The organism is Microbacterium sp. HJ5 (genome assembly GCF_054824025.1).
This window is the reverse complement of the sequence record NZ_JSYE01000052.1, coordinates 1-57,671: the sequence shown is the minus strand read 5'-3', so window position 1 is coordinate 57,671 and position 57,671 is coordinate 1. Positions and strand designations below refer to the sequence as shown.

Genomic DNA, 57,671 nt, shown 5'->3' with positions numbered 1-57,671 from the left:
GCGAGTCGTCGCTGCGTGCGCGGATCGTCGGGCGACGGGGCCGGGCGCGATCGGCGGCCGCGGCCGCGTGGACGACGCTCGAGCGGCGCAGTGCCGGCGGCGATCTCGTCGATGCGCTCGCCGATCTGCTCGAGCCGCTTGCGCTGCTTGCCGCGCGCACGACGGCTCTGCAGCCACACCAGCATGGCGACGTAGGCACCGCGCGCGAGGAGGATGATGGCCAGCGCGGCGAACGCGATGCCGATCCCCGTACCGAGGCCGTTGTGCTGCTCGATGTTCGCCTCGACGATCTGCTTGAGCTCGAGGCCCATGAGGAGGAAGACGGCGCCCTCGAGCATCAGCTCGATCGTGCGCCAGTTGTGCTCGTCCGACATCCGCTGCCCGGGGGTGAACCAGCGCGCGGAGCCCTGTCCGGTGACGATGCCGGCCACGACCGCGGCCACGAGGCCGGACCCACCGAGCTCCTCCGTCGGCAGGTAGGCGACGAACGGGATGACGAAGCCGATCGCGGTGTTCGCGGCCGAGTGGCCGATGAGCGCGCGCAGGCGCAGGTTCAGCCAGCCGACGAGCGCGCCCACCACCACCGCGACGAGCACGCCCCACGCGAACGCAGGGAGGAAGCCCACGCCCACTCCGTCCTCGGCCGCCGCGCCGGAGCTCGCCATGGCCGCCGCCGCGACCATCGTGCGCAGCAGCACGAGGGCGGTGGCGTCGTTGAGCAGGCTCTCGCCCTCGAGCATCGTGACGACGCGGCCCGAGACTCCCACCCGCTTCACGATCGACGTCGCCACCGCGTCGGTCGGGCTGAGGATCGCACCGAGGGCCACGGCGAGCGCCGGATTCAGGCCGGGGATGACGAGGGTGAAGAAGATCCCGAGCACGATCGAGCTGATGATGACGAGCAGGAACGACAGACCGGCGATCGGGCCGAAGTCCCTCCGGAACTCGATCGCGGGCAGCGCGACGGCCGCCGAGTAGAGCAAGGGCGGCAGCACGCCCACGAGGATCCACTCCGGATCGATCTCGGGCACGTCGACGAACGGCAGCAGACCCACACCCACGCCGATGAGCACCAGCACGAGCGGACCGGCGATGTTGAGTTTCGGCGCGATCGCCGTCGCCAGCGCGATCACGACGATCGCGACGATGACGAGGACGAGCGGCTCCACGGCGCCTACAGCACTCCGAGCGCCGCCACCGCGTCGCGCTCCGCCGCGAGTTCGTCGACGGATGCCTCGAACCGCGCGCGCGAGCGGGCGTCGAGCTCCAGCCCTTCGACGATCCGGTAGCCCTCGCCGTCCGACGTGACGGGGAACGAGCAGACGAGACCCTCCGGCACGCCGTACTCGCCGCGCGACACGACCGCGGCCGACGTCGTCGCGCCGCCGGTGCCGAGCTGCTCGTCGCGGACGTGCTCGATGGCGGCATTGGCCGCGGAGGCCACCGAGGACGATCCCCGCACCTCGATGATCTCGGCGCCCCGCTTCGCGACCCGCGGGATGAAGACGTCGTCCAGCCAGGCGAGCGCCGCCTCACGGCCGCCGAGCCTCTCGGCGAGGGCGTCGGGCACCGGCATCCCGTCGACCGTCGCGTGAGCGACATCCGGGAACTGCGTCGCGGAGTGGTTGCCCCAGATGGCGACGCCGCGCAGCGCGCCGGGAAGCACGCCCAGCGTCACGGCGAGCTGACCCACGGCGCGGTTGTGGTCGAGTCGCGTGAGGGCCGAGAAGCGGTCGGCGGGCACGCCCGGCACAGCGGCCGCGGCGGCGATGAGCGCGTTCGTGTTGGCGGGGTTGCCCACCACGACCGCCCGCACGTCGTCGTCGGCGACCTCGCCGATCGCCGCGCCCTGCGGGCCGAAGATGCCGGCGTTCGCGGCGAGCAGGTCGGCACGCTCCATGCCTGGACCGCGCGGGCGGGCACCGACGAGCAGGGCGATGGCGCACCCGTCGAACGCCACCCGCGGGTCGTCGCTGAGCTCGACGTCGTGCAGCAGCGGGAACGCGCAGTCCTGCAGCTCGAGGGCCGCGCCCTCGGCGGCGCGCATGCCCTGCGGGATCTCGAGCAGTCGCAGCCTCACCGGGCGGTCGGGTCCGAGCATGTCGCCCGCGGCGATGCGGAACAGAAGGGCGTAGCCGATCTGTCCGCCGGCGCCGGTGATGGTCACGGTGACGGGTGCGCTGGCCATGCCCCGAGCCTATTGCGGTGTCAAGGCTCCTCGCCGGGAAAGCATGCCCGGGGTACCGTGTGCCCATGACGTTCAACGACAACGCCAGCGTCGGGCGCAGCACCGCGCGGCGTCGCGGCGGCGGCGCGGCGATCGCCGGAGGCGGCATCGCGGGCATCGGCGCGATCGCGGTGCTGCTCTTCCAGCTGTTCACCGGCACCGACCTGTCGGGTCTCCTGGGCGGCGGCGGTGGCGCCGTCGGCGGCGGCGAGGAGACCGAGGTCGCCCAATGCGAGACCGGTGCCGATGCGAACCAGCGCGACGACTGCCGGCTCGCGGCCGGCCAGCTCGCCCTGGACCAGTACTGGGGCGAGACGCTCGAGGGGTACACGCCGCCGCAGCTCATCATCGTCGACGGCGCGACGGGCACCCAGTGCGGCACCGCGTCGAACCAGACGGGGCCGTTCTACTGCCCGCCCGAGCAGACGGTCTACGTCGACCCCACGTTCTTCGGACTGCTGCGTCAGCAGTTCGACGCGACGGCCGGGCCGCTCGCGCAGCTGTACGTACTGGCGCACGAGTACGGCCACCACGTCCAGAACATCACCGGCATCATGGCCGACCATCCCGACCGGGGCACGGGGCCCGACAGCGACGCGGTGCGCCTCGAGCTGCAGGCCGACTGCTTCGCCGGGGCGTGGGTCGGCAACATGACCGAGCAGGAGGACGAGAACGGCGTGCCCTTCCTGGAGGCGCCGACGCAGCAGCAGATCGCCGACGCGATCAACGCCGCGCAGTCCGTCGGCGACGACCACATCCAGCAGGAGTCCGGAGGCGTGGTCAACCCGGAGAGCTTCACCCACGGTTCGAGCGAGCAGCGTCAGCGCTGGTTCGAGACCGGGTACCGGAGCGGCCCGGAGGCCTGCGAGACCTTCGGCATCCCGGGGGGAAGCCTATGAACGATCACCTCGACGACATCCTCTATCCGCCCATCGAGCCGTACGAGACCGGCGAGCTCATCGTGGGCGACGGCAACCGGGTCTACTGGGAGCAGAGCGGCAACCCCGAGGGCAAGCCGGTCGTGTTCCTGCACGGCGGACCCGGTGCCGGCACGTCGTCGTGGCATCGGCGCTTCTTCGATCCGGAGCGCTACCGCATCGTCCTGTTCGACCAGCGCGGCTGCGGGCGGTCCACGCCCCATGCGAGCGAGCCCGCAGCCGACCTGCGCCACAACACCACGTGGCACCTCGTCGCCGACATCGAGCTCCTGCGCCGCAACCTCGGCATCGCCGAGTGGCAGGTGTTCGGCGGCTCGTGGGGCAGCGCGCTCGCCCTCGCCTACGCGCAGGCCCACCCGGAGTCCGTGTCCGAGCTCGTGCTGCGCGGCATCTTCACGCTGCGTCGCCACGAGCTCGAGTGGTTCTACGAGGGCGGGGCGTCGGCGCTCTTCCCTGACCTGTGGGAGGACTTCATCTCCCCCATCCCGGTGCTCGAGCGCTCCCGCATGATCGAGGCGTACCACCGGCGACTGTTCGATCCCGACCCCGCCGTGCACACGCCGGCCGGTGTCGCGTGGTCGCGGTGGGAGGCCTCGACCCTCACCCTCCTCCCCGACCCGTCGCTCGTCGACGACATGACCGAGCCGGCGGCGGCGACCGCGTTCGCGCGCATCGAGAACCACTACTTCATGCACGGCGGCTGGTTCGAGGACGGGCAGCTCATCGCGGGGGTCGAAGCGATCCGCGGCATCCCGTCGGTCATCGTTCAGGGACGCTACGACGTCTGCACACCGCCGATGACGGCCTGGGATCTGCATCGCGCGTGGCCCGAGGCCGAGTTCGTGATGGTTCCGGATGCCTCGCACTCGGCATCCGAGCCGGGCATCGCCGCCGCGCTCCGCGCCGCGACCGACCGGTTCGCCGGGGTTGCGGGCGGCACGGGCGGTGAGGGCGAGGAGGGCGGCGAGGAGTCCGCGCCGTTCGAGCCGCTCGAAGGTCCCGACATCGAGGTCTCCGACAACCAGGCGCCGCCGGCCGGGGCCGAGGCCGAGGCACGCGACGACGACACCGGCGAGGCGGTCGCCCAGGAAGCGCACCCGCACCACTGATAGGCTGGGTGCACTTGCAGCGCACCATCGCGCTTCTTGCGTCGTAGAACGCTTCCCTCGCCGCCGTCTCCCGGGCCCGCCCCGCAGACGCCGTCGGCTGAAAACTTTCGTACGGCGACCCGTGGGCGAGATTCGCCACCGGCCACCGACCAGGGTGCGTGCGCGCGCCCGGAGAACCTCTCGATGACTGACGTCACCTTCAGCACGCTCGGCGTGCCCCAGCCCCTCGTCGCCGCGCTCGCGGCCCAGGGCAAGACCACCGCGTTCCCGATCCAGGTCGACACGCTCCCCGACACCCTCGCCGGCCGCGACGTGCTGGGCCGCGGCAAGACCGGTTCGGGCAAGACGCTCGCCTTCTCGATCCCGATGGCCGCGCGCCTCGGCGGTGCGCTCGCCGGCGGCTCGCGCCGCAAGGGCCGCCCGCTCGGCCTCGTGCTCGCGCCGACCCGCGAGCTGGCCACCCAGATCGACGCCGTGCTCGCGCCGCTGGCCGCGGCCTACGGCCTCACGACCACCACGATCTTCGGCGGGGTCAACCAGAACCGCCAGGTGCAGGCGCTCAACGCGGGCGTCGACATCATCGTCGCGTGCCCCGGCCGCCTGGAAGACCTGATGAAGCAGGGCTACGCCCACCTCGACGCGATCGAGATCACGGTCATCGACGAGGCCGACCACATGGCCGACCTCGGCTTCCTGCCGGTCGTCACGCGCATCCTGAACGCGACGCCCTCGAGCGGCCAGCGCCTGCTCTTCAGCGCGACGCTCGACAACGGCGTGGACAAGCTCGTGAACCGCTTCCTGCAGAACGAGATCCTGCACTCGGTCGACGAGGCCCACTCGCCCGTCGCCGCGATGACACACCACGTGTTCACGATGACCGACACCGACGCGAAGAAGGACGTCGTCACCGCGCTCGCGTCGGGCATGGGTCGCCGCATCCTGTTCATGCGCACCAAGCACCACGCGAAGAAGCTCGCCAAGCAGCTCACGTCGCAGGGCATCCCCGCCGTCGACCTGCACGGCAACCTGTCGCAGCCGCAGCGCGACCGCAACCTCGCCGCGTTCTCGGCCGGCACCGCCAAGGTGCTCGTCGCGACCGACGTCGCCGCCCGCGGCGTGCACGTCGACGACGTCGAGCTCGTGATCCACGTCGATCCCCCCATGGAGCACAAGGCGTACCTGCACCGTTCGGGCCGTACGGCCCGCGCGGGGGCGGAGGGTGCCGTGGTCACGCTCGTGCTCCCGGGTCAGGAGAAGGACGTCGCGCAGCTCCTGCGAAAGGCCGCCATCTCGGTCGCGCCGACCAAGGTGACGAAGGACTCGGCCGAGGTGGCCGCGCTCGTCGGCGAGGTCGCGCCGTACGTCAAGCCCGAGCCGGTGCAGCAGCCGGTGCGCGGCGGCAAGAGCCAGGGCGCGAACGCCCAGCGCAAGCGCGAGGCGCGCGAGCAGGGCGCGGGCGGCTCCGGTCGCGGCGGTCGTCGTGGAGCGGATGCCTCGTCCTCCGCCCGCGGTCAGGGCGGCGCCGGTCGCGGTCAGGGAGCGGAGCCGGGTCGGGGCGGTTCGGGTCGCGGGCAGGGCGGTCGTGGTCAGGGCGGTTCCGGTCAGGGCGCGTCCGGTCGCGGTCGCGCGCAGAGCTCCGACCGGGCGCACAGCTCCGACCGGGCGCAGTCCGGCCACCAGCGCTCCGACCAGAGCGCCGGCCACACGCGCTCGGCGCAGCCGCAGGGCAACCCGCGCACGCCGGGTCGTCGCGCGTCGAGCGCGGGCACCGGCACCGGAAAGCTCATGGTCGGCTCGGTCGTCCGTCAGAACGGCCGTCGCACCGGCCGCTGACCCCAGCCCTTCCCACCTTTGGAGACGCCCTCGTCCGCTCCGCGGTCGGGGGCGTCTCCGCTTCCCCCCGCCACTCGACGCCCGGGGTTGCCGGGCCGCGCGCCCCGCAGCGCTCGGACCCCAGGATGGCCGGTCAGCAGGCCCGGATGAGGTCGGCGGCGACCTCGCCGATGACGATCGCCGGCGCGTTCGTGTGGCCGCGGATCACCGTGGGCATGACGGATGCATCGGCCACGCGCAGCCCCTGAACCCCGCGCACCTTCAGGTCGGGGTCGACGACGGACGAGGCATCCGCTCCCATCCGCGCCGTGCCGACGGGGTGGTACAGCGTGTGGGAGTAGCGGCGCAGGGACAGCTCCGCCCGCTCGGCGGGGGTCAGGGCCTCGCCTCCCTCGGGCTGGATCCAGCCGCCCGTCGTCACCGCGCCGAGGGCCCGGGTCGCGATCAGGCGCTCGCACTCGGCGAGCCCGGCGAGCATGGTCGCCTCGTCGATCCCGTCGGCGTCGGTGAGGTAGCCCGGGTCGATGACGGCCTTGTCGGCGGGGTCGGCGGACGCCAGGCGGATCGTGCCGCGGCTCTTCGGCCGGAGCAGGATCGCGCCCACCGTGATGCCCTCGGCGGGAGTCGGGACGAGCCCTTCGCCGACGTACGGCACCGGGGCGAAGATGATCTCGATGTCGGGGAGGTCGCCCGGAACCCCCGCCCGCTCGGCGACGTCGGTGCGCACGAAGCCGCACGCCTCGCCGACGTTCGAGGACAGCATCCCGCGCCGCGACGACAGGTAGCGGGCGAGTTCGGCCACGCGCTCGGCGCCGAACAGGGTGCCGCTGTGCGCCTCCGGTGCGAGTCCGGCGACGAGGTGATCCTGCAGGTTCGCGCCGACCTCGGGGGAGTCCACGAGCACCGGGATGCCGTGCTCGGCGAGGTGCTCGGCCGGCCCGATGCCGCTGAGCATGAGCAGTTGCGGAGTGTTGACCGCGCCGCCCGACAGGATCACCTCGCCGTGCGCTCGCGCGTGGCGCGTCACCCCGCCGATCTCGACGTAGACCCCGGTGGCGCGGAGGTCGCCCGCACGCTCGAACGTGACCCGGCGCACGAGCGCGCCCGTCACGACGCGCAGGTTGCGGCGCCGCTTCGCCGGACGCAGGTAGGCGTCGGCGGTCGACGCCCTGCCGCCGCGTCGCTGCGACACCATGGTCTGGCTGAAGCCCTGCCCTTCCGGGAGGTTGGGCTCGGTGAGCGGATGCCCCAGCTCGCGCGCCGCGTCGAGGAACGCCGCCGTGTGCGACCTCGGGTCGCGCTGGCGCTCGATCGACTGCGCGCCGTCCGAGCCCTGGGTCTCGTGCGCGACCTGCTCCGTGCGCTCGACCCTGCGGAAGTAGGGGACCAGGGCGCTCCACGACCACGTCGGGCCCGCGGCATCCGCCCACTCGTCGTAGTCGGCCGCGAAGCCTCGCACCCACATCATCGCGTTCAGTGACGAGGAGCCGCCGAGGGTCTTGCCGCGCGGCCAGTACACCGTGCGGCCCTCGAGCCGGTGCTGCGGGACCGTGTCGTAGTTCCAGTCGTACGGCCCGCGGAAGAGCTTCGAGAACGCGGCCGGCACGTGCAGCTCGAGCGCCTTGTCGGCGGCGCCGGCCTCGAGCAGCAGCACCGTGACCGACGGATCCTCGCTGAGCCGGGCGGCGAGCGCCGCACCGGCGGAACCCGCGCCGACGACGATGTAGTCGGCCTGCAGATCGTTCGCTCCCCGCCCGCGTCCTCGCCCCCGCGTCATGCGCGGAAGGCCTTGACCAGCGTTCCGGCGAGCCGGGCGTAGTCGCCGTCGATCCGGAATCGCGTGAAGCCCTCGCTGACGGCCGCCCCCGTGCGCGACGTCACGAACCACGGCGGCTTGGGCAGCACCGAGAACGCGCGGCCCTTCGAGGCGCCGAGCGAGCGGGGAGCGGTCGACCGCGGGAACGGGCGGAACGGCCCCCGGGTGACGGCGCGCTCGATGCGGTCGAGCAGCAGGGCGTTGTGCACGACGCCGATGCCGCTCTGGACGTCCTGCAGGGTCGCGCCCGGGAAGCCGCCCCACGGCAGGGTCGGGGTGAGGAAGCCGAACGCCGTCCACGAGTTGATCGACACCGTGCCGTAGCGCAGGTCGGCCATCGCGCGCTCGAAGCCGTCGCCGAGCGCGGCCTGCGTGACGGGGTCGATGAGCACGTTCGCGCCGAGCGTGCCGACGAGCCGGTCGTTCGCGTGGGCGACCGCGCGGTCGAGGAACTCCTGACCGTTGCCGCGCAGCGAGACCACGCCGAGCACGGGCGCGAAGTACTCCGTCGTCTCGACGGCGGCGGAGCCGGCGTCGTCGCCGGGACCGATCTCGACGAGCGCCCGCGTGCCGTCGCCGCACCACGAGGCGTCGGGATAGTCGGATGCCGCGCCCGCGAGCTTCGCGTCGGAGCGCGGGTACCAGACGGGCCGGGCCGGTGCGGCGTCGAGAGCGGCCCGGAGGGCGTCGAGGAATGCCTCGCGCTGGGGCCACTCGGCACTGAGCAGCACGACCTGCCCGGCGATGCAGTTGTGGCCGGAGTTGTAAAGGCGCATCGTCGCGACGTGCTCGGCCTGGAACACCAGGTCGGCCTCGCTCCACTCGCCCGGCACGACGATGATGGGCGAGACGCCGCCGAGCTCGGCCGTGATGGGCTTCTTGAGCTTGGGGCGGTCCTCCCGTCTGCGGCGCGCGGTGGCGGCCGCCCCGGCACCCGTCGGCGAACCCCACACGATCGCGTCGAACGTCGGCGCGGCTCCGGTGATGTGCACATGGGCGATCCCGCGGTGATCGGCGAGGTAGCCGCCCACGTCGCCACCGCCCCGGACGATCCGCAGGAAGCCGGGCTCGATGAGGGGGGCGAGCGCGCGCTCGAAGACCGGGACGAGGGCGTCCTGGGTCGGATTGACCTTCAGGATCGCGACGCGGTTGTGCGCCATGAGCTCGTACACGACGTCGAGCACGGGGATCGAGGTGACGTTGCCGGCGCCCAGCACGAGACCGACGCCTCCGGACGCCGTGGGCGTGAGCTGCGCCAGCCCGGCGCCGCGACGGGCCTCGGCCTCGGTGACCCCGGGCTCGAACCACACCTCGCCGGTGTAGCCCGACAGCAGCATGCCGTCGATCGCGCTGAGCGGGAAGACGTGCGCGCGCACGCGGCCGCCGGGGGCGGCATCCGTCTTCACTCCGCGCAGCGGGCTCTCGCCCTTGGCGAGCGCCGAGAGGGTCGAGCGGTAGGCGTCGAGGGCGACGAGGGTCGCGTACGGTCCGGAGAGCCATTCCTCGCCACGGAGCGGATGCCCCGCCTCGAGGCCCTTCGACGTGGCGGCAACGTCGGCCCATTCCTCGGCCACGGCGGCGACCGCATCGCGGACGCGTCCGAGCAGCCGCGAGCGCTGGTCGAGCGTGAGGTGGCTCCATGTGCGGGCCCCGGTGGCGAGCTCGGCGATCGCGGCGTCGAGGGGCGCGGCGACCTCGTCCGCCAGGGCGGGTGCCTTCGCGCGGGCAGGGGCGGCGGTTGCCGGGGCGGCCTTGGGCACGGGCGCTCTCCTTCGGGCGGGGGTCTCAGTCTACGTCGCGGCCGTTGGCACGCGATCTCAGGATGCCTGCGACTCGATGTCGCCGCGACGGAGCGGGTAGCGCGCGAGCGTGAGCAGGCTGAGAGCGATGAGCACGGCCGGTGCGAGGCTGAAGCTGACGACGATGCCCGTGATCGCGGCATCCGGCTGCGCCACCGTCTCGCCCGCCGTCGACGAGACGTACCCCGTCACCGCGAGGATCACCGACAGCACTGTCGCGCCCAGGGCGAACCCGACGGTCTCGCCCGCGGTCCACACGCCGCTGAACGACCCGGCGCGACCGGGGCCGTTCGTGCGCTCATCGTGCGAGATCACGTCGGGCAGCATCGCCATCGGCAGGGACTGCATGCCCGCGTAGGCGATGCCGGCGATGCCGACGGGCACGTAGATCCAGTCGCCCGGCATCCACAGAACGCCGACGATCGACAGCGCCGCCGCTGCGAAGACCGTGCTCGCGATCGCGAACGTGCGCTCCTTGCCGATGCGCCGGGCGACGACGCCCCACGCCGGGGCCGCGACGAGCGCGGGTGCGATGAGCGCGATGAACAGCAGCTCGATGGCGGCCTCGGAGCGCAGCACCCACGTCGCGACGTACTGCGCGCCGGCCAGCATCAGCCCCGTCGCCAGGGCCTGCAGCACGAAGGTCGACAGGAGCGCGCGGAACGGACCGCTGCGGCGGAGCGCCCGGATGCCGTCGGCGTAATGCTCGCGCATGCTCGTGCGGGCCGCGGCGGCGGGTGCGGCGGCGTCGCCGGGCAGCGGGGCGGCGCCCGGTGCCGGCAGCGCGCGCCGCGCGACGGTCGTGGCGACGAGCATGCCGAGGCCGATCACCACGCCGGCGACGACACCCATCACGAGGTAGCCGGTGACGGGGTCATCGGCCACGCGCCGCAGCGCCGGACCGCCGGCCCCGAACAGCAGGATGGCGAGGGTGAGCACCACGACGCGCCACGTCAGCAGTCGCGTGCGCTCGTCGTAGCGCGGCGTCAGCTCGGCGGGGAGCGCGATGTACGGCACCTGGAACAGGCTGAACGCGGTCGCCGTCAGCGTGAACGCCAGGAAGACCCAGATCGCGGCGGCCACCGGGCCGAGCGCGGGCGGCACGGCGAACGTGAGGGCGAAGAGCACCGGGATGCTGCACGCCCCGACGATCATGAGGCGCCGGCGCGTGCCGTGACGGGCGAGGTCGCGGTCGGTGAGAGCGCCGATGACCGGGTCGATCACGACGTCCCATACCTTGGCGAGAGTGATGACGAGGCCCGCTGCGAGCGCCGCGACGCCGAGCGAATCGGTGAGGTAGTAGGTGAGCACGAGGCCCGGCAGCGTGGCGAAGCCGCCGGTGCCGAGCGAGCCGGTGGCGTAGCGGGCGATGGTGCCGCGCGAGAGGCGGGTGCGCGCAGGAGCGGATGCCGCGGCCGCGCCGGCGTCGGGAGCGTCGGTGCTCATCGCGCCAGTGTAGGGCCGGGGCCTGCCGCGAGCGGGGCGGTTGTGGACAGACTCAGCCGAGATCCGCGACGGCGTCGCGCACCGCCCGCAGTCCCGTCAGCGTCTCGGCGAAGCTCGTCGACAGCGGCGACAGCCCGATGCGCAGTCCGTCGGGGTCGCGGTAGTCGGGGATCACGTCCTCGGTCCACAGCCGCGCCGTGACCGCGCGCATCGCGGGGTGCGACAGGGTCACATGGCCCCCGCGGTCCGCGGCATCCCTCGGCGACGCGACCGCCACGCCGAGAGGCGTGAGCACCGCATCGGCGACGCGCACGGCGAAGTCGGTGAGCGCGACAGACTTGTCGCGGATCGCCTCGATCCCGGCCTCCTCGATGAGCGCCAGCGTGTCCTGCATCGCGAGCATGCCGACGATCGGCGGCGTGCCCGACAGAAACCGCCGCATGCCTTCGGCGGGGCGGTAGTCAGGGCCCATCGCGAAGACGTCGGCGGTGCCCATCCAGCCCTGGATCGGCTGCGCGAGCGCCTCCTGGTGGCGCGCGGCGACGTACGCGAACGCGGGCGAGCCCGGTCCGCCGTTGAGGTACTTGTAGGTGCAGCCCACGGCGAGGTCGAAGCCCCACTCGTCCGCGCGCACCGGCACCGACCCTGCCGAGTGGCACAGGTCCCACACCACGAGCGCGCCGGCGTCGTGCGCGATCGCGGTGAAGGCCGCGGCATCCGCCAGATACCCCGAGCGGTAGGCGACGTGACTCAGCAGCACCACCGCCGTCGACGGCCCGACCGCCGCGCGCAGGGCGTCGGCGGTCACGCCGGTCGAGAGGTCGACGTCGATCCAGCGCACGCGGCCGCCGCGCTCGCGCGCGATGCCGTCGACGAGGTAGCGGTCGGTCGGGAAGTTGTCGCGGTCGACGACGATCTCGACGCGCGCCGGATCGGCGGCGTGCTGCGCGTCGAACGCGGCCCGCACGAGCTTGTAGAGGAGGACCGTCGTCGAGTCGCCGACGACCGTCTGCCCGGGCGCCGCGCCGATGACCGACCGTCCGATCGCGTCGCCGATGTCGAAGGGCAGCCGCATCCACGACTCGTCCCATCCGCGGATGAGCCGCCCGCCCCACTCGTCGCGGGCGAACGCGGCGAGCCGCTCGACGCTCGCACGCGGCGGACGGCCGAGCGAGTTGCCGTCGAAGTAGACGAGCGAGGTGGCGGCGCCGACGAACGCGTCGCGGTACGCCCGCAGCGGGTCGGCCGCATCGAGGGCGGATGCCTCGCCCGCGAGCTCGTCGATCGTCGCGGCCGCGGGGTCAGTGGTCGTCATGGATGAGCTCCTCGGACGGGACGACGGTCGCGCGCCCCAGCCACTCGGCGACGTCGTCGAGCGCAGCGGGCGGCGGACCGGGGACGAACGTCGAGACGCCGGCGGCAGCCGCCGCCGGCCACGGGTCGCACAGCGCGCGGACGAGTGCCTCGCCGCGGACGCCCGCGCGATCCAGCGCGCGCAGCTCGTCGACGAGCACACCGACCCGGCGGTCGCCGTTGCCCAGGTCGGTGCCATAGAGCACGGTGCCCCCGGCCGCGACGAAGGCCTCGAGGTTCGCGAGCGCGTTCGCCGTGGCTGCCCGGTCGCCCTGATGGATCCCGAGCGTGGAGATCCACGTCTGCCCGGCCGCCGCGGCGCGGCCGATCAGATCGTCGTCGAGCGCCTCGGTGAAGGGCGTGTGCGCGAGCGCGTCGACGCCCGCGTCGAGCGCGAGGCGCGTCATCCGCTCGCCTTCGACGTGGGCGACGACGGGGAGTCCGTGCCCGCGTGCGGCCGAGACGATCGCGTCGAGCATCGCCGGGTCGAAGACCGGCCCGGCGGCCGCGTTGAGCGCGACCTTGATGACGGATGCCCCGAACGACGCCTGTTCGCCGACCGCGGTCGCCGCGCCTCCGGGAACACCGGGGTGATCCGACGGATCCGTCGCGATGCGCACGATCTCGTCGGGGGCCCACGGCCGGCCCGAGGGGTAGCCGCCCGGAGCCGTGAGGAAGGCTCCTGCGTAGGACACGCGGGGCATGCCGTCGACAGGGCGCCGCGCGAGCCCGACCGGATCGCCGCCGAGATCGACGACGCCCGCGATGCCGCCGCCGGGCAGCGCACGCTCGTCGATCAGGTGCAGATGCACGTGGTGGTCGATGAGCGGCGGAAGCGTGACGCCGCTCTCTCCGGAGATCGCCCGGCGGCTCGGGGCGGCCGAGGCACCGAGCAGCGCCCTCAGGGCGAACGGGTCGGCGTGCACGTCAGCGGCCGATCTCGGTGCGCACGGCGAACAGCTCGGGGAAGAACGTCAGCTGCAGCGCTCGCTGCAGGAACGGCACGCCGCTCGAGCCGCCGGTGCCGGTCTTGAAGCCGATGATCCGCTCGACCGTCTTGAGATGCCGGAACCGCCACAGCTGGAAGTTGTCCTCCAGGTCGACGAGCTCTTCGCACGTCTCGTAGGCCGCCCAGTGCGCCTGCGGGTCGGCGTAGATGTCGGCGAACAGCGGCACGAGCTCGGGTGTGAAGGTCCACGCCTTCGTGACGTCGCGCTCGAGGATCTCGGCCGGGATCGGGTAGCCGGACCGCGCGAGCATCCCGAGGAATTCGTCGTAGAGGCTCGGCGCCTCGAGCGCCGCCCGCACCAGCTCGTGCGCGGCGGGCTCGGCCCCGAACACCCGCAGCATGGCCGCGTTCTTGTTGCCGAGCGTGAACTCGACCGCGCGGTACTGCGCCGACTGGAAGCCCGACGCGTTGCCGAGCACCCCGCGGAACTGCGCGTATTCGGCCGGCGTCAGCGTCGCGAGCACCGACCACTGCTCGGTGAGCGTCTTCTGGATGTGCTTGACGCGCGCGATGCACTTGAGGGCCGGGGCGAGCTGGTCGTCGCGCAGCAGCCGGCACGCCGCGCCCAGCTCGTGGAGCACGAGCTTCAGCCACAGCTCCGTGGTCTGGTGCTGGATGATGAACAGCAGCTCGTCGTGGTGCTCGGGGTCGCTCAGCGGCCGCTGCGCGGCCAGCAGGGTGCCGAGGTCGAGGTACCCGCCGTAGCTCATCCGATCGGCGAAGTCGGTGACGACCGTGCCCTCGATCGCCCGGGTGTTGCGTTCGACGCCTTCGCTCACGGGATCAGCCTAACGAGGGCGGATGCCGCTTCGTCAGGGGCTGTGGAGCCGGGCGGGCCGCTCGCCTCAGATGAGCGCGAGCTCGCGGAGCTTGGCCTCGACGTCGGCGTTCGTCGGCTCGACGTGGTGCGAGGAATCCGGGTACACCACGACGGGGATGTTGGTGCGACCCGAGATCTCGCGGGCCACGTCGGCGGCGGCGGGGTCGGCCACGAGATCCACGTAGGTGTACTGGATGCCCAGCGAATCGAGCTGGCGCTTGGTGCGGACGCAGTCGCGGCACCAGTCGGCGCCGAACATCGTGATCGTCGAGGGGGAGGAGGTCATGACCTCCATTCTCCCGGATGCATCCTGGACGAGGGCCGGACGCGGTCCGCCATCCCCGCTCACCGGTCCGAGTTCGCCCACGCGACGCGGCGTGCGACGATGGGACGCAGTGCAGCTGTCCATCATCGTCCCCACGTTCAACGAGGCTCCCAACGTCGCGGAGCTCGTCCGTCGCGTCACGGCCGCGGTCGCGGGGATCGACGCGGAGGTCGTCTTCGTCGACGACAGCACCGACGACACCCCCGACGTGATCCGCGAGGTCGCGGCATCCGCGTCCCTTCCGGTGCGGCTCGTCCACCGCTCGTCGCATGCGGGCGGGCTCGGCTCCGCGGTCGTCGAGGGCTTCGCGCTCGCCGAGTCCGACGTGTGCGTCGTGATCGACGGCGACCTGCAGCATCCGCCGGAGGAGATCCCGGTGCTGTACGAGCGTTTCCTGCGCGGCGACGCCGACGTGGTGATCGCCTCGCGGTACGTCGGCGGCGGCACGGCCACCGGGCTCGCCGACCGCACCCGCGTGATGGTGTCGAAAGCGGCGACCGCGTTGACGAGGGCCATGTTCCCCGTGCGGCTGCGCGACGTGAGCGACCCGATGACGGGGTACTTCCTCGTCGACCGCCGGGCCATCGAGGCTTCAACCCTGAAGCCGCGCGGGTTCAAGATCCTGCTCGAGATACTCGCGCGCAAGAACCTGCGGGTCGCCGAGGTCCCCTTCGACTTCGCGGGCCGTCACGCGGGCGAGTCCAAGGCGTCGGCGCGGCAGGGACTCCACTTCATCGCGCAGCTCACCGCCCTGCGGTTCGGCAAGATGTCGCTGTTCGCCGTCATCGGCGGACTCGGGGCGATCGTCAACATCGCGATCGTGTGGGCGCTCACCGCCGTGGGCGTGGACTACATCGTCGCGGCGGTCGTCGCGGCCGAGACCACGATCATCGGCAACTTCCTGCTCATGGAGCGGTTCGTCTTCCATGACATGCGCGACGCGGCGTCGAGCGGGTGGGCGCGGTTCGCCAAGTCGTTCGGGTTCAACAACGCGGAGGCGCTCATCCGGATCCCGATCATGGCGTTGCTCGTCGAGTCCTGGCACATCTCGGCCGTCCTCGCGACCGGGCTGACGCTCGTCGTGGCGTTCTTCGTGCGGTTCGTCTTCCACTCCCTCGTCGTCTACGCGCCCCGCAAGCCCGGTGTCGAGCCCTCGCGTGCGCGGCGGATCATCGAGCAGATCGACGAAGAGGTCATGCAGCCGGGCGAGCTGTAAGGCAGCGGATGCCTCGGTGAAGGCATCCGATCGGCATCTCAGTCGGCACGGTGCAGCGTCTCGCCGTCCTGCACGTACCGCTCGCCCGAATCGAGGCATCCGCGGATGGCTCAATCGTCGTCGAATCGGTCATGGCGTCCTTTCGGATTCGTCGCACGGCTTCCATACTGGGACAGTTTGTGGCTAGAATGCGCGCGGGACCCTCCGCGTACATGGGGAATTTCGTACGCGGATGTCTTCTCAGCCGGTTACCCGAAGACCGACGGGAAGGCAACTCCGACGAGGGCGTCGGGAACTGGGAAGCTCATGGGGATCAACCGGTCTCCGGTGACGGTTGCGCACAGCGCGCTGCCGTTCCGGACGAGGCTCGTCACTTTCGCTGCGCTCGCAGCGGTCGTCACCGCGCTGCTGCTCGTCGCTCCGCCGGGGCCGAAAGCTCAGGCCGCGAGCCCGTGCGGTGCGACGATCAACCCGATCACGTGTGAGAACCAGAAGCCGGGTGCCGATCCCGAGGAGTGGGACATCGATGGCGCGGGCGACCCGTCGATCCAGGGCTTCGCGAACGACATCTCGGTGAATGCCGGCCAGAAGATCGACTTCAAGGTCGACACGAATGCCTCGGCATACAGCATCAAGATCTACCGCACCGGGTGGTACCAGGGTCTCGGTGCGCGGTACATCACGACGGTGCCGGTGTCGGCGACGCTGCCGCAGAAGCAGCCTCAGTGCGTCTCCGACGTGAGCACCGATCTGTACGACTGCGGCACATGGCGTGTGTCGGCGTCGTGGAACGTGCCGGCCGATGCGGTGTCGGGTGTGTACGTCGCTCTCCTCGAACGGGCGGACAGCGGCGGCGCGAGCCACATCATCTTCATCGTGCGAAACGACGGCAGCACCTCGGACGTCGTGTTCCAGACGTCCGACCCGACGTGGCACGCGTACAACACCTACGGCGGCGCGAGCTTCTACCAGGGCGGGTCGAACGGGCGCGCGTTGAAGCTGAGCTACAACCGCCCCTTCTCGACCCGTGGGTTGGAGGACGGCCGGGACTTCTACTTCAGCTCGGAGTATGCGACGGTTCGGTTCCTCGAACGCAACGGCTACGACATCACCTACATCGCGGGGGTCGACACCGACCGCCGTGGTGCGGACCTCAAGAACCACAAGACCTTCCTCTCCGTCGGGCACGACGAGTACTGGTCCGGTGCGCAGCGGGCGAACATCGAGGCGGCGCGGGACGCGGGCGTGAACCTTCAGTTCCTGACGGGCAACGAAGGCTACTGGCGGACTCGGTACGAGGCCTCGATCGACGGCTCGCAGACGGTTTACCGCACGCTCGTGTCGTACAAGGAGACATGGGCGAACCGCAAGATCGACCCCAGCACCGAGTGGACCGGCACCTCGCGCGATCCGCGGTTCGCAACGCAAGCGCAGGGTGGACATAATCCCGAGAACGCGCTGACCGGGACGATGTACATGGTCAACCACGACGACCTCCCCGTCACCGTCTCGAGCGAGGAGGGCAAGCTCAGGCTCTGGCGGAACACGAGCCTCAGTTCGCTCGGGACAGGGGCCCGCGCAGCGTTGGCGCCGCACACCGTCGGTTACGAGTCGAACGAGGACGTCGACAACGGGCGACGGCCGGCCGGGCTCATCCACCTGTCGACCACGACGGGCGAGGTTCCGCAGTACCTCGTCGACTACGGGAACACGGTGGTGCCCGGCAGCACCGTTCATCACATCACCCTCTATCGGGCCGCGAGCGGTGCACTGGTGTTCTCGGCCGCAAGCATCCAATGGGGATGGGGTCTCGACCAGACTCATGACGGAAGTGGGGCTGCCGCCGACTCGCGGATGCAGCAGGCCCAGGTGAATCTCCTCGCCGACATGGGAGCCCAGCCGGGTTCGCTGATGGCGGGACTCTCCGCAGCGACCAAGAGCACCGATACCACGGCCCCGACGACGACGATCACCTCGCCGTCTACGGGCCAGAGCATCCCGCACGGCATGAGCGTCACCATCACGGGCACGGCCGCGGACGTCGGCGGCAGGGTCGCCGGCGTGGAGGTCTCCACGGACGACGGAAATACGTGGCACGCCGCCACGGGCACCACGGCGTGGAGCTACACATACCTGCAGCAGGGATCGGGCACGGTGACGCTGAAAGCCCGGGCCATCGACGACAGCGCCAACTTCGCCATGGCCGGCGCGACGCGGCAGGTGACCGTCACCGGGCCGTTCTCGGCCTTCGGCGCGCTGACTCCGTTGCTCGCATCCGCCGACGACACCCAGCCGGTGGAGCTGGGCCTGCGCTTCACACCCGAGGTCGACGGATTCGTCGCCGGGGTGAGGTTCTACAAGGGCGCGGCGAACACGGGACAGCATGCGGGAGCGCTGTGGGACGCGACCGGCGCCAAACTTGCCGGGGTCGTGTTCGGCACCGAGACGGTCACGGGGTGGCAGACGGCCGAGTTCACCACACCGGTGCAGGTGTACGCCGGCCAGGAGTACACCGTCTCGTATACGGCGCCGAGGGGCGGCTACTCGATGCAGGCGCGATTCTGGCCATACACCCCGAAGACGTCGCCCATCACGGTGAGTTCTGCCGTGGGGGCCGCTGCCGCCGGAGTCTATGGGGTCGCCGGCGTCCGCCCCACGAGCACGTGGACCGAGTCCAACTACTTCGTCGACCTGGTGTTCACAAGATCCGACACCTCGCCGCTGCGCGTGCTCACACATGCGCCTGCCGCAGGCGTGTCGAGCGTGCCTCTCACGACAGACGTGCGGGCGACATTCACTCGAGCAGCGGATCCGGCGACGGTGTCGCTCACGGTCACCGCGGCAGGCGGGCAGCCGGTCGCGGGAGCGACAACCTACGACGCCACGGCGAAGACGGCGATCTTCACTCCTTCCCAGAGCTTGGCCGCGAAGACGGCCTACACCGTGGGTATCTCCGCCGCTGACATGAACGGCGTCGCGTTGGAGCCCGGCGCGGGGTGGAGCTTCACCACGCAGGACGTCGACCGGCCCGCGGGTGAATGCCCCTGCTCGCTCTTCTCCGAGAGTCGCGTGCCCACGGTGGTCGCAGCGAACGACGGCGACAGCGTGACGCTGGGAGTGAAGTTCACCGTGTCGACATCCGGCACGGTCACCGCCGTCAAGTTCTACAAAGGCCCCGGTAACGGCGGCGCCCACACCGGGGCGATCTGGAGCGCGAGCGGCGAGCGGCTCGCTTCGGCGACGTTCTCCGGCGAGTCCACCCAGGGGTGGCAGACCGCGCAGCTGGACACGCCGGTGACGGTGCAGCCCGGCGTCACCTACGTCGCCTCTTATGTGGCGCCCCAGGGTCACTACGCGGCGACGGCGGGCGCGTTCTCCGCCGCCTACTCGCGAGGACCGCTGGCGGTTCCCGCGTCGGGTGCGGTGTTCACCTATTCCGGTGGATTCCCGTCCTCGCCCTCGACGACGGACTACGCGGTCGACATCGTCTTCGCGCTTCCCACCGACGTGCCGAGCGTCGAGAGCCGCACGCCCGCCGCCGACGCCGTCGGGGTCGCACAGAGCACGACGGTGTCGGCGACCTTCACGGAGACCGTGCAGTCCGGCTTCTCCGGCTCCGTGACCGCGGACGGCGTCGATGTCGCGGGCACGTGGACCCGCGACGCCTCGCAGAAGACCCTCACCTTCACACCCGGCGGAGCGTTCACCGCCGGAGCGCACGTCGTAGTGACGCTCACGGGGGTCAGGAGCGGATCGGGTACGCTCGCCGCGCCGATCAGCTGGGCGTTCACCGTCGGCGGCGGTGCGGCCGCGGTCAGCCTGTTCAGCACGGCGGCGCCGGTGGCGGTCGACTCGGACGCCTCCGCGGTCGAGCTCGGCATGGCGTTCACCTCCGCCGACGCTGGACGGATACGGGCTATCCGCTACTACAAGCCCGCGGGGACGACCGGCGCTCACGTCGGCTCGCTGTGGGGGCCCAACGGACAGCGCCTGGCCCAGGTGGCGTTCACCGCCGAATCGGCATCGGGATGGCAGCGCGCCGTGCTCAGCACCCCTGTCGCGATCGTCCCGGGCCTCGTGTACACCGTGTCGTACTACGCACCGAACGGCCGCTATGCCTACACCGCGCAGGGTTTCGCGGCGCCGGTCGCGAACGGGCCGCTGACGGCACTCAGCCCGGACAACGGACGCTACCGGTACGGAACGGGCGGCACGATGCCGACCTCGTCGTGGAACTCCTCCAACTATTTCGTGGACGTCGAGTTCCTCAGCGACGTCGGACCGTCGGTCACGATCGAGGCCGTGTCCCCCGACAAGGACGCCGTCGATGTCGCGGTGACGGCCGACGTGCGGGTGACGCTGACTGCGGATCCGGGAAGCCGGTCCGTCGCGGTGACGGTCGTCGGAGCGGACGGCGCTGTCGCGGGAGAGTCGACGTACGACGCGGCCGCGCGCCGCATCACCTTCGACCCGGTCGACCGGCTCGCGAGCGCGACGACGTACTCCGTGTCGGTCACGTCCGATGGCGCGACCGTCGACACGTGGACGCTCAAGACCGCACCGGCGATCCAGACGCTTTTCGGGACAGTATCCCCGCAGGGCGCGGACTCGGACACGGATCCCATCGAAGTCGGCACCGGCTTCCACGTCGCCGAGCCGGGATCGGTGACGGCGATCCGCTTCTACAAGCCCACCGGATCCACGGGGACGCACCGTGGAACGCTCTGGAACGCCGCAGGCGAGGCCCTCGGTCAGGTGGAGTTCACGAACGAGACCGCGTCGGGCTGGCAGCGTGCCCCGCTGGCGGTTCCCGTCCCGGTCCAGCCGGGCACCTCCTACACCGTCTCGTACTTCGCCGCAGACGGACGCTACGCCCGCACGAGCGGATACTTCGCGCAGGAGCGCACCGTCGGCTTCATCACGGCCCCCGCCGGGACTAATGGCCGCTACCTCTACACGCCCACGGGCGGGCTCCCGACCCTGTCGTGGAACGCGACCGCCTACTTCGTCGACGCGGAGGTCGACTTCAGCGGTGGTGAGACACCCCCGCCCCCGCCCGCCCTCACCAGCTTCGCTCCCGCAGCCGGTGCGTCGGGTGTGGATCCGGTGACGGCGGTGATCTCGGCGAACGTCTCCAACGCCTCCACGGCATCGATCCAGGTGACGTCGGCCGGCGCCTCCGTCGCGGGGAGCTCGGCGTTCGACCGCGCGACGGGTGCCGTGGTCTTCACGCCGACAGTCGCGCTGCAGCGTGGGACGACCTATGCCGTGGCGGTCACGGCCGACGGCTCTCCGGTTGCGGGCGGTACGTGGTCGTTCTCCACTCGCGCGGCAGTGACCATCACCTCGACGTCCCCCACGGCGGGTCAGTCCAACGTCAATCCGGTCGGCGCCACCGTCTCGGCGACGCTCGCGAATGCCGCCTCGGCGACGCTTGCGCTGACGACCGGTGGGACCGCGGTCCCCGGCACATCGAGTTTCGCCGCTTCTACCGGCGTGGTGACCTTCACTCCGTCCACCCCGCTCACCTGGGGTCGCACCTACTCGGTGACAGTGACCGGAGACGGCGCCGTGGTGGGCGCGGGCTGGTCGTTCTCGACCCTGCCGGTCGCGACGCTCTCCTCGACCACGCCTGCTGCTGCGGCGTCGAACGTCGACCCCGTCACGGCGAAGGTCACCGCGACCCTCGGGGGTGCCGTCTCGGCCGCGATCACCCTCAGGCTGGGAGCCGCGGCGGTAGCGGGAACGTCGAGCTTCAACTCCGCGACCCGCGTCGTCACCTTCACGCCTGCTGCGACCCTTGACTGGTCCAAGACGTACACCGCCACGGTGACGGGGAACGGGACAGCGGTCGCCAACGGCACGTGGTCGTTCACGACGATGGCCAAGCCGGACCAGGTGAGCCTGTTCACGACCGGCACACCGGCCAACGCGAACGCCAACGCACTGCTGGCCTACCAGGTCGGAACCCGGTTCCGCACGAGCGCTCCGGGCGTCGTCACGACGATCCGCTACTACAAGGGCACCCAGAACACCGGCACCCACACGGGCTACCTGAGGAGCGCGAACGGAACCGTTCTGGCACAGGTGACCTTCGGGAACGGGACCGCGTCCGGATGGCAGACGGCGGTGCTCTCGTCGCCTGTCCGGCTGACGGTCGGCACGGAGTACCGGGTGACGCTTCTGAACGCGTCGGGCCGCTACGCCGTCACCAACGGCGCCCTTGCATCGTCCGTGACGGTAGGACCCTTGTCGACCCTGGCCAATGGCGGTGTTGCGGGATTCGGGTCGATCAACCCGACGGCGACGAATGCCAACAAGTACTGGGTCGACGTCGTCTTCGATCCTGACAACTGACCAGGCGAGCAGATGACGCGAACGCGCGGGTGATGAGCTGACCGCTCCGGTGGGTGACCGGGGGAGAACAGATTGGGGGACTCCACATGGCGACGAGATTGAGGACCGCGGTGATCGGCGCGGGGTACTGGGGGCCGAACCTCGCCCGGAACTTCCGTGCCTCGACCGAATGGGACCTGGCCGCGATCTGCGACCTGGATCTCGCGCGGGCGCGGCGGGTGTCGGACGCCATCGGCGGAGTCGCCGTGACGGCCGATGTCGAGGACATCCTCGCGGATCCGACCATCGACGCGGTCGCCATCGCCACACCAGCCCGCACGCACCACCGGGTCGCGCTGGCCGCGCTCGACGCGGGCAAGCATGTCATCGTCGAGAAGCCGGTCGCCGACACACGCGAGCGCGGTGTCGAGATGGTCGAGCGTGCTCGGCAGAACGATCTCGTGCTCATGGCCGACCACACCTACTGCTACACGCCGGCGGTGCTCAAGATCCGCGAGCTCATCGAAGACGGTGCACTGGGCGAGATCCTTTTCGTCGACAGCGTCCGTATCAATCTCGGACTGATCCAGCCCGACGTCGACGTGTTCTGGGACCTCGCTCCGCACGACCTCTCGATCATGGACTTCGTCCTCCCGGGCGGGCTCGACGTCACGTCCGTCTCGGCGCACGGCGCCGACCCGCTCGAGACGGGCAAGGCCTGCATCGGATATCTCGCGATGCCTCTCGTCAGCGGCGGCATCGCCCACGTGCACGTCAACTGGCTGAGCCCGACGAAGATCCGCCAGATGGTCATCGGCGGCACTAAGCGCACCCTGGTGTGGGACGACCTCAATCCGCAGCAGAGGGTCAGCGTCTACGACCGCGGGGTCGATCTTGCCCTGCAGTCCAAGGAGACGGCCGACAGCCGGGCTTCGAACATCGCGTACCGGCTCGGTGATACGTGGGCACCGGCGCTGCCGGAACGCGAAGCGCTCGCCGCGGTCGCAGGCGAATTCGCTGCCGCCATCCGGGAGGGACGGCCGGCGCGCACAAGCGGTGACGCCGGTCTCCGCGTCCTGTCGGTGCTCGAAGCAGCGTCGGCCAGTGCACGCGTGTTCGGCGCACCCCGCCCCGTGGAGACCCTTCTCACGGAAGTTCAGGGAGTATGACCGACCTCGAAGGCACCCGCGTCCTCGTCACCGGCGGAGCGGGCACGATCGGTTCTACCATCGTCGACCAACTGCTCGCGGCAGGAGTCGCACACGTCGATGTGCTCGACAACCTCATCCGCGGGCGCCGCGCCAACCTCGACTCCGCTGCGGAGACGGGGCGGGTCGAGCTCGTCGAGGGCGACATCCGCGACGCGCGCCTGGTCGACGACCTGACCGTGGACAAGGACCTCGTCTTCCATCAGGCGGCGATCCGGATCACCCAGTGCGCCGAGGAGCCGCGACTCGCACTCGAGGTACTCGTCGACGGCACCTTCAACGTCGTCGAGTCCGCCGCGAGACATCGCGTGAAGAAGCTCATCACCGCGTCGAGCGCGTCGGTGTACGGAATGGCGGAGGAGTTCCCGACGACCGAGCGCCATCATCACGAGAACAACGACACGCTCTACGGCGCGGCAAAGACCTTCAACGAGGGTCTCGTCCGCAGCTTCCGGGCCATGCGGGGCCTCGACTATGCACTGCTTCGCTACTTCAACGTGTACGGCCCGCGCATGGACGTGCACGGACTGTACACGGAGGTCCTGGTGCGCTGGATGGAGCGCATCGCCGACGGCAGGCCGCCGCTGATCTTCGGCGACGGCATGCAGACGATGGACTTCGTGTGCGTGCCCGACGTCGCCCGCGCCAACGTCCTCGCTGCTCAGAGCGACATCGTCGAGGGTACCTACAACATCGCCAGCGGCACGGAGACGAGCCTGCTCGAGCTCGCCGAGGCGCTCCTGCGCGTGATGGGTTCCGGCCTCGGTGTCGAGCACGGCCCGGGCCGCGCCGTGAACGGCGTGGTGCGGCGCCTCGCCGATACGGCGGCGGCGAAGCGCGATCTCGGTTTCGAGGCGACGATCGGCATCGAAGAAGGGCTCCGGCAGCTGGTCGAGTGGTGGCGGCCGCTGCGCGACGAGATCACCGCGGGCCGAGAGGCGACCCTCACATGAGCAACCGCATCAACGTCATGGTCCCTTGGCTGGGCCAGGAGGAGGCGGATGCCGTCGCCGAGGCCATCGCGAGCGGCTGGATCGCCCAAGGCCCGCGGGTCGAGCAATTCGAGCAGGCGTTCGCGAAGGCGATGCACTCCCGGTATGCGGTGGCCACCAGCAGCTGCACGACGGCGCTGCATCTCGCGCTCATCGTGTCGGGGGTCGGTCCGGGGGATGACGTCGTCGTGCCGTCCTTCTCCTTCATCGCCACCACGAACGTGGTGCGGTACGTCGGCGCGAACCCCGTGTTCGCCGACATCGACCCGGTGACGGGCAACGTCACGGGCCACACCGTCGCCGAAGCGCTGACACCGCAGACGCGTGCCGTCATCGCCGTGGATCAAGGCGGGGTGCCCGTCGACATCGACGACATCCGCTCGTTCACCGATCAGCTGAACATCGTCGTCATCGAGGATGCCGCGTGTGGCGCCGGGTCGATCTACAAGGGCCTTCCGGTCGGTGCGGGCGCCGAGATCGCCGCGTGGTCCTTCCATCCGCGCAAGCTGCTCACGACCGGCGAAGGGGGTATGCTCACCACCTCGAACCCGGGCTGGGCAGATCGCGCGCGGCACCTTCGTGAGCACGCGATGAGCGTCTCGGCGGTCGATCGCCACACGTCGGTTCTGCCGCCGGCCGAGGAGTACACCGAGGTCGGGTTCAACTATCGGATGACCGACCTGCAGGCCGCCCTCGGCCTCGTGCAGCTCGGACGGCTTCCGCGGATGGTCGCGCGTCGGCGCGAGATCGCGGAGCGCTACCGGGCGGCGATCGACGAGATCGCCGGCCTCCGGGCAGTGGGGGACCCCGACTGCGGCAGGGGCAACTTCCAATCGTTCTGGGTCGAAGTCGCAGCCGACTATCCGACCGGCCGCGAGGGTCTCCTCGAGGCGCTCGCGGACGCGGACATCTCCGCCCGGCGCGGAATCATGGCCTCGCATCGCCAGCCGCCGTTCATGGAGCTCACTCCGGACGCCGGGCTGCCGGCCTCCGAGCGCCTCAGCGACAACACCGTGATCCTGCCCCTGTACCACCAGTTGACCGAGGAGGATCAAGATCGCGTGATCGCCGTCCTCCGTTCGCCGAACGGAGCAGGGTAGCTGTGGACGGAATTCTTCTGATCGGAGCGAGCGGCCTTGCGCGCGAGGTGCTCTCCGCGGGAATCACCGGTGTCGTCGGCATCCTCGACGACGACGCGGATCTGCAAGGAACCGACATCGCCGGGGTGCCTGTCGTGGGGGCCGTCCTCGCCGCCGCCGCTCGCACGGAGGCGCTGCTGGTGTGCGTGGGACGCAGCCATGCGCGTCGCAGCGTGGTCCGTCGACTTCACGACTCCGGGGTTGGCGAGGATCGGTACGCCACGTTCGTCAGCCGATCCGCTCGGATCGGCTCCTCGAGCAGCGTGGGCTCCGGCACGATCGTGCTCGACAACGTGGTGGTGACCGCGGACGCCGTGCTGGGGCGGCACATCGTCGTCATGCCGAACTGCACGATCACGCACGACGATGTCCTCGAGGATTTCGCGACGCTCGCGGCGGGTGTGTGCCTCGGCGGATCCGTGCGCGTCGCCGAAGCGGCCTACCTGGGCATGAACGCATCCGTGCGCCAGGGGCTCCGTGTCGGCGCGGCGGCGACCGTGGGCATGGGGGCGGTCGTGCTCGACGACGTGCCCGCCGGCGTCACGTGGGCGGGCGTGCCCGCACGCGAGATCGGACAGTCGGCGTGAGCATCCCGGTCCCCTTCCTCGACCTCGCCGCGCAGCAGGCGGAGGTCGCCGATGAAGTGATCGCCGTCTGGCGCGATCAACTGACTGCGGCGTCGTTCATCGGAGGACCCGAGGTCGAGGCGTTCGAGCACGAGTATGCCGAGTACATCGGCGTCGAGCACGTCGTCGGTGTTTCTAACGGCACGGACGCGCTCGAGCTCGCCTACCGCTCGATCGGAGTCGGCCCGGGCGACGAGATCATCATGCCGGCGAACACATTCATCGCGACGGCGGAGGCCGCGTCGCGGATCGGGGCGGTGCCGGTCTTCGTGGACGTGGACGACGATCACCTGCTGATCGACCCCGAGGCGGTCGAGGCGGCGATCACCTCTCGCACGAAGGTGATCACACCTGTTCATCTTTTCGGTCAGACCGCCCCGATGGAGCGCATCACCCCGATCGCCGACAAGTACGGCCTGGATGTCGTCGAGGATGCCGCGCAGTCGCAGGGTGCCTCCGGATCCGCCGGGCGCGCCGGTGCTCTAGGCCGTGTGGCCGCGACGAGCTTCTACCCGGGAAAGAACCTCGGTGCTGCGGGGGACGCGGGAGCGGTGATGACGGATGACCCTGACGTCGCAGCCCAAGTCCGCAAGCTGGCATGCCATGGAAGCTCCACGAAGTACGTTCATGCCAGTATCGGAATGAATGCACGGCTGGATGCCGTCCAGGCGGCCGTGCTGCGCGCCAAGCTGCGCCGACTCGATACCTGGAACGCCGCGCGATGCGAAGCGGCGCGGAGGTACGGGGAGCTGCTGGAGGGCATCGACGGGGTGCGCCTGCCCGCCGTCCGACCGGGCAACGAGGACGTGTGGCACCTGTACGTCATCCGCGTCGATGGGCGCGATCGCGTGGTGACCCAGCTCGGCGCTGCCGACATCGGCGTAGGGATCCACTACCCCACGCCGGTCCATCTGACGGCGGCATACTCGCGGCTCGGTCACTCGCGCGGGGAGTTTCCCGTCGCGGAGAAGGCCGCGGGCGAGATCCTCTCGCTTCCAATGTTCCCTCACCTGACGCGAGACCACCTCCAGGCCGTCGCGAACGCGCTCCAGAACGCGGTGCTCGCGGCGAGGAGGGCGGCGTGAACACGAAGCGTCGACCCGTCCCGCTCGGTGCGAAGCCGACCGTCACGGTCGTCATACCGCATTTCAATTACGGCGAGTTCCTCCCCTTCGCTCTGGCCTCGGCGCTCGGCCAGGGCGAGTGCGCGGTCGACGTGATCATCGTCGACGACGCCTCGACGGACGGAAGCGCAGCGGTGGCGCGCGAACTCGCCGAAAAGGACGACCGCGTGGCCCTGATCGAGCACGCGGTGAACAGGGGGCACATCGCGAGCTACAACGAAGGTCTCGCCGCCGCGACCGGAAAGTACGTGGTGCTGTTGTCGGCGGATGACGCGCTCGCGCCGGGAAGCCTCGCGAGATCCGTGGCTCTCATGGAGGCTGAGCCGAGCGTCGGACTCGTGTACGGAGACGTCCGTACGTTCGAGGATCATCTGCCGCCCGGGCAAGCCTCGCCGTCGAGCTGGGCGGGCGCGAAGGAGTCGTGGACCGTCTGGCGCGGCGGCGAGTGGCTGAGCCTCACCGCGCGTCGCGGCCGCAACGTGATCATGAACCCCGAGGTGGTCATGCGTCGCGATGTCCTGGCGAGCATCGGGGGGTACGACGCACGCTTTCCGCACTCCGCTGACCTCTACCTCTGGCTCCGTGCGGCGGCGCGGGCCGACGTCGGGCGTGTCAATGGAACCGTTCAGGCGTTCTACCGGGTGCATCGGGGCAACATGCACAGCGTCCAGTTCGGCGGGCTGCTGGACGACTACTCGGCGGTGCGGGATACCTTCGACACCTTCTTCCGCGAGGATCACGGACTGATCCGCGAGCCGGCCATTCTGCAGCAGCGCGCGCGCCGTGCCATAGGCCGGGAGGCCATCCGCAGAACGGTGCTCCTCCCGGTCTCCGAGCCGCCGCAGTCCGTGGACGCGCTGCTACGCTTCGCCGCGGAATCCGACCCGGACGATCGAGTCCTGCGGAGCATCTATCGCAGAGCCATCGACATGGGCCTGCGGGCACCCCTGCGAGGAGCCGGGCGCCTGCGGTGGAAGGTCCGCTATCAGCGTGAGCTGAGGTCCGGGCTATGAATGGCGGTCAGGGCGAGGGCGCCGGGCCGCTCGCACACCAGGCCGTCACGGCCGTCCTCTGGAGTGCGTCGCAGAAGTGGATCGCGAGAGTCGGCGGGTTCGTGACCATCGCGATTCTGACGCGGATGCTGACCCCCGCGGAGTTCGGCACGGTCGCCGTCGCAACAGCGATACTGCCCATCGCCTACCTGCTCGCCGACATGGGATTCTCCACGTACGTCGCGCAGGCCCGAGACATCGAGCAGCGCCTGCTCAGCACGGCGTTCTGGTTCTCCTCGATCGCCGGGCTCATCCTCGCGGGCGGGCTCTTCGCCGCCGCCCCGCTGCTGGCCTGGATTTTCCGCGTCCCCCAAGCCGCAGACGTCGTGCGCGCACTCGCTCCCCTCGTCGTGCTCGTGACCCTGAGCTCGGTCTCGATCGCCCTGCTTCGCCGCAGGCTGCGGTTCCGGGCGCTGGCTATCCAGTCCTTCGCGGCCAGCATCGGCGGTCAGGTGACCGCGATCGGGATGGCGCTCCTCGGCTTCGGGGTCTGGGCACTGGTCGCGCAGATGCTCGTCTTCCAGCTGATCACCACGGTGTGCGCCGGGATCGCGGCGGGATGGCTGCCGAGCTTCCGCTTCTCCCGCGTGGAGTTCTTCCGTATGACGGCCTTCGGCGCCAAGGTCGTGGGCGTCGATCTCTTCGGGCTGCTCCGCCAATGGGCCGAGTACGCGATCATCGCGGCGTTCGTCGGCGCGACGGGCCTGGGCTATCTCAGCATCGCACAGCGCCTCGTCCAGATCGCTCAGGATGTCACCGCGGCGGCCGTGCTCCCGGTCTCGACCGTGGTCTTCTCACGCGTGCGCACCGATCCCGTCCGACTGCGCGGCGGGTACCGACGTGCCCTCGGGCTGACATACGCGGCTGTCGTGCCCGTGATGATCTTCCTGTGCGTGAGCTCGCCCGAACTGGTGCCGTTCGTGTTCGGCGACCAGTGGGATGCGAGCGTCGTCCCCGCGCAGGTGCTCGCTATCACCGGCATCCTGACGATGGTGGCCATGCTCGATCATGGGCTTCTCTACGGGCTCGGGCGCCCCGGCGCGTGGTTGGTCTTCGCCGTGGTCGTCGATGTCGCCACCGTCGGCGTCGCACTCGTCACCGCGCCGCACGGGCTCGTCGCGTGGTGCTGGGGGTTCTTGGCGGTTGCCGTCGTGGCCACTCTGGGACGTTGGCCGATCGTTGCGCCGCTCGTCAGGATGCGATGGACCGATCTCGCGGCCGCCGGGCTGCGGGCCGGACTGTGCGCCGCGCTGAGCGCGGGCGCCGGGGTGTTCGCTGACGCAGCGCTGCGCGACGTCGTCCCGGTCGCGGCCATTGCGGTGACGGGGATCGTCGTCCTGGCGGTGTTCGTCGCAGCGATGCGCGTCGTCATGCGCCCCGAGTTCGACGACATCGTCCGACTCGCGCGGTCGAGAACGGGGCGGTTCAGCAAGACGAAGGAGGAGCAGTGAGCTGCGTTCAAGAAAGATCCATGGCCCCGACCCCGTCAAACGCGGGAGCCGCGGAACGTGCGCTGTTGTCGCCCCGGGTGATCCGGGACGCGCTCACCGTGGTCGCGCAGTGGAATGTCGGCGCGCGCATCCCCATCGTTCGCCGATACAGGAGAGGGGCGTGATCGTGGAACTCGATCGCGAGCATGTGTCCCGGTCACTGCGGGGAACGAGGATCGCAATCCTCGTGCAGAACCTGCCGGTGCCGTTCGACCGTCGTGTGTGGCAGGAGGCGACCTCGCTGGCGGACGCCGGCGCCGATGTGACCGTCGTCTGTCCGAGCGATCAGCGTCATCCCGTGGGCGACTTCGTCATCGAGGGGGTCACCGTGCAGAGGTATGAGGCGCCGCGCGAGGCCAAAGGCCTGCTCGGCTACTTCGATGAGTACGGGGTTTCGCTCCGGCGCATGGCCGATGTCTTCGAGCGCCTGCGGATCAGCAGACCGTTCGACATCGTTCACTTCTGCAATCCGCCGGACCTTCTCTATCTCGTCGCCAAACGCGCAAAGCGCAAGGACGGCAGCGTGCTGGTGTTCGATCAACATGACCTCGGCCCCGAACTCGTCGCAGCGAAACGGATGCCGCTGCCCTGGCTGGTCGCCGGTGTCGCGCGGTTCTTCGAGCGCCGTACGTACGCATGGGCGGATCATGTGATCTCGACGAACGACAGCTACCGTGACATCGCGATGCGTCGGGGCCGCTTCAGCGGGGAAGACGTGACGGTCGTGCGCTCCGGGCCTCACCGCTCGTGGGCTGCGTATCGCCCGACCGGTGAGGACTGGCATCGCGGCCGCCGGTTCCTGCTCGGCTACGTCGGCGTGATGGGGCGACAGGAGGGGATCGAGTATCTGATCGATGCCGTCAAGATCCTCGTCGCGGAACGGCACATGGATGTGCATCTCGCGCTGATCGGCTCGGGGCCCGACCGAGATCGACTGGAGGGACTCGCGCGTCGTGGCGGGGTGGCAGATCGGATCGAATTCCACGGGCGCGTGCCTGACGGTCAGATGAAGAGCATCCTCGCCGATGCCGACGTCTGCGTGAATCCGGACGAGGTCAACGCCATGAACGACCTGTCGACGATGAACAAGATCATCGAGTACATGGCGCTGGGAAGGGCGATCGTGCAGTTCGACGTGCGCGAGGGCCGCTATTCGGCCGGGGACGCTTCGGTGTATGCCGACCGCGACAACGACGCGCGAAGCTTCGCCCACGCGGTGGAGCGAGTGCTGAAAGACCCGGAACTCGCGCGAGCGATGGGCGACGCCGGGCGGACTCGATTCGAGGAAGTCCTGTGCTGGGAGATCCAAGCCGAGAGGCTCATCTCTGCATACAGCCGATTGACGACGGCGCGCATGTCTGCTGCGCACCCTTCGCCGCAACGGAGATTGAGGAGTGTGGCCACATGAGAGTTGCAGTTTTCGGGCTCGGGTACGTGGGCAGCGTGACCGCTTCCTGCCTGGCGGATGCGGGACACGAGGTCGTCGGCGTCGACGTCGCGCAGGCGAAGGTCGACGCCATCATGCGGGGGAACGCACCGCTGGCGGAGCCGGGGCTGAGTGCCCTCATTCGCGGCGTGGTCGACTCCGGGCGCTTGACGGCGACCACTGACGTCGCCGGCGCCCTGACTGGCGCCGAGGCCGCGGTGATCTGCGTAGGAACGCCCTCCGCGCCGAACGGCTCGTTGGTCACCGGCTTCGTCGAGACGGTGCTCGCGGAGATCGCAGAGTTCCTCGACGGCAGCGGGGCGGCCGGTCGCCTCGCCATCATCATACGGAGCACCCTTCTGCCCGGTACGACCGAACGTCTCGTCGAGTCTCGTCTGCCCGTCGTGAACGGCGGTCGATACGGTGTCGCCTACTGTCCGGAGTTCCTTCGAGAGTCGACGGCGATCGACGACTTCCGGCATCCGCCCTTCACGATCATCGGGACCGACGACGACGTGACGTTGAATACCGTCATCCGGCTGTTCGAGTCCGTTGGTGCGCCGATACGCCATGTCACAGTAGCGACAGCGGAGTCCGTCAAGTACGCGAGCAATGCCTTCCACGCCGTGAAGATCACGTTCGCGAACGAGATCGCTCGGTTCGCCGACGCGTACGGAGTCGACGCGGACACGCTGATGGCCCTGTTCGTCGAGGACAAGATCCTCAACATCTCCGAGCGGTACCTCCGGCCGGGAGGTTCGTTCGGCGGGTCGTGTCTGCCAAAGGACGTTCGCGCGTTGACGTACGCGGCGCGCCGCGTCGATGTCGACGCGCCCCTGCTGGAGAGCCTGCTCGTCAGCAACTCGTCGCACACACGGCGCGTCGTGGACCACGTGCTCGCACTCGGGTGGCGGAGGGTGGCGCTCTTCGGACTGGCGTTCAAGAGCGGAACCGACGACCTTCGGGAGAGCCCGTATGTCGACATCGCCGAGACGCTGACGGGCAAGGGCGTCGAGGTGCGCATCTACGACGCGGTCGTCCACCCTCCGGAGCTCGTCGGGAGCAACGAGTCGTACATCCGCCTCCGACTGCCGCACCTCGAGAGGCTCCTGTTCGAGTCGCGCGCCGCCGCGATTGAAGGTGTGGAGGGCATCATCTTGGGCTCCGATCGGACACCGGACGACTTTCTCGCTCCATCGGAGATCCCGGTGCTCGACGCGAACACACCCGCGCGGCACTGGCCGCAGCTCGCGCCTGTCGTCGCTCGATGACTGAAGACGAGGAGAGGGTCGCTGGATGAACGCTTTCGCGGATGTCGTGCTCGACGCGCGTGCACACAGCGCGCACGGTCTCGCCGTGGCGGACACCAGGGGCTCTCTCACCCACGCGGAGCTCGTGGCAGCCGCCCGAGCTGAGGCCGCGACGATCCGGCGGCACACCCGTCGCCCGTCTCCCGTTGCGGCGATCTGCCTGCCGCTGTCCACCGGCTCCGTGGTGAGCCTGCTCGCCGCGATACTCGGGGACTACTCCATCTGCTTTCTCGACCCGACGGCTGCCGCGGATCGGCGCGAAGCCGTCCTCAAGGCGCTGCGGCCGGACGTGATGATCGACGCGCACGGGGTCCGGCGGTCAGCCGAGGATGGTGCCGCCGCCGCGATCGCCGAGCCTGGCTATGTCGCGCGGTCGTCCGGGTCCACCGGAGGCGGGCCCAAAGCCGTACTGGCCTCCTGGTCGGCCATCGCCGCATTCGCTCCGGCCGGCACCGAGGCGCTCGAGCTCGACCACGACGCCACCTGGGCGGAGGTCTCCCACCCCGCCTACGACATGGCGATGACCAACCTGCTGCTCGCGTTGGCGAGCGGCGCCGCGATACACCTCTCGGGCGCGCTGGGCGATCAGCTCCGTCCCCTCCGCTTCACCGATCGCGTCGCGGCGACCCACGTGCGCCTCGCGCCGCGATTCATCGAGCTCGCAACAGCGGAACGCCACCCTCCAGGCGGGACTGCACTGCGCGTGTGGGGATCCGGCGGTGATCGCCTCCACGCCGCGCACGCAGATCAAGCGTTCGCGTTCGGTGTCCCCGCAGTGATCAACACCTACGGCACGAGTGAGACACTCGGGTTCGCCAGCTCTGTCCGGCTGGGTACCGCCGGCACCGTGCCGTCGCTGAGCGGCTGCGCGCCGATCGGTCGCGGGCGAGTCGGTGAGTGGACGACGCGCCTGGTCCAGTCCGGGGCCGACCGCATGCTGAGCATCAGTTCGCCGCATCTGCCCAAGGGATATCTGTTCGGCCTCGCCCCCGACTATCCCCGATGGGAGCGAACGGACACCGTCGTGACGGGAGACATCGGTGCGCAGGTCGAGGGGAGCCTCTTCTGCCTCGGAAGGGCAGGGCGACACGTCAAGCGCAACGGCAGCTTCGTCGGACTGGATGAGATCGACGTCGTCCTGCGAAGCGCGAGGGCCGTCGCCTCCTACACGGTCGTGACGCTCTCGGGCGACCTCCTGAGTATGGTCGAAGGGGAAGCGGGACAGGTCGACGGGCTCCGTCGAGAGTTGGCTGCGTCGCTGCGACCGGAGTCCGTCCCGGATGCGGTGGTCGCCGTTCCCCGGCTGCCTCGACTCACGAATGGGAAGATCGATCAGTCGGCGGCCTCCACGCTCGCCGAGTCCCTGCTCTCGCGAGGGGAGGGGTAGCGTGCCGGTCGAGTTGAACCCCATCACCACGGCTGACCTGCCCGCCGTGGCACGGTTCATGCACGAGAACCTCAACGCGAGCGTGAGCACTGACGCGTGGATCACTGCGCTCAGAGTTCCGTGGACGGTGTCGGCGCCGAATCACGGATACTTCCTCAGTAGCGATGGGGAGGTTGCGGGCGCGTATCTGGCCTACTACTCGGAGCGCACAATCGATGGAAAGCCCGTGCAGTTCTGCAACCTCGGCGCGTGGTGCGTGCACGACAGCCACCGCGCTCAAGGGCTGCGGCTGTTGATGTCGCTTCTTCGCCAGAGCGGCTACCACTTCACCGACTTCTCCCCCAGCGGCAACGTCGTCCCGCTGAACCGGAAGCTCGGTTTCATCGATCTGGACACGACCACGAGGCTCCTGGTCAATCTCCCGTGGCCGACGCGCGGGGGAGCACGGATCAGCAGTGCGCCGGCCGAGATCGAATCAGTGCTCGTGGGCCCGGAGCGGAGGATCTACGAAGACCACCGTGCCACGAGCGCGGCTCGACACCTCCTGCTGTTGAGCGGCGACGAGTCCTGCTATGTCGTCTTCCGCAGGGACAGCCGGAAAGGCATCCGAGCCTTCGCGTCCATGTTGTACGTCGGCAACAAGCCGCTGTTCCAGCGGATGATCCGTCCCGTGGGGAGCCACCTGCTTCTGCAGCACGGCGTCGCCGCGACGCTGCTGGAGAGTCGTGTGGTGGGGGAAGCACCCCGAGGCTCGATCGCTCTCACCCGTTCGCGACCCAAGATGTACAAGAGCGACGCCTTGACTCCGGATCAGATCGACTACCTCTACAGCGAGCTCACGTGCCTCGAGTGGTGATCGTCCCCGTCAGCGGCGCGTGAGAAGGAAGGCGAAAAGACAGTGACATATCGACCTCGGTTCGAGACCCGTGACGGTGGCATGCTGCTCGGCGGAATGTCCGTGGAGCGTCTCGCCCGACGAGTGGGGAGCACCCCGTTCTTCGCCTACGACCGTTCGGCGCTCACCGAGCGGATCGCGCTCCTGCGTGCAGAGCTTCCGGACGACCTCGAACTCAGCTACGCGGTCAAAGCCAACCCGATGCCGGCGCTTGTGCAACACCTCAGCGGGATCGTCGACTCGCTCGACGTCGCCTCCGGGGCCGAGATGAAGCTCGCTCTGGACACGCCCCTCCGCGCGGGGGCGATCAGCTTCGCCGGGCCCGCGAAGTCGAACGCGGAGCTGTCGCAGGCGGTCGCGGCAGGGGTGATCATCGAGGTGGAGTCGCCGACGGAGGCGGACCGGGTTTCTCGGATCGGCGACGAGATCGGTGCCCGTCCTCAGGTGGCCATCCGTGTGAACCCGGACTTCGAGGTGAAGGGATCCGGCATGCGGATGGGGGGCGGGTCCCAGCAGTTCGGCGTCGACTCGGAGGACGTGCCGTCGCTGATTCGAAGGCTCGAACTCGCGCACGTCGACCTGCTCGGGTTCCACGTGTTCGCCGGCTCACAGAATCTGCACACCGACATCATCCTGGACGCGCAGATCAAGACGGTCGACCTGCTGCTCGAGCTGGTCGATCAGACCAGCTCGCCGGTGTCGTACCTGAACCTCGGAGGGGGCCTGGGCATCCCTTACTACGACAACGACGCCCCGCTCGACCTGCGCGCTGTGGGCCGGAACCTGGGCACCTGCTGCGTGACCGGATCCGGCCGACGCTTCCCAAGGCGCGCGTCGTTCTCGAGCTGGGTCGCTACATCGTCGGCGAGTGCGGCGTGTACGTGACGAGGGTCGTGGACCGGAAGGTCTCGCGGGGCAAGACCTTCCTCGTCGTGGATGGGGGCATGCACCACCAGATGGCGGCGTCGGGGAACTTCGGCCAGGTGATCAGGCGCAACTATCCCATCGCGGTCGCTGCACGGCTGGATGCAGAGGACGTCGAGCCCGTGCAGGTGGTGGGTTGCCTCTGCACGCCGCTGGACCTTCTCGGAAACGGGGTTCACCTGCCGCATGCCGAGGTGGACGATCTCATCGTGCTGTTCCAGGCTGGGGCCTACGGTCTCACCGCGAGTCCGACGGCCTTTCTCAGCCATCCTGCGCCGCAGGAAGTGCTCGTATGATCGCCCGCCTCGTCGAATCACCGGGGGAAAGAACATGAATGTCAGCAGCGCCACTCTCGACAGCGTCAAGGCCGTCATCGTGAGAACGCTCGAGATCTCCGATCGCGCCGACACTCTGGATGCCGAGACCGCCCTCTTCGGCAGCATGCCCGAGCTCGACTCGCTCGCGCTGCTCGAACTCGCCGTCTCGCTCGAGGAAGAGTTCGGGTTCGTGATCGCCGACGAGGACTTCACGGAGGACGTGTTCGAGACGATCGGATCGCTCGCGGAGTTCGTCGAGCGCCGGCGAACCTGACGGCGCCCTTTTCGACTCAGGCGTCCCGGGCGCTGCAGGCGCGCTTCACCGCGGCGGCGTGCCCATGCACCATGTCGGCGACGCCGGTGCGGATCGCGGGCGGCACCTCTCGCACCGGATCGGCCCGGACGCGGCCGGCGACCACCGCGAGGGCCTCGGCGAGCTCGTGACGATTCGGCTGACGGCGTGACCGGCGACGTGCCGCCCCCACCCGCGCGTCGGTGACCGCGGCAGATGCGCCGGTGGCGTTCGCGATGAGTATCGATCGGGTCGCGTCGAAGGAGACGAGCTCGGCGGCGCCCCCGACGTCGCTGAGGACGAGCGGCAAGCCGGTGGCGGCCGCTTCGGTCGCGGCCACGGCCCAGCCCTCGAAGAAGGAGTTCAGGAGGAACGCGTCGGCCGCCGCGAGCAGGCTCCGTGCGTGGGAGCTGCCCAGCAGGTGGACGCGGTCGGCATGCGGACTGCAGCGTCGGATCGCATCGGCACGCCGCATCTCCGCCCAGTCGGACGCGTCGCCTGCAAAGACGAAACGCGCGTCGGTCAGCCGGGTGTCGAGTGCGTGGAGGAACGAGGCGACCGTACCGGCGACGTTCTTCTGCGAGTCGTAGCGCGCGAGGCAGACGAACACGACGTCGTCGCCGAGCGGCACGCCCAGCACGCGCGCGAGCGCGTGCCGGGCCGCCGCGCGCTCGTCGGCTGCGGCAGGCGGTGGCGCGGGAGCCCCGTTCGGGACGACCCGGAGCTTCCGGGCCTCGTCGAAGGGGAGGTGGCGGGCGTGGAAGTCGCGCACGGTCTCACTCACCGCGACACCCTCCGTGGACCGCCGGATCAACTCGCGGAACGCCGCCCACCTCCGGCGGGTGAAGTGGATCTCGGTGTTGTGCATCGCCGTCACGAGAGGGAGGCCGCTCTCGGCCGCTGCCGCCTCGATGTAGCCTGGCGCGCTGTGCAGGGCGATGGCATCGACGTCGCGGAAGGCGGCAGCTGCCTCGCCGCGAGTGGCCACGGCGCGCACGTCGATCCCACTCGCGCGCAGTCGCGCGGCTCGCACCCCATCCCCGCGACAAACGACCACCGGCCGCACCCCCGCGGAGGGGAGTCCGGCGGCGAGCATCTCGACGACGAAGCCGACGCCGCCGACGTCGAGGCCGTCCGTTGCGAGCGCGCACGTGATGGCGGTGGTCGTTTCGGGCACCGCGGCGACAGCGCTCGCGGTCCCCGCCGACGCGACCGGCGCGAGAACGGGAAGCGGCCGGCGGAGGACCCGGGCGGTGATCCTGTGGACGTATCCGTACCGGATGCGCGGTGGCAGCAGATCCGTCACCGTGACCACCGCGCTGTAGCTGCTCGCCGCCAGCTGCGCGCGGAGGTGCCTGAGGCGCAGCGGGCCGGTCACGTCGCGTCCGACGCGGTGCGCGCCGCGCGAGGCGGCCGCAGGAGTCCCGCGAATGGCCGGCTTCGGGTGTCGGACCACAATGGCCGGAGTGTCGCGGCGGGGACGCCGATCAGCACCCAGACACCGATCTCGTGCATGTGCCCCACGACGTGCGGGAGGTGTCCCAGCGGTCCGAGTGCAGCGATGTCTCGACCGTCGGCGGCGCTGATCAGGAGGAGCTCCGTCGGAGCGCGTTGCTCGATGGCTTCTCGCGCGGCGGCCGTGGAGACGGTCGCGACGGAGAAAGGCTTGCCGAACCGGACCAGGCCATCGGCCGAAGTGGGTGCGCCATCGCCCGTGGCGAGGTCGAGCGACCGCAACGACTTCATATGGCCGCGTGCGAGCGTCTCGTCGATCAGGATTCGGACGTCTGCGAGAACGATGGGGCTGGAAGGCGTGATGCTCGAAAGCGCTCGGGCCTCGAGCGACTCGCCCCACCAGAGGCGCGCGCTTCGCATGCGCCGCAGCTGACGGCCTATGCCGCTCGGCGGGTCGCCTCCCCAGATGGTGCCGCAGGTCGTGCGGAGCGGAACCAGGCCGGGGTACAGCTCCCCGACTCTGTGGTGGGCGAGGTCGAGCGCTTCGAGATTCGTCGTGAGACTGTTGTGGGTGAGTGGGATGTCGAGAGCGACGGCGCGCAGACCCGCGCTCCGTGAGCGCGCGCAGTACTCGACGCCGTACGCGTGCCAGGCGAGCAGTGGATCCTCGCTCAGCGGTTCCTTCAGAACGTGTTCGCGGCGCACGAGCAGGAGCACTTCGTCGAGCGTGTCGACATCTCGAGGTTCGGTGACCACCTCTCCGATGGGGACCACCCGGTCGCGGATGCGACCCAGAATGCGACGACGCGAGTCGATGCCGACGGCTCCTGCGATCCCGATGGCGGGGTCAGCGACGATGACCGCTGCCGCCTCCTCCAGCGCGACGAGTGAGTGCAGAACGACATCCTGGTGGACGAAGGCGATGACGTCGTTCCGGGCGCGTCGCGCGCCGTGGTTGAGTGCCGCTCCGGCGCTCGGGAACGGGTTGCCCCGGTTGTCGATGGCGATGAGCTCGGTCTGCGGGGCGGAGTCGAGTCCGTCGCGGATCGATTGGGCGAGGCACCGTTCCAGCACCTCGGAATCGTTGTACACGCACACGATCGAGGTCGGTGTCCGCGACGCAGGATCGGACTCTGGCATCGGCCACCCCCAGGGTGAGACATCGCTCAGCATCTCCGTGGGAATTCTACTCGCCGAGGGAGAAAAGGCCCGGTTCAACGTCGATTCTGTGTCTGCCGGACCCGATGGTCGAGACGATGAAATCTCTCTCACACGGCATTAGATGTCGCTCATCTGGCAGGTCGGGAGGCAGTGGCCCGCCTAGCATCGCCTGTGCCTCCCCCGAGAAACCCCCTGGATGTGTCATGCAAACCCGAACCCAGCGTCGCCGTGCCCGTGTGCGTGCCTTTCGTGCACGTTTGGCCCTCATCCTCGCTGCTGTGCTCGGCCTGACCACCCTGGTCGCCGCACCGGGTGTGGCAGCTGTGGCTGCTGCGGGCGCGACGGTCGGCATGTTCGCCGATGACCTGACTCCATCGGACGCCGCGTCGGGGAGGGGCCGCGCCATCGAACTCGGAGTGAAGTTCTCGCCGACGCGCGACGGGGCCGTCACGGCGCTGCAGTACTACCAGGGTCCAGCCGCCAGTGGTGTCAGGCACGCGACACTGTGGTCCTCTCGAGGAACCCCGCTGGCGCGCGTGGCGTTCGCGCCGACCACGACGGTGGGCTGGCGCACGATCGAGCTGGCGCAGTCCGTCAGACTGCAGGCGGGCCGGAGCTACACAGTGTCCTACCACGCGCCCGAGGGCCGTTACCCGGTGACCGAGCGAGCCCTGACGGCCAAGCGCACCACGAACGGATTCGTGCTCGAACGCGGCGCCGGCGTCTACCGCTTCGGCGACAGCCGCTTCCCCAGCCGCTCTGCGCGGGGGTCCAACTTCCTCGTCGACATCGTCTACCGGCCGGACCTGCCCTCGACGGCGCCCAGCCCGACGGCGACTCCGCGCCCCACCGCGACGCCGACCCCGACGCCGACCCCGACTCCGACCCCGACTCCGACGCCGACGCCGACTCCGACCCCGACGCCGACAACGCCTCCTACGACTGCTCCCGGTCCAGGCGTCGGCACGCAGAAGAACTGCATCGTCCTGCCGAGCGCATGCGGGTACCCGGACGAGACGAACACCGGGGTGGCGAACCGCGCCGCACTCATCCGCGTACCGCAGGATGCGACCAGCGGCTCGGGGTGGACCTATCGGTCGGACATCCGCGCGGTTCAGACCACCGGCAATGGCGCGGTCATTCAGAACCTGAGCATCGACAAGGGGATGATCATCGTGGCGCACAGCGGCGTCACGCTCCGCAACATCTACCTCGATGCGGGGGGCTACTATCCCATCGACTGCGACTACACGGGTGTCACCCGGGACGCGCACAGCTGCCTCGGGCTGACGGCTGAGAACATCGAGGTCAACGGGACGCCGGCCTGCCAGGCGGCCATGGCCTTCCGCGGCTACACCGCACGGAACCTGTACGTGCACGGCTGCCTCGACGGTTTCAAGGCGGAGAAGGACGTGGTCATCGAGAACAGCTACGTCACCGCGCTCGCGGTGATCGACGGCTCGCACAACGACGGTGTGCAGATGACCGCCGACGGCAACATCGTCGTGAAGCACAGCACCTTCAAGCTGGGGAACCAGTCGGGCGTCAATGCCGTCTTCCAGATGGGCACGAAGGATCGGGGCGGCAGGGATGTCACGATCCAGAGCAACCTCATCGACGGGGGCGCATGGATGCTGAACTCCACGCCGATCACGAACATCGTGGTGAAGGACAACCGCTTCACCCGCCGCGCGGTATACGGCATCGGCGACGTGAGCGGTGGTACCTGGACGGGCAACATCTGGGACGACACGCTGGCGCCGATCCCCCAGAACGACTGACTCCACTCACCGCCTTCGCGGCGACGACTCGTGCCGGCTGGATCCGAATCCAGCCGGCACGAAGCTTTCGCCGGTAGCCTGTCACCTGTGCGGCCAATGGGGGCCCGCCTGCCCGGATGAGGAGGCGGTCGTGACGGTGCGAGAGATCCTGGGCGTCGTCGCGCGGCGATGGTATACGTCCGTCTTCGCGTTCGCGGTCGTCGTGGTGCTCACGTTCCTGATGCTGCAGGACGGCGGCATCTACACGACGCGCACGGTGGTCGATTTCCGGTGGCCGGGCACCGCGCGACTCGACCCGCTCAACGGCTTCGCCGACGAGAGCGTCATCGCATTCGCGGGCCTCGTGGCCCAGAAGGTGAACATCGGCCACGAGCCGGATCGCTATGCGACGGATGAAGCTCCTCTGTACGGCGCGGGCAAGCGCGAGGCCGAATTCGTCGAGGTGGCGTTCGTGGGGAGCCAGTTCGCCTCGGCGTATCCGGACGCGGCGATCGAGGTTCACGTCATCGGACGTGCGCGAGAATCGGTGGAGGCGCGACAGAAGGCATTGGTCGACGATGTCCTGCAGACGGCCATCCGCCTGCAGGAAGAGGCGGACGCCGTGCCGTCGCATCTGATCACGCAGGAGGTTCGACCGCTGTCGACGCGGATCGACTACATCTCGCCGTCCTGGGTGAGCAAGATCTCGGCGTTCGCGGCGATGGCCGCGGCCGGAGCGATCACGGGCGTCGGCGTCGCGTTGTTGTGGGAGAAGGCCAGCCTTCGCCTGCATCGAAGCAACCGGCGGGGGCGAGTGGAGGCGCAATGAAACCCGCGGATGTTCTTCAGCTCCTTCGGCGCCGTTGGTACATCGTGCTTCCGGGGCTGCTGTTGGCCGTTGCCGCCGTCGTGGGGACGTGGGCTGTCGTGGGCCCGCAGTACGAGCGCACCGGGACACAGATGCTTCTGCCGGGTGCGGCGAACCTCCCCGAGGGGGCGACAAACCCCTTCCTCTTCATCAGCGGGCTCCAGATCCCCGCGGACGTCCTTGTGCAGTCGGTCGGCGACCCGATCGGGCTCGCCGCCACCCTGAGCGACTATCCCGACAGTGAAGTGGTCGTCGAACGCGCCACGGGCTCGGCGCCGATCATCCGAACGATCGTGACGTCCCCGAGCGACGCCGAGGCCGAGGCGCTGCTGGCGGTGGTCATGAACCACGCCGTCGAGGTCCTGGACGACCTTCAGACGTCGGAGAACATCCCCCCGGCATCCCGCATCGAGATCGTCACGCTGACGACGGATGTCGAGAGCACGCAGCTCCAGCGCACGCGCATCGTCTCCGCCGCCGCCGCCGGCATCGGTGTGCTGGCGGTCACGCTCGGGCTCACTGCACTCGTGGACGGGCTCGCAAGACGCAGACGGCGTGCGACCTCAGCCGTCGATGCCGCCGAGTCCGACAAGGACGCGGTCCTCGACTAGCCAAGGCGGGGCATTGCAATGAGCGAGCGTCACCACGGGTCGATTCCTGTCTCGGCGGTCGACCACATCGGGATCGTCCACAAGCTTCCCTGGGACGCGGCGCGCCTGGTGATCGTCTACGTGGTGCTGCTCTACGCGGTGCCGTCGAATGTGACGATCAGCAGCATGGGAGCTCTGGGGCGGCCGCACTTCCTCTGGGGGCTCGCGATGTTCGCGTTCTGGGCGGTCTCGCGCCTCCAATGGCGCAGCGTCGACGTCGTGAGCACATGGCAACCCGTTCGTGTCGCGTTCGTCGTGTTCTTCGTGATCGCGCTGGTGAGCTTCGCTGAGGCGATGCTGCGCGGGCAGCCCGGGGATCAGGTCAGCCAGCTGATCACGTCCATGCTCAGGCTGTTGTCATGGGCGGGGGTGCTGCTGGTCATCATCGATGGGGTGCGCACGATGCGCGACGTCTCGCGCATCATCCGCGTCGTAGCCATCGGTGCCGCGCTGCTCGCCCTGCTCGCGCTGCTGCAGAGCTTCACCGGTCAATCGTACGTGGACTTCTGGGGATCGATCCCGGGACTCGCCACCGGAGACGGCGGCATCGCCGAGCGCGCCGGACGGATCAGGCCCGCAGCGACAGCGACCCACCCGCTCGAGTTCGGCACGATCCTCAATGCGGCGCTGCCGCTCTGTGTCGCGGGCGCGCTCTCGCAGGGCTTCGGCAGGGGGCGGGCCAGAAGCTCTGTCGCGTGGTGGTGGGGTGCGAGCGCTCTCCTGACCGTCGTGGCTTTGATGAGCGTTTCCCGCTCCTCCATCATCGGACTCGCCGTCGCGGTCGTTCTGATCGTCCCCGCGATGCCCCGGAGGACTCGTCTGCTGGTCGTCTTGGGTGGTTTTGCCGTGATTGCGGTGATGGTCGCTCTGACGCCGGGACTCGTCGGTACGACGCTCAGCCTCTTCACCAGCACTGATGGAAGCACGCTGTCCCGCACGGGCGCACTCGAAAGGCTCCCGGGTTTCGTCTCGGCGTCGCCACTCATCGGCATCGGGTTCGGCACGTTCCTGCCCCGTTACTACGTTTTCGACAACGGGTGGGCAGGGCTTGCGATCGAACTCGGGATACTGGGTGTCGTCGCGTTCGCGGGCCTGATCGGCGCAGCTGTGTGGAGCGCATGGCAGGCGCGGCGCAGGTCCGAGTCGCCTCTCGTCGGGCTCACGGGCCACGCAGTTGCCGCATCGGTGATCACGGCCGCAGTTGTCCTCGCGTTTTTCGATGGCCTCGCTTTTCCGATGTCGGGAGGGTTCCTGTTCGTCATGATGGGCCTCTGCGCGGCAATCCGGTCGGTGTCCATGGTCGAAACGCGGGCCGTGGGTGTGGCGATCGCCTCCGATGCTTTCGAGGAGTCGACGGAGGTGCGCCGACAGAGCCGCCGGGTCGCGCGTTCGCTGCCGGCCAAGCGCGCCGCCTCGTAGTCAATCCGCTCGCGTGGCGCCGGTGACGACTCCGATGCGCTCGACGAAGGTCTGCTCCAGGGTGCGCACGTAGGTCTTCGTGAGGTGCGAGCCGTCGGACCAGACCAGCACGCCGCCGATGACCACAGGGCAGTCTCCCGTGCCGGGGCACACGACATCGGTGAAGTCGACCGTTCGCACGCCCGGTGCGCGCTGTACTCCCGCTGCAAGCGGCTCGTTCGCCGCAAGCGCCGCAGCCCGCGGCAGACTGCACCCCGACGCGCCGCGGGCTCCGAGACAGGACGGGACGTCTCCGATGCCGGCGAGGTTGGCGTTCGGGGTGTCTGCGATCACGATCACCTGGGACCCCGCGGCAGTCAACTGGTTCCAGGCGGCGGCGTACTCCGCTCCCACGCCAGCGGCGGTCTCCCGGAACTGCGCCGATCCCGGGTCACTGCTCGTCTGATCAAGCGCGTCCCAGCCCTGCGCGGATACGAGTACGAACTCGTACCCCTTCTGCGAGAGTTCAGCGAGAGTCGCCTGCTGCCAGCGGGCACAATCGCGCACCGTGGACTGAGGGAGTCCGGCTTGCGGCAGGAACAACGGGCACGCCCCCGCGAGGTAGGTGGTGACGCGCCACCCGTACGCCTCGGCGGCCGCTTCCACAGCGAGCAGCCATTGGGTGGCATGCGAGTCGCCGACGAGCGCGACAGGGATCCCGTCGGCGGGACCCCGTTCGCAATGGTGCTCCATCGTCGGTGCGACCTGGCAGCCGTCGAGCGCGGACTGGTCCCTGCCGGCGATCAGCAGACCCGGCACGAAGTCGGTCTGCGACCCCTCGGACGGGCAGGAGTCCGATGTCAGCGATGCCGCACCATGGCACGGGGAGGACTCCTCTTCGGCGGCAGCGACGGCGTCACGCTGCGCGGATGCCTCGGACTCGACGAGCGCCAACGGCGGCCACGCGAGCAGCGCAACCGCCAGCATCCCGGCAAGCGCTCCGACCATGGTTCTGGACTCCAGACGCCTCGGAGCGGAACGTGCGTTCGGCGTGCTCCCGAGGCGGATGAAGGGGATCTCGACGTAGGTGCGGGTGAGCCAGGCGAGCACGAGCGTCGCGATGAGGATCGCGAACTTCCCGACGGCGCTGCGTGTCGCATCGCCCAGCGCGAGCGGGACGAGGATCAGCAGCGGCCAATGCCAGAGGTAGATGGCGTACGACCCGTCGCCCACGCGCTGGACCGGTGCGAGCTCAGCCACGGGTTGGAGGCTGAGCACTCCACGAGGCTGGTTCGCAGCGATGACGAGCAGAGCACCGACGACCGGCACCAGCGCGATCCACCCGGGGAACGCGGTCGTGCCACCGTAGGTGATGGCAGTCACCACCATGAGCGCAAGGCCGAGCCACACTGCGGCGATCCGGATCCATCGGGGAAGACCGCCCACCCACGATGACGGCAGAAACGTCAGCAGGGCGCCCAGTCCGAACTCCCAGGCGCGTGTCGGGGTCGCGAAGTAGGCCACGCTGGGATCGGAAGCCGTCCACACGACTGAGGTGACGAAACTGGCGGCCGTGATGCCGGCGAGCAGCCAGAACGTGATGCTCCGATGGGCGGTCCGGGCGACGAGCGCGCCGGCGACCAGGATCAGCAGTGGCCAGACGAGGTAGAACTGCTCCTCGGTCGACAGCGACCAGTAGTGGTTGGCAGGGTTGCTGGCGGCCACGCTGCCGCTGAGGTAGTCGGTAGCCGTGGCCGCGAGGAACCAGTTCTCCACGTAGAACGCGCTCGCGATGATCGCACCGAGGTCGATGGGCCAGTGGGGCTTCGGCACCCAGATGATGATGCCGACAGTGGTGACGAACAGGACGAGCAGCGACGCGGGAAGCAGCCTGCGGATGCGCCGGCCGTAGAACCCCATGAGTGACAGTCCGCGCGGGCCTTCGGCCATTTGCCGCAGGTGCGCGGTGATGAGGAATCCGGAGATCACAAAGAACACGTCGACGCCGACGTATCCCCCCGGAAGCAGGGTCGGCCAGAAGTGATACACCACTACGAGGATGACGGCGATCGCTCGCAGCGCCTGGATGTCGGCCCGGAACCGGTCATCGGATGCCCCGCGACGGGGGCGCGCGGGTGCGTGCGGGAGCGGTTGCGCCGCAACCCGCACCTCGTCGAGCGCCGGCACGTGACCGGGACCGGAGGGCGCAGTCATGTCGGCCTGCTTCGCGCTTCCCGGAGCGGCTGCGCTGAACTCGGCGACGGGGCATCCTCCGGCCGCGCCCGGGAGCGCGCGGCCGCGGCGTCCGCGATGAAGCGGAGGACAGTCTCGTCGGTCGAGGTGTTCGACTGAACGTGGATGGCGAGATCGTCCGGAGCCAGCGTGTCGACGAATCGGTGCGCGGCAGCCATCGTCAGCGGTGTCGGACCCCAGTGACTGTGACTCAGGCTGCGCTCACCGACGAATGTCCGCCGGGCGGGCTCGGCGAGCAGCATCGTGTAGGTGCCGTAGGTGATGAACTCGGAGAAGTCCAGGCTCTGCCCTATGCAGTCCTGCCAGTGCCGACCCGTCGTCGTCTCGATCCTGGCGAGCATGTCCCGCACCAGGGACGGATCCCAGCTCACGATCCCGGCGATGTAGTCCGGCGAGTGGCTCTCGGTCTCGGCGACACCCAGCAGGGCGAGCGCCTTCGCGCGCTGCGCGAGGTGGCGCCTCATGTCCGGGGTGATGCCGTCCGGCAGCCGGTACAGGCGCACGACGCCGTCGCTGGTCCGGAAGGTGGACTCGTCCACAGGACGCACCAGGAGCACATCCGAGTCGATGATGAGGGCGACATCGACCTGCAGCTCCGACACGACCGCGAGCTTGACCATCTGCTGCAGGATCCAGCCGCGGATCGGAGGCCAGGGCCGAGTGGCGTTGAGCGCCGCGATCCGGAACCCCCGCGGGAGGCGGGGGATCCGCGCGAGCCTCGTCGCCGGGATGAATCGCTTGGGCAGCGCCGCCCGCTCGCTCACAACGGTGAGGCGAGCGGACCCGATCGACTCGAACAGCGGCGCGTCGATCGCCGGCACGGCCACGATGTGCTGCGTCGACGGGTTGGTGTGTTCGAGAACCGATGCATGCAGTCGTGCGAACGACCGTAAGTCCGGCTTGTGGCTCGTGGTGACGATGGCAAGAGTCATGGCGACGCGCTCCCTCCGCCGTCATTCGTCGCGCGAGGTGCGGCAGGTTCGGAGGCCTTCGGCAGCGTCGACCACGACTTCGGCGAGACGATGGTGGACAGGATCGCCCGATGCCCTGCGTCGCGTGAACGCACGAAATGGTTCAGCACCGCCACGCCGTGGAACAGTGCTGTGCCGACAGGACCGTGATGACTCTCGAAGTACCGGATGCGATTGACCGCGAGCAGTCTGTCGAGCTCGACGGACGCGCCCGAGCCCCCTTCGGAGTGGCGGACCACCGCAGAGGGCTCGAACCACGTCGCATACCCCGCTTCGCGGGCGCGGCGGAAGTAGTCGGTCTCCTCGGAGTAGAGGAAGTACCGCTCATCCCAGTCGCCGACGGCGTCCGCGGCTCCTCGCGAGATGAGCAGCGCGGCGCCGGTGGCCCAGTCGATCCGATGGGCTGTCCGGTACTCCCGAGGCGACAGGACGACCTCAGCGAGGGCTGCGGGACGTCGTCGGAACCGACCGCCGAAGACCGCATCGCCGAAGGAGCGCAGCACGCTCGGCTCGCGCCGCAGCGAGACGGTGCGCCGATCGCCGCCGTCGAGGATCGTCGGAACGACGATGCCGACATCCTGCTGCCCCAGGCGCTCGCGCATCGCCGTGATCGCGCCCGCACCGATGACCAGGTCGGGGTTGAGGACCAGGATGGCGTCGGCGTCGCCGACGGCTCTCATCGCGACGTTGATGCCGCCCGCATAACCGAGATTCCCCCCTGTCTGCAGCGTGACGACATCGCTGTGCGCCCGCGCGGCCGCGATGGTGTCGTCGGGGGACGCGTTGTCGGCGACGATCACGCGCAGCCGATGGTCGCCCGACTCCTGCCGCAGCGATCCGATCAAGCGGTCGATGTGGGTCGCACTGCGGTAGGTCACGACGATGACGCAGACGTCGGCGCGGTCGCCCATACCGACGAACCGGCCGGTCTGCGACGGCTTGTCGCCTGACACAGCCACGAGCTCACCAGCGGACTGACGATGCCGGTTGTCCATGTGTCAGTCCTCACCGTCGGGCATGCGATAGTTGTCCCCATGTCCGCGCCGACGCGACGCCAAGTGGGGGTGCTCTGGGCTCTCGGCGTCTACGTGGTCGTCGTCGCCGTCGTCGTGCTGAGCCCGGTGTCGTATCGCTCGATCGTGCATGCCATCGGCGATGGGATCCGCGACGTCCTGGGCGTCTCGCCGTTCGGCACGGGATGGATCGAGTTCGGCGCGAACATCCTCATGTTCGTGCCACTCGGGCTCCTGCTCACGCTCCTGCTCCGCAATCACTGGTACGGCGTGGTGCTGGCGCTCGTGCTGTCGGCGGGCGTCGAACTCGCGCAGATCGTGATTCCGTCCCGTCAGCCGAGCCTCCGCGACATCGTTGCGAATGTCCTGGGTGCTGCGGTCGGCGCGGCGCTCGCCTGGATCTTCGTGCTGCGACGACGACAAGCCCACAGATCCGACGCTCCGGACTGACGGAGCGACGGGCCGCGCAGTCGGGCACATGACGCTCATGGACGCACCACCGACGGCGACCATGCGTGCTCGATGAACACCTCTGGGACACCCGACCCATCGGTTCTGAGCGACCATACGTCGGTGTCGCCGGACTGATCCTCGCGGGGCATCCCGTAGAGAATCGTGCTGTCATCGAGCCACTCGATCTGATCGTCGACGCTGCGGGACTCCGTCAGCGTCCTGACCTCGCCCGTCGCGAGGTCCATGATCGCGGGCGTCCAATACGCGGTCGGACCCGATCCGGCGGTCACGCGCTTGAACGCGATACGCGTGCGGTCCGGCGACAGAGACGGGCACTCGACCCCCTCGGCGACGGTTGTCAGCGTGCGCGTCGGAATGTCGCCGTGCACCAGGTACGTCCGGCCGGACCCCGTCATTCCGACCGTCGCATAGAACGTGGTGTCGTCGACGAAGGTCACGCCCCAGAAGTTGCGGTCGATCGGCGCGCTGGCCGTGCCGTCGACGATGAGCGTCCACTCTTCGAAGTCGCCGAGGTCATCGCCGGCATCATCGTGGATCACCGTCTCGGTCGAGAACCCGATTGTCGCGTACGAATGGCCCGAGACGAACGACGTCGTCGCGATCCGCGCGCCGTCGTCCGAGATCCGGGTTCGGCTGGGGATGCCGGGCAGCGGCCAGGTGAGGACGACCGTGCCGTCGTTCGCGTACAGCGACGCCGAGTACGAAGGGACGACTCCCCGCTCGGTCCGAAGGCACGAGAACTCGTCGTCGACGGCGTCGACGCGATCGCACGCGACTTCGGTGACGGCCCTGGGACCGGTCGGGTCCCCGAGCGGCACGCTTGCGACGAGTCCGTACCCATCCCCGAAGGCCGTGTTGCGGAAGACCACCCGGTCGCCTGAGGCCCACTCCGTCGGCGCGGTTATCGCGACCGCGCTGCGGGCTTCCAGACGGAGCCGGGACTGCTGCCAGGCGACGAGGCCGAGGACGGCGGTCGCGCCGAGCGCGACGACGGAGAGACCAGCCACGAGGAGCCACTTCACGCGATCGTTCACGGCTCGCCGACCTCCGCGGGCAGAGCGTCGGAGTCGCTCGCGACAGCCAGCGGGCGCGTGACCGAGAGGTACGGATGGAGGAGAAGAGCGACGGCCGGAATCGCGACGGCGAGCAGCCCTGCGACGATCAGCATCGATGTCTCGGGACCAACGAGGTACCAGAGGACACCGAACCCTGTCGCCGCCAGGAAGCGGGTCAGCGCGACGACCGTCTGCGCGGCGGCGATGCCCGTCCCGCGCGTTTCGGGCGACGTCAATTGGCTCGCCAGCGCCGCCAGCACCCCGTCCGTGGAGGCGTAGAACCCGCCGAGGAGGGCGAGGCACAGGATGATCGACGCGACATCGGCGATCGGCGTGGCGGCGATCACATACGCGGCCAGCAGCGATGCGTGACCGAACACGAAGACGCGGGCTCGCCCGACGCGATCCGACAGTCGGCCGAGTGGGATGGCCAACGCCAGGAAGGCGAGGTTCGTCCCGACGTAGAGCAACGGAAACCACTGCGCGGCGAAGTCGCTCCGCGACTGGAGCACGAGGTAGACGAAACCGTCACCGATCGTCAGCAGCCCGAGGAGTCCTGCCGCCGCGAGGACACGGCGCATGGGGCCGGTGGTCACGGCGGCCCAGTCGAACTTCTTTCGCACCCGCGAGGCCGCCGGCGCGGCGGCATCCGTCACTGCTTCGTCGTGCGCGGCGCGCGTGCGGACGTTCGGCACCACGAGCCCGAGGATGAGCACGCCGATGAGCGCGAACGCGAGGGAGGCGACGAACACGGTGTGGAAGCCATCGGGAATCGCCAACAGGATGAAGAACGCGATGAGCGGGCCGATCGCCGCGCCGATGTTGTCCAGCGTCCGATGCACGCCGAAGGACGTGCCCAGGATCTCGGGCTCCGATGCGGCCGTGATGAGCGCATCGCGTGGTGCCGTGCGGATGCCCTTTCCGATGCGGTCGACCGCGATGACCGCGGTGATCGCGGCGAATCCGGAGGCGAACAGCAGGCCCACGCGCGCCACCGCGGCGAGCGCGTACCCCACGAATGCGACCCACTTGGGCATGTCGTACCGGTCTGAGGCGTAGCCGCCCACGATGCGCACGACGGCGCTGACGCCTTGGTAGAGGCCGTCGATGAACCCGAAGGCGATGGTCGACAGCCCCAGCACGCCCGTGATGTAGAGGGGCAGGATGGCGGCGACCGACTCCGACGAGACATCCGTGAGCAACGAGACGATGCCGAGCGTGACCACGGTGGAGGACACCGTTCGCGCACCGCGGTTCCTCCGCGGCGGATCGCCGACCTCGGATTCGGCTTCGGGTGCGGGCGAGTTGGAGAAGGAGATGTACAACGGGCGCCTCAACTCGTTCTGAAGACGCCGTAGACCGTATAGACGGTGCCGGTGCCGGCGGACGCGCTGAAGGCCAGCGAGAGCGAGGAGTGCGCGTCCGAGTACGACGCGTCCGTCCCGCCGCTTGCGCCGGCATCGGCGAGCCCGAGGTCGCCCCACAGGGCGCGGTAGTACTGGCTCACTTCGTCCGGTGTCGCGTCGGTGCGAGCCTGCAGAGTGACCTGCATCGTGCTCCCCTCGGTCGCGATGGAACTCTGGAGCACGTTCGAGGGTGGCGCCGGCCCCATCACCTCCGCGGGGAAACCGTCGACGAGTTGACCGGTTGCCGACCCGGTCTCCGGCAGCGGTGCGCTCACCAGCGGGGAGGGGGTTCGGAGCGGGGGAAGCCGATCGGTCGGCTGAGCCGTCGCGTCGGGCGTCTGCACTTCGCTGCCCATCGTCGGCGTTGCCCCGGGGAGCGGTCCCTGAGTCTGAGTCGAGGCCGGGGACGGAGCGGTCGCCGCATCCGTCGCGTCGGGTGCGTCTGAGCTGCCCCCCGTCATGAACAGCCAGAGGGCGAGGGCCATTCCGGCCGCCACAACGGCTCCGACGATCCACAGCACGCGTCGCATGGCGGGTGTGAGGCCCCGGCGCTCGCCGGAGTCCGGTGCGATGCCCTCGGTTCGGTCCCGCGGGACCGTCCCCTGCTCTTCGCCCATGTCGCGTTCCCCAGACTGCGATCCGGCGTCCCTCGACGGGATGCCTCTTTTCCGGCCGTACCGCGTGCGCGGTCGGCTACCTCATGCGCTTGACGGTGCTGGCCAAGACGTTCCTCAGCTCGTGCATGCCGGGCCGACGTCGAGCGATACGTGCCACGGAGTCGACGGTGTCGGCGGCAGTGACGCTGTAGCGCGCCTGCATCCATGCGCTTCTCCGGGCCGGGTACCGGTCACTGGAGTAGACGGTCCGGTAGCCCGCGCTCTTGAGGCGCCGCAGCGCGGTGCGGTCGTAGCCGCCGAGGGGGAACGCCGCCTCCGTGATCGTCGCGCCGCTGGCCTCTTCGAGGGCCTTGCGCGCCTCGAGGAACTCTCGGCCGGCCTCGACGTCGGTGAGGTCACGCCATGTGGTGTGCGTCCATCCGTGGGAGCCGATCGGCATCCCAGCGGCGCGCAGCCCGCGAAGATCGGCGCTGTCAAGGCTCGCCGGATCGTCGAGCCGGCCGGCGAGGGGGAAGAACGTCGCGGTGAGCCCGCGGTCGCGAAGAGCCGGCAGTGCGACGTCGACGTCGGATCGGTTGCCGTCGTCGAAGCTGAGCCGCACGTCCTCGAGCGGCGCCACCAGGTCGAGCACCCTCAAGAAGATGTCTTGACTCATCCAGTACCCGGCTTCCCCGGGCTCGTGCTCCCGTGGGCAGATTCCGACGCCGTGGAAGCAGAGATTGACGATCATGGCTGAGCCTCGATCCACGAGGGGGTTGCGACGCGTGTGGTCTCGTCGCGGCCCCAGGCGCTTCCCGCAGGCCGGGTGCGACGCGCGCGGAGCGCCGCTGTCACGGTGATCAGCAGATAGGGCACCGCCGCGAATGCCAGGTGAGGATGCGGCACGACCACATCGCGCAGCCACGCCCACCTGTCCGACTCCCTCACCGATGCGTCGACCTCGCCGGCCGCTGCTGCCGATCGCATCTCGGCGTTGCCACGACGCACGCGCACGAGGCGGTTCACCAGCGCCCTCGTCGTGCGCGGCGCCTCCACGATGACGACGACATCGTCGGCCTCGGCCTTCTCGGCGGGCGAGAACTGGGAGTCCAGGAACAGGTCATCGGCCGTCAGGGACGGGAACCGGTCGAACCGTACACGGCCGGACTCGGAGATCGCGATCATTCCGCGCCCGAACAGGCCGTCCCGAAAGGCGGGGAGGCGCCCGTTGATCGCGAAGTACGCCCGGACGGGCAGCGGGCGACCGGATGTCTCCATCCTTCGTCGTGGCACGGCCGCGAGCGCGCCCTCCTCGAGGAGCCGCTCGAGCGCGGCGATGCCGTGGGCGGGCACGCGGATGTCGGCGTCGAGGTACACCCTGGGGAACCCGGTCGCCTGCTCATCGCCGGCGTTGAGTGCTCCCGGCTTGCCGGGCTCGGCGCGTTCGACGACGATGGCGCCGCGGTCGCGCGCGATCTCGGCCGTGCGATCGGTGCAGCCGTTCGCGCTCACGATGATCTCGGCATCCGAGCTTGTCGCGTGCCGAAGCGCATCCAGACACGGCCCCATGACCGTCTCCTCGTTGTGCGCGGCGATGATGATGCTCACCATGCGCGGGCCCCCCTGCATGAGTGCCATCCGCCCTTCATCGGCCTCGTCCGCCGGTGCTGTGCGCTGCCGTGCGCGCTGCCCTGGGGATCCGCGGCCGCCGCCCGGTTGGGGGAAAGGGCACCTGCCGCGTGCGCGTCCTCCAGTGTGCACCTGGTGAACGGCGACGGCGCGCGACCACGGATCCGGCTGGCTTCGGCCGACGACGCCATTGTCGTCGGCCGAATTCTCTCGACGGCCATCAGTACGCCCCTCTCGGCGTGATCATCACCTTGGCGGTGCGCCACATGATCATGAGATCCGTTGCGAGCGACCAGTTCTCGACATAGCGGAGGTCGAGCCGCACGCTGTCGTCCCAGGACAGGTCGCTGCGACCGCTGATCTGCCACAGCCCGGTGATCCCGGGCTTGATGTACAGCCGCCGGCACGCGGTGCCGTCATAGGTCGTCGCCTCGCTCGGAAGCGGAGGCCGTGGGCCGACGATGCTCATGTCGCCACGCAGGACGTTGAGGAACTGGGGCAGTTCGTCGAGCGAGTACTTCCGGAGCACTCTTCCCACCCGTGTGACACGCGGGTCGCGCTTGATCTTGAACAGCGGGCCGGATGCCTCGTTCCCGACGAGCAGCTCCTCGCGCCGCTCTTCGGCGTCGACGGTCATCGTGCGGAACTTCAGCATCGAGAACTGGCGGCCGTCTCGGCCCACGCGCTGCTGGCGGAACAGCACGGGGCCGTCCGAGTCGCCCTTGATGAGCACGGCGAGCAGGGGTGCGAGCAGGGCGATGGGCACCAGCGCGAGCAGGGACAGACAGATGTCCAGCCCCCGTTTGATGGCGTGCATCCCCCCTTCGAACTCCGGGATCTTGACCTGAACGAGCGGGAGTCCGTCGAGGGGGCGGAGGGAGAGACGGGGGCCCGCCACGTCGGTGAGCCGGTTGCAGAGGACGAGTTCGGCCGCGCTCCCCTCCAGCTCCCACCCCAGCCGGCGGACGAAGTCCCGGTCCTCGTGCGGCGTGCTCGCAACCACGATGGCGTCGGCGCCGGTGAGCCGGCCGTACGCGGCGGTGCGATCGACGGTGCCGACGACGGGATACGCATGTCCGTCGACGTGGATCGGATCCTCGCCGCCGTCGGTGGTCGTGGCGCCGATGACGCGGTAGCCGTGGTGCGAGTCGTGGACGAGTCGCTCGATGACGTACTCCACGTCGTCGCGTGTGCCGGCGACGATGACTCGCGAGAGGCACTCGCCCTGCGCACGCTCGTGGATCAGCCGCTTGCGCCACAGCCAGCGCTCTACGACCAGCAGCAGCAGTCCCAACGGCAGTGCGACCACCAGCTGCATCCGCAGCCCCGGCAGCTGGAAGACGAGGAAGATGATCGACAGCAGTCCGAAGGCGAGGCCGCTCGCGTGTGCGACCCGTGTGTACTCCGTCGCGCCGGATCCGAGGACGGCCGGTTCGCGCGAGCGGATCAGCCACAGCAGGACCAGCCAGGAGCCGCCCACCAGCACGGCGACGCGGAAGGTCGGGTCGAACGTCGTCGCGCGGGACAACCCGGCGAGACCCAGCACCTCGGTCGCGGCAACGGCGCCCGCCACCGCTGCTGCGTCGGTGAGGGCGAGTCGCCGCCTGTGGCGGCGCTCCCATTGGCGCCTTCGCTCCAGCGAAGGCTGCACGCGCGGCGCGATCGCCGCGGGCAGGAGGCCCGGCCGTGGAGGGCGCGGAGTCGCCGGGAGACGACGAAGGTTTCGGGTCCCTTCGTCGTCGCCCGAAGGCGACTCCACGCCGGTCACGGTCGGCTTCAGGCCGCGAACCACCGTACGCACGTCAGTGCGTCCTTTGTAGCCATATCATCCCCAGGACATGCGCGAACGACGACCCCGTCGTTCCATCGATCCCCACGCGTCGGCTCGATCGGTTTCGGGTTCGATCGAACTGTAGGACCCCCAGGTCCCGTCGCGCGGTGCCACTGTACTCCCGGCCACGGTGGAATGGAAGATCCAATTTGACGGGGGCCGATCAATCCTGATATGGCCTCGTCGCGACCCCCCAACCTGGGCCATATGCGGAGTCGAGCATGGTAGCGTCCGGCTCATGCTGCCCCCGGACTGGATCGAGCACCGGCGGCCCGACGGAGAGGTCCTGGGCTGGATGGTCGCCGACGGCGACGGGTTCCGTGTGCATGACCTCCTCGGGCGCGAGCGCTCGGCAGGGCCGCTGGAGTGGCTCGACGCGGAGGAGCTCCTCGATGACCTGGGCATCGGCTACCTCGCCGACCGGTGGACGCTGCGGTTCGCCGACGGCAGCGAGCGACCCGTACGCATCTCCGAGGCGAGCCCCCGCGGTATCACGGTCGTCGCCGACGAGTTCGGCATGGCGTCGGCCGTGGGCGCCGAGCTGGAGCGCTTCCGACTGACGTTCCCGGCGCCGGCGGAGCTGCGGCCCGAGCGCTGAGCGCCCGCTCGCTCTGACCCGCGCGGGCCGACCGAGCAACCGCGTGCGCCGAGCGCCGGCGCACAGACGAAGGGCGCCCGGCGGCCGAAGCCACCGAGCGCCCTCCGATCAGCAGGTCAGCTCTGGGCTGCTGCCAGCGCGTTCAGCGCGGCCACGACGTCGGAGCCCGGCAGGCCCGACTTGCGCGCGGCGTTGTCGAGCTGCGCCTGGATCGCCTTCGCGCTCGACCCGTCCGCAACCAGGACCTCGGCCTCGGCCACGTGCTTGCGCACCTGGGTCAGGGCCTTGCCGCTCAGCGAGCCGTCGCGCTCCGCCTGGTCGATGTACGACTTGACGACCGCGAAGCTCGGCGCGTGGCCGTACTTCGGCTGCGCCTGCGCGTTGAACGCGTCGAGCACGTACTCGCCGGCGGCGGCGATCTCGTTCTCGCTCAGGTGCTCGCTCGGCTGAAGCGCGAGGCTGTCGAAGCCGCGGCCGATCTCGTTGCCGTAGACGTTGCCGTTGTACCAGTACGTCGACCAGTAGCCGCCGGTGACGAGGCTCGTCGCACTCATCGGGCCGCGGTCGAAGTACGCGATCTCGACCGGGTTGGCGCTGTCGGTGAAGTCGAAGATCGACAGACCGCCCTGATACCAGGCCTGCACCATGATGTCGCGACCGGGCACCGGGATGAGCGAGCCGTTGTGGGCGACGCAGTTCTCCTGCGCCGTCTGCACGGCGGGCATCTTGTAGTAGCTCGCGAACTCGAGCTTGCCGTCGACGATGTCGAAGATGGCGTTGGCGCCCCAGTTCAGCGGGTCGGTCGAACGGCAACGTGCACCGCTGCCCCCGCCCCACTCATCGGTGAACACGACCTTCGTTCCGTCGTTGTTGAACGTCGCCGAGTGCCAGTACGCGAACCGCGGGTCGGTGACCGCATCGATGCGCACCGGGTTCACCGGGTCGCTGATGTCGATCAGGATGCCGTTGCCCTCGCACGCGCCTGCCGCGAGCCCGATCTCGGGGTACGCGGTGATGTCGTGGCACGCGTCGGTCGCCGAGGTGCTCTGGAACCCCTCGCCGTGACTGCCGCCGGGCCAGAGGCCGGACGGGCTGCCGCTCTCGGCCGCGAACAGGCGGGCCTCGTTGACGACCGCGGCGGCGGCCGGGTCGGCCAGCGGAACCTTGATGACCTCGACCTGGAAGCGGGCGGTGTCGATCGGGTTGCCGTTGGCGTCGAGGTGCGACGCCTCGGTGTTCGCGTTGGTCGGGTTCACGCAGCCCTCGAGCGCGGTGGTCGTGGTGCGCACGCCCGCGGTGCCCGAGACGTAGACGTAGACGTTCTCCGCGTCATCCGGGTCCTCCACGACGGTGTGCGTGTGCGACCCGCGGCACGTCTGGACGGCTGCGACCTGCACCGGGCTGGTGATGTCCGAGATGTCGAACACGCGCACGCCGCGGAAGTTCTGCGGGTCGGTCGCCGAGACGGACGTCGTGCCGCAGTCGAGGCGGCCGGGGGCCGACTCGACCGACATGAACAGCAGGTCGCCGAACACCGACACGTCGCCCTGGCCACCGGGGCACACGAAGGTGCCGGTGAGCGCCGGGGCCGCGGGGTCGCTGACGTCGTAGATCTGGAAGCCGTAGTAGTTGCCCGCGATCGCGTAGTCGCCCGTGAAGGCGAGGTCGGAGTTCGTGGTGAACGGCGAGGTCTTCTGCTGCGCCGACAGCAGGGCGATGTTGCTGGCGGCCTGACCCGCATCGTGGAGGCCTGCGGAGAGCCCTTCGCGGGGATCGCCGTCGACCGTGTCGGCGGCCGCGGCGGTCGCCGTGACCATCGTCATGCCGAGCGTCAGCGCTCCGATGGTGGCGAGTATTCGTGTGGTTCGGCGCGATCTCTGGGGTGATCGTGTCTTCATGCGGTGTGGCCCTCCCAAATCAGCATTGCGTCATCGATATGTCGGTCTGTCACTCAGGCCGAAGTGCATTCCGAAAGCTTCTGGAGAGCCGCCGGACGCACTTCGCATACTTCACGGTTATGCAGTTGTATGAGTTGGAATGTATCGGCGGGCGATGAGTTACCGCTACCGCAATCGTTAATTCTTCGTTTCGATCGCTCGATTTCATCGCCCCAGCAACGCAAGATGGATCCACCCCCCCCCCCG

General features: G+C 69.6%; 45 protein-coding genes and 1 pseudogene (1 of these 46 running past the window's edge). 25 read left to right on the top strand and 21 right to left on the bottom strand.

Annotated features, from left to right (window positions below):
- Together OB08_RS16360 and OB08_RS16355 are read right to left on the bottom strand one after the other, a co-directional pair.
- On the bottom strand, positions 1-1,169 hold the 5' portion of the coding sequence (locus OB08_RS16360) for a cation:proton antiporter (protein ID WP_461476614.1). It extends 613 nt beyond the left edge of the window; 1,169 of the gene's 1,782 nt are visible here — the first part of the coding sequence; it begins with the start codon at positions 1,167-1,169; its stop codon lies off the left edge, out of view.
- A 5-nt stretch (positions 1,170-1,174) separates the two neighbouring features.
- Positions 1,175-2,188, bottom strand: coding sequence for a malate dehydrogenase (locus OB08_RS16355; protein ID WP_461476612.1), 1,014 nt, complete (start codon positions 2,186-2,188; stop codon positions 1,175-1,177).
- Between the two features lie 65 nt (positions 2,189-2,253).
- Between OB08_RS16355 and ypfJ the strand changes: the two genes are divergently transcribed.
- The 3 genes and pseudogenes from ypfJ (at position 2,254) to OB08_RS16340 (ending at position 6,107) form a co-directional block, all read left to right on the top strand.
- Positions 2,254-3,126: a KPN_02809 family neutral zinc metallopeptidase gene (gene ypfJ, locus OB08_RS16350; RefSeq protein ID WP_461476610.1), complete on the top strand. Its 873-nt coding sequence runs from the start codon at positions 2,254-2,256 to the stop codon at positions 3,124-3,126.
- A pseudogene (gene pip, locus OB08_RS16345) lies at positions 3,123-4,091 on the top strand (prolyl aminopeptidase); the annotation flags it as partial. The gene ypfJ and the pseudogene pip, both read left to right, overlap by 4 nt.
- Positions 4,092-4,457: 366 nt before the next feature.
- The gene (locus OB08_RS16340; protein WP_461476608.1) at positions 4,458-6,107 is read left to right on the top strand and encodes a DEAD/DEAH box helicase; all 1,650 of its coding nucleotides are present in this window, start codon (positions 4,458-4,460) and stop codon (positions 6,105-6,107) included.
- Positions 6,108-6,240: 133 nt separating this feature from the next.
- Here the strand turns inward: OB08_RS16340 and OB08_RS16335 are convergent, their stop codons facing one another.
- The 7 genes from OB08_RS16335 to OB08_RS16305 form a co-directional block, all read right to left on the bottom strand.
- A complete protein-coding gene (locus OB08_RS16335) occupies positions 6,241-7,884 on the bottom strand; it encodes a GMC family oxidoreductase (RefSeq protein ID WP_461476606.1) in 1,644 nt (547 codons plus the stop codon).
- Positions 7,881-9,683, bottom strand: coding sequence for an aldehyde dehydrogenase family protein (locus tag OB08_RS16330; RefSeq protein ID WP_461476604.1), 1,803 nt, complete (start codon positions 9,681-9,683; stop codon positions 7,881-7,883). The genes OB08_RS16335 and OB08_RS16330 overlap by 4 nt, the downstream gene beginning before the upstream one ends.
- Before the next feature lie 57 nt (positions 9,684-9,740).
- Positions 9,741-11,168 carry an MFS transporter gene (locus OB08_RS16325; protein WP_461476602.1) on the bottom strand — a complete coding sequence of 476 codons (1,428 nt, stop codon included), beginning with the start codon at positions 11,166-11,168 and terminating at the stop codon, positions 9,741-9,743.
- 52 nt (positions 11,169-11,220) lie between these two features.
- A complete protein-coding gene (locus tag OB08_RS16320; RefSeq protein ID WP_461476601.1) occupies positions 11,221-12,483 on the bottom strand; it encodes a kynureninase in 1,263 nt (420 codons plus the stop codon).
- A complete protein-coding gene (locus OB08_RS16315) occupies positions 12,470-13,447 on the bottom strand; it encodes an amidohydrolase family protein (protein ID WP_461476599.1) in 978 nt (325 codons plus the stop codon). Before OB08_RS16315 ends, OB08_RS16320 begins: the two co-directional genes overlap by 14 nt.
- Position 13,448: 1 nt before the next feature.
- Positions 13,449-14,309 (bottom strand): tryptophan 2,3-dioxygenase, encoded by an 861-nt coding sequence (kynA, locus tag OB08_RS16310; protein WP_461476597.1) that lies wholly within the window; start codon positions 14,307-14,309, stop codon positions 13,449-13,451.
- Between the two features lie 66 nt (positions 14,310-14,375).
- Positions 14,376-14,636 carry a glutaredoxin family protein gene (locus tag OB08_RS16305; protein WP_461476595.1) on the bottom strand — a complete coding sequence of 87 codons (261 nt, stop codon included), beginning with the start codon at positions 14,634-14,636 and terminating at the stop codon, positions 14,376-14,378.
- A 109-nt stretch (positions 14,637-14,745) separates the two neighbouring features.
- On the opposite strand from OB08_RS16305, the gene OB08_RS16300 reads away from it, so the two are divergent.
- From OB08_RS16300 to OB08_RS16225, 16 genes are all read left to right on the top strand, one after another.
- Complete coding sequence (locus tag OB08_RS16300) at positions 14,746-15,891, top strand: glycosyltransferase (protein WP_461476593.1); 1,146 nt, start codon at positions 14,746-14,748, stop codon at positions 15,889-15,891.
- A gap of 327 nt (positions 15,892-16,218) precedes the next feature.
- Positions 16,219-22,248 (top strand): DUF4082 domain-containing protein, encoded by a 6,030-nt coding sequence (locus OB08_RS16295; protein WP_461476591.1) that lies wholly within the window; start codon positions 16,219-16,221, stop codon positions 22,246-22,248.
- Positions 22,249-22,334: 86 nt separating this feature from the next.
- Positions 22,335-23,396, top strand: coding sequence for a Gfo/Idh/MocA family protein (locus tag OB08_RS16290; protein ID WP_461476589.1), 1,062 nt, complete (start codon positions 22,335-22,337; stop codon positions 23,394-23,396).
- Positions 23,393-24,388 carry an NAD-dependent epimerase/dehydratase family protein gene (locus OB08_RS16285; protein WP_461476587.1) on the top strand — a complete coding sequence of 332 codons (996 nt, stop codon included), beginning with the start codon at positions 23,393-23,395 and terminating at the stop codon, positions 24,386-24,388. The genes OB08_RS16290 and OB08_RS16285 overlap by 4 nt, the downstream gene beginning before the upstream one ends.
- Positions 24,385-25,527, top strand: a complete 1,143-nt coding sequence (locus tag OB08_RS16280) for a DegT/DnrJ/EryC1/StrS family aminotransferase (RefSeq protein WP_461476585.1) — start codon at positions 24,385-24,387, stop codon at positions 25,525-25,527. Before OB08_RS16285 ends, OB08_RS16280 begins: the two co-directional genes overlap by 4 nt.
- A gap of 2 nt (positions 25,528-25,529) precedes the next feature.
- On the top strand, positions 25,530-26,153 hold the full coding sequence (locus tag OB08_RS16275; RefSeq protein ID WP_461476583.1) for a NeuD/PglB/VioB family sugar acetyltransferase: 624 nt from the start codon (positions 25,530-25,532) through the stop codon (positions 26,151-26,153).
- Positions 26,150-27,277 carry a DegT/DnrJ/EryC1/StrS family aminotransferase gene (locus OB08_RS16270; RefSeq protein WP_461476581.1) on the top strand — a complete coding sequence of 376 codons (1,128 nt, stop codon included), beginning with the start codon at positions 26,150-26,152 and terminating at the stop codon, positions 27,275-27,277. The genes OB08_RS16275 and OB08_RS16270 overlap by 4 nt, the downstream gene beginning before the upstream one ends.
- A complete protein-coding gene (locus OB08_RS16265) occupies positions 27,274-28,329 on the top strand; it encodes a glycosyltransferase family 2 protein (RefSeq protein ID WP_461476579.1) in 1,056 nt (351 codons plus the stop codon). The genes OB08_RS16270 and OB08_RS16265 overlap by 4 nt, the downstream gene beginning before the upstream one ends.
- The gene (locus OB08_RS16260; RefSeq protein WP_461476577.1) at positions 28,326-29,819 is read left to right on the top strand and encodes a lipopolysaccharide biosynthesis protein; all 1,494 of its coding nucleotides are present in this window, start codon (positions 28,326-28,328) and stop codon (positions 29,817-29,819) included. The genes OB08_RS16265 and OB08_RS16260 overlap by 4 nt, the downstream gene beginning before the upstream one ends.
- A gap of 160 nt (positions 29,820-29,979) precedes the next feature.
- Positions 29,980-31,266 (top strand): glycosyltransferase family 4 protein, encoded by a 1,287-nt coding sequence (locus tag OB08_RS16255; protein WP_461476575.1) that lies wholly within the window; start codon positions 29,980-29,982, stop codon positions 31,264-31,266.
- Positions 31,152-32,555 (top strand): nucleotide sugar dehydrogenase, encoded by a 1,404-nt coding sequence (locus OB08_RS16250; RefSeq protein WP_461476573.1) that lies wholly within the window; start codon positions 31,152-31,154, stop codon positions 32,553-32,555. The genes OB08_RS16255 and OB08_RS16250 overlap by 115 nt, the downstream gene beginning before the upstream one ends.
- Positions 32,556-32,580: 25 nt before the next feature.
- Complete coding sequence (locus tag OB08_RS16245; protein WP_461476571.1) at positions 32,581-33,981, top strand: AMP-binding protein; 1,401 nt, start codon at positions 32,581-32,583, stop codon at positions 33,979-33,981.
- A gap of 1 nt (position 33,982) precedes the next feature.
- On the top strand, positions 33,983-34,837 hold the full coding sequence (locus OB08_RS16240; protein WP_461476569.1) for a GNAT family N-acetyltransferase: 855 nt from the start codon (positions 33,983-33,985) through the stop codon (positions 34,835-34,837).
- 42 nt (positions 34,838-34,879) lie between these two features.
- The gene (locus tag OB08_RS16235) at positions 34,880-35,761 is read left to right on the top strand and encodes a type III PLP-dependent enzyme domain-containing protein (protein WP_461476567.1); all 882 of its coding nucleotides are present in this window, start codon (positions 34,880-34,882) and stop codon (positions 35,759-35,761) included.
- Positions 35,762-35,769: 8 nt separating this feature from the next.
- Entirely contained in the window at positions 35,770-36,096 is a 327-nt protein-coding gene (locus OB08_RS16230; protein WP_461476565.1) for a hypothetical protein, read from the top strand.
- Between the two features lie 34 nt (positions 36,097-36,130).
- Entirely contained in the window at positions 36,131-36,391 is a 261-nt protein-coding gene (locus OB08_RS16225) for an acyl carrier protein (RefSeq protein ID WP_461476563.1), read from the top strand.
- 16 nt (positions 36,392-36,407) lie between these two features.
- Here the strand turns inward: OB08_RS16225 and OB08_RS16220 are convergent, their stop codons facing one another.
- Positions 36,408-37,787 (bottom strand): glycosyltransferase, encoded by a 1,380-nt coding sequence (locus OB08_RS16220; RefSeq protein WP_461476561.1) that lies wholly within the window; start codon positions 37,785-37,787, stop codon positions 36,408-36,410.
- The gene (locus OB08_RS16215; protein ID WP_461476559.1) at positions 37,784-39,004 is read right to left on the bottom strand and encodes a glycosyltransferase; all 1,221 of its coding nucleotides are present in this window, start codon (positions 39,002-39,004) and stop codon (positions 37,784-37,786) included. The genes OB08_RS16220 and OB08_RS16215 overlap by 4 nt, the downstream gene beginning before the upstream one ends.
- A gap of 278 nt (positions 39,005-39,282) precedes the next feature.
- Between OB08_RS16215 and OB08_RS16210 the strand changes: the two genes are divergently transcribed.
- From OB08_RS16210 to OB08_RS16195, 4 genes are all read left to right on the top strand, one after another.
- Positions 39,283-40,806: a DUF4082 domain-containing protein gene (locus OB08_RS16210; RefSeq protein WP_461476558.1), complete on the top strand. Its 1,524-nt coding sequence runs from the start codon at positions 39,283-39,285 to the stop codon at positions 40,804-40,806.
- A 220-nt stretch (positions 40,807-41,026) separates the two neighbouring features.
- Complete coding sequence (locus OB08_RS16205; RefSeq protein ID WP_461476556.1) at positions 41,027-41,614, top strand: hypothetical protein; 588 nt, start codon at positions 41,027-41,029, stop codon at positions 41,612-41,614.
- The gene (locus OB08_RS16200; RefSeq protein ID WP_461476554.1) at positions 41,611-42,264 is read left to right on the top strand and encodes a hypothetical protein; all 654 of its coding nucleotides are present in this window, start codon (positions 41,611-41,613) and stop codon (positions 42,262-42,264) included. The genes OB08_RS16205 and OB08_RS16200 overlap by 4 nt, the downstream gene beginning before the upstream one ends.
- Before the next feature lie 18 nt (positions 42,265-42,282).
- A complete protein-coding gene (locus OB08_RS16195) occupies positions 42,283-43,722 on the top strand; it encodes an O-antigen ligase family protein (RefSeq protein WP_461476552.1) in 1,440 nt (479 codons plus the stop codon).
- Here the strand turns inward: OB08_RS16195 and OB08_RS16190 are convergent, their stop codons facing one another.
- From OB08_RS16190 to OB08_RS16180, 3 genes are read right to left on the bottom strand one after another with little or no spacing between them, the layout of a single operon-like run.
- Positions 43,723-45,915: an acyltransferase family protein gene (locus OB08_RS16190; protein WP_461476550.1), complete on the bottom strand. Its 2,193-nt coding sequence runs from the start codon at positions 45,913-45,915 to the stop codon at positions 43,723-43,725.
- Entirely contained in the window at positions 45,912-46,886 is a 975-nt protein-coding gene (locus OB08_RS16185) for a DUF6492 family protein (RefSeq protein WP_461476548.1), read from the bottom strand. Before OB08_RS16185 ends, OB08_RS16190 begins: the two co-directional genes overlap by 4 nt.
- Complete coding sequence (locus OB08_RS16180) at positions 46,883-47,920, bottom strand: glycosyltransferase family 2 protein (RefSeq protein ID WP_461476546.1); 1,038 nt, start codon at positions 47,918-47,920, stop codon at positions 46,883-46,885. Before OB08_RS16180 ends, OB08_RS16185 begins: the two co-directional genes overlap by 4 nt.
- A 39-nt stretch (positions 47,921-47,959) precedes the next feature.
- On the opposite strand from OB08_RS16180, the gene OB08_RS16175 reads away from it, so the two are divergent.
- Entirely contained in the window at positions 47,960-48,388 is a 429-nt protein-coding gene (locus OB08_RS16175) for a VanZ family protein (protein WP_461476544.1), read from the top strand.
- Between the two features lie 35 nt (positions 48,389-48,423).
- Here the strand turns inward: OB08_RS16175 and OB08_RS16170 are convergent, their stop codons facing one another.
- The 6 genes from OB08_RS16170 to OB08_RS16145 all read right to left on the bottom strand — a co-directional run bounded on the left by OB08_RS16170 (position 48,424) and on the right by OB08_RS16145 (position 54,749).
- Positions 48,424-49,446, bottom strand: a complete 1,023-nt coding sequence (locus OB08_RS16170; RefSeq protein ID WP_461476542.1) for a TolB family protein — start codon at positions 49,444-49,446, stop codon at positions 48,424-48,426.
- Complete coding sequence (locus tag OB08_RS16165; RefSeq protein WP_461476540.1) at positions 49,443-50,792, bottom strand: MFS transporter; 1,350 nt, start codon at positions 50,790-50,792, stop codon at positions 49,443-49,445. The genes OB08_RS16170 and OB08_RS16165 overlap by 4 nt, the downstream gene beginning before the upstream one ends.
- A gap of 8 nt (positions 50,793-50,800) precedes the next feature.
- Positions 50,801-51,490, bottom strand: a complete 690-nt coding sequence (locus OB08_RS16160; RefSeq protein ID WP_461476538.1) for a hypothetical protein — start codon at positions 51,488-51,490, stop codon at positions 50,801-50,803.
- 76 nt (positions 51,491-51,566) lie between these two features.
- Positions 51,567-52,220, bottom strand: coding sequence for a polysaccharide deacetylase family protein (locus OB08_RS16155; RefSeq protein ID WP_461476536.1), 654 nt, complete (start codon positions 52,218-52,220; stop codon positions 51,567-51,569).
- Entirely contained in the window at positions 52,217-53,107 is an 891-nt protein-coding gene (locus OB08_RS16150) for a glycosyltransferase (protein ID WP_461476534.1), read from the bottom strand. The genes OB08_RS16155 and OB08_RS16150 overlap by 4 nt, the downstream gene beginning before the upstream one ends.
- A 211-nt stretch (positions 53,108-53,318) precedes the next feature.
- Positions 53,319-54,749, bottom strand: coding sequence for a sugar transferase (locus tag OB08_RS16145; protein ID WP_461476532.1), 1,431 nt, complete (start codon positions 54,747-54,749; stop codon positions 53,319-53,321).
- A gap of 418 nt (positions 54,750-55,167) precedes the next feature.
- Between OB08_RS16145 and OB08_RS16140 the strand changes: the two genes are divergently transcribed.
- A complete protein-coding gene (locus tag OB08_RS16140; RefSeq protein WP_461476530.1) occupies positions 55,168-55,527 on the top strand; it encodes a hypothetical protein in 360 nt (119 codons plus the stop codon).
- 116 nt (positions 55,528-55,643) lie between these two features.
- Here OB08_RS16140 and OB08_RS16135 read toward each other — a convergent pair whose 3' ends face one another.
- Positions 55,644-57,350 (bottom strand): LVIVD repeat-containing protein, encoded by a 1,707-nt coding sequence (locus OB08_RS16135; RefSeq protein ID WP_461476528.1) that lies wholly within the window; start codon positions 57,348-57,350, stop codon positions 55,644-55,646.
- Positions 57,351-57,671: the final 321 nt, after the last annotated feature.

Coding starts and splice junctions, on each gene's coding strand:
- OB08_RS16355 (WP_461476612.1), bottom strand. CDS start 2,188: ATGGCCAGCGCACCCGTCACCGTGACCATCACCGGCGCCGGCGGACAG.
- ypfJ (WP_461476610.1), top strand. CDS start 2,254: ATGACGTTCAACGACAACGCCAGCGTCGGGCGCAGCACCGCGCGGCGT.
- OB08_RS16340 (WP_461476608.1), top strand. CDS start 4,458: ATGACTGACGTCACCTTCAGCACGCTCGGCGTGCCCCAGCCCCTCGTC.
- OB08_RS16335 (WP_461476606.1), bottom strand. CDS start 7,884: ATGACGCGGGGGCGAGGACGCGGGCGGGGAGCGAACGATCTGCAGGCC.
- OB08_RS16325 (WP_461476602.1), bottom strand. CDS start 11,168: ATGAGCACCGACGCTCCCGACGCCGGCGCGGCCGCGGCATCCGCTCCT.
- OB08_RS16320 (WP_461476601.1), bottom strand. CDS start 12,483: ATGACGACCACTGACCCCGCGGCCGCGACGATCGACGAGCTCGCGGGC.
- OB08_RS16305 (WP_461476595.1), bottom strand. CDS start 14,636: ATGACCTCCTCCCCCTCGACGATCACGATGTTCGGCGCCGACTGGTGC.
- OB08_RS16290 (WP_461476589.1), top strand. CDS start 22,335: ATGGCGACGAGATTGAGGACCGCGGTGATCGGCGCGGGGTACTGGGGG.
- OB08_RS16285 (WP_461476587.1), top strand. CDS start 23,393: ATGACCGACCTCGAAGGCACCCGCGTCCTCGTCACCGGCGGAGCGGGC.
- OB08_RS16280 (WP_461476585.1), top strand. CDS start 24,385: ATGAGCAACCGCATCAACGTCATGGTCCCTTGGCTGGGCCAGGAGGAG.
- OB08_RS16260 (WP_461476577.1), top strand. CDS start 28,326: ATGAATGGCGGTCAGGGCGAGGGCGCCGGGCCGCTCGCACACCAGGCC.
- OB08_RS16245 (WP_461476571.1), top strand. CDS start 32,581: ATGAACGCTTTCGCGGATGTCGTGCTCGACGCGCGTGCACACAGCGCG.
- OB08_RS16225 (WP_461476563.1), top strand. CDS start 36,131: ATGAATGTCAGCAGCGCCACTCTCGACAGCGTCAAGGCCGTCATCGTG.
- OB08_RS16215 (WP_461476559.1), bottom strand. CDS start 39,004: ATGCCAGAGTCCGATCCTGCGTCGCGGACACCGACCTCGATCGTGTGC.
- OB08_RS16205 (WP_461476556.1), top strand. CDS start 41,027: ATGCTGCAGGACGGCGGCATCTACACGACGCGCACGGTGGTCGATTTC.
- OB08_RS16200 (WP_461476554.1), top strand. CDS start 41,611: ATGAAACCCGCGGATGTTCTTCAGCTCCTTCGGCGCCGTTGGTACATC.
- OB08_RS16195 (WP_461476552.1), top strand. CDS start 42,283: ATGAGCGAGCGTCACCACGGGTCGATTCCTGTCTCGGCGGTCGACCAC.
- OB08_RS16190 (WP_461476550.1), bottom strand. CDS start 45,915: ATGACTGCGCCCTCCGGTCCCGGTCACGTGCCGGCGCTCGACGAGGTG.
- OB08_RS16185 (WP_461476548.1), bottom strand. CDS start 46,886: ATGACTCTTGCCATCGTCACCACGAGCCACAAGCCGGACTTACGGTCG.
- OB08_RS16180 (WP_461476546.1), bottom strand. CDS start 47,920: ATGGACAACCGGCATCGTCAGTCCGCTGGTGAGCTCGTGGCTGTGTCA.
- OB08_RS16175 (WP_461476544.1), top strand. CDS start 47,960: ATGTCCGCGCCGACGCGACGCCAAGTGGGGGTGCTCTGGGCTCTCGGC.
- OB08_RS16160 (WP_461476538.1), bottom strand. CDS start 51,490: ATGGGCGAAGAGCAGGGGACGGTCCCGCGGGACCGAACCGAGGGCATC.
- OB08_RS16155 (WP_461476536.1), bottom strand. CDS start 52,220: ATGATCGTCAATCTCTGCTTCCACGGCGTCGGAATCTGCCCACGGGAG.
- OB08_RS16150 (WP_461476534.1), bottom strand. CDS start 53,107: ATGGCACTCATGCAGGGGGGCCCGCGCATGGTGAGCATCATCATCGCC.
- OB08_RS16140 (WP_461476530.1), top strand. CDS start 55,168: ATGCTGCCCCCGGACTGGATCGAGCACCGGCGGCCCGACGGAGAGGTC.
- OB08_RS16135 (WP_461476528.1), bottom strand. CDS start 57,350: ATGACGATGGTCACGGCGACCGCCGCGGCCGCCGACACGGTCGACGGC.